General features: G+C 55.7%; 40 protein-coding genes (2 of these 40 only partly in view). 14 read left to right on the top strand and 26 right to left on the bottom strand.

What is annotated here, in order from left to right; translation table 11 throughout:
• The 7 genes from rfbA to prmC all read right to left on the bottom strand — a co-directional run.
• Window positions 1-386, bottom strand: partial view of a glucose-1-phosphate thymidylyltransferase RfbA gene (rfbA, locus tag BXP70_RS13655; RefSeq protein WP_086594658.1) — the beginning only. 493 nt of this gene lie to the left of the window's left edge; the window shows 386 of its 879 coding nt (coding positions 1-386); it begins with the start codon at window positions 384-386; its stop codon lies off the left edge, out of view.
• Window positions 387-485: 99 nt separating this feature from the next.
• Window positions 486-1,493, bottom strand: coding sequence for an SDR family oxidoreductase (locus tag BXP70_RS13660; protein WP_086594659.1), 1,008 nt, complete (start codon window positions 1,491-1,493; stop codon window positions 486-488).
• Between the two features lie 86 nt (window positions 1,494-1,579).
• Entirely contained in the window at window positions 1,580-2,635 is a 1,056-nt protein-coding gene (gene rfbB / locus BXP70_RS13665; protein WP_086594660.1) for a dTDP-glucose 4,6-dehydratase, read from the bottom strand.
• 69 nt (window positions 2,636-2,704) lie between these two features.
• Window positions 2,705-3,733 (bottom strand): UDP-glucose 4-epimerase GalE, encoded by a 1,029-nt coding sequence (gene galE / locus BXP70_RS13670; RefSeq protein WP_086594661.1) that lies wholly within the window; start codon window positions 3,731-3,733, stop codon window positions 2,705-2,707.
• Between the two features lie 80 nt (window positions 3,734-3,813).
• Entirely contained in the window at window positions 3,814-5,109 is a 1,296-nt protein-coding gene (locus tag BXP70_RS13675) for a nucleotide sugar dehydrogenase (protein WP_086594662.1), read from the bottom strand.
• Window positions 5,110-5,132: 23 nt separating this feature from the next.
• Window positions 5,133-5,732, bottom strand: coding sequence for an acyltransferase (locus BXP70_RS13680; RefSeq protein ID WP_086594750.1), 600 nt, complete (start codon window positions 5,730-5,732; stop codon window positions 5,133-5,135).
• A 123-nt stretch (window positions 5,733-5,855) separates the two neighbouring features.
• Complete coding sequence (gene prmC, locus BXP70_RS13685) at window positions 5,856-6,725, bottom strand: peptide chain release factor N(5)-glutamine methyltransferase (protein WP_086594663.1); 870 nt, start codon at window positions 6,723-6,725, stop codon at window positions 5,856-5,858.
• Between the two features lie 161 nt (window positions 6,726-6,886).
• Between prmC and ribD the strand changes: the two genes are divergently transcribed.
• The 4 genes from ribD to BXP70_RS13705 all read left to right on the top strand — a co-directional run bounded on the left by ribD (window position 6,887) and on the right by BXP70_RS13705 (window position 10,869).
• Entirely contained in the window at window positions 6,887-7,921 is a 1,035-nt protein-coding gene (ribD, locus tag BXP70_RS13690; RefSeq protein ID WP_086594664.1) for a bifunctional diaminohydroxyphosphoribosylaminopyrimidine deaminase/5-amino-6-(5-phosphoribosylamino)uracil reductase RibD, read from the top strand.
• A 109-nt stretch (window positions 7,922-8,030) separates the two neighbouring features.
• Window positions 8,031-8,513 carry a GAF domain-containing protein gene (locus BXP70_RS13695; protein ID WP_086594665.1) on the top strand — a complete coding sequence of 161 codons (483 nt, stop codon included), beginning with the start codon at window positions 8,031-8,033 and terminating at the stop codon, window positions 8,511-8,513.
• A complete protein-coding gene (locus tag BXP70_RS13700) occupies window positions 8,513-8,902 on the top strand; it encodes a VOC family protein (RefSeq protein ID WP_086594666.1) in 390 nt (129 codons plus the stop codon). The genes BXP70_RS13695 and BXP70_RS13700 overlap by 1 nt, the downstream gene beginning before the upstream one ends.
• Before the next feature lie 248 nt (window positions 8,903-9,150).
• Window positions 9,151-10,869, top strand: coding sequence for an SBBP repeat-containing protein (locus BXP70_RS13705; RefSeq protein ID WP_086594667.1), 1,719 nt, complete (start codon window positions 9,151-9,153; stop codon window positions 10,867-10,869).
• Window positions 10,870-10,955: 86 nt separating this feature from the next.
• On the opposite strand, the gene BXP70_RS13710 is transcribed toward BXP70_RS13705, so the two are convergent.
• The 6 genes from BXP70_RS13710 to BXP70_RS13735 form a co-directional block, all read right to left on the bottom strand.
• On the bottom strand, window positions 10,956-12,470 hold the full coding sequence (locus BXP70_RS13710) for a RagB/SusD family nutrient uptake outer membrane protein (protein ID WP_179197692.1): 1,515 nt from the start codon (window positions 12,468-12,470) through the stop codon (window positions 10,956-10,958).
• A gap of 20 nt (window positions 12,471-12,490) precedes the next feature.
• Window positions 12,491-15,688: a SusC/RagA family TonB-linked outer membrane protein gene (locus tag BXP70_RS13715; RefSeq protein ID WP_086594669.1), complete on the bottom strand. Its 3,198-nt coding sequence runs from the start codon at window positions 15,686-15,688 to the stop codon at window positions 12,491-12,493.
• A gap of 603 nt (window positions 15,689-16,291) precedes the next feature.
• Window positions 16,292-16,972, bottom strand: coding sequence for a phosphatidylserine decarboxylase family protein (locus tag BXP70_RS13720; RefSeq protein WP_086594670.1), 681 nt, complete (start codon window positions 16,970-16,972; stop codon window positions 16,292-16,294).
• Window positions 16,973-17,240: 268 nt separating this feature from the next.
• A complete protein-coding gene (locus BXP70_RS13725) occupies window positions 17,241-18,530 on the bottom strand; it encodes a Glu/Leu/Phe/Val family dehydrogenase (RefSeq protein ID WP_086594671.1) in 1,290 nt (429 codons plus the stop codon).
• Window positions 18,531-18,758: 228 nt separating this feature from the next.
• Complete coding sequence (locus tag BXP70_RS13730; protein WP_143436499.1) at window positions 18,759-19,721, bottom strand: phosphatidate cytidylyltransferase; 963 nt, start codon at window positions 19,719-19,721, stop codon at window positions 18,759-18,761.
• Window positions 19,722-19,760: 39 nt separating this feature from the next.
• Window positions 19,761-20,828 carry a CPBP family intramembrane glutamic endopeptidase gene (locus tag BXP70_RS13735; protein WP_086594673.1) on the bottom strand — a complete coding sequence of 356 codons (1,068 nt, stop codon included), beginning with the start codon at window positions 20,826-20,828 and terminating at the stop codon, window positions 19,761-19,763.
• Window positions 20,829-21,046: 218 nt separating this feature from the next.
• Between BXP70_RS13735 and dusB the strand changes: the two genes are divergently transcribed.
• The 9 genes from dusB to BXP70_RS13780 all read left to right on the top strand — a co-directional run bounded on the left by dusB (window position 21,047) and on the right by BXP70_RS13780 (window position 35,478).
• Window positions 21,047-22,036 (top strand): tRNA dihydrouridine synthase DusB, encoded by a 990-nt coding sequence (gene dusB, locus BXP70_RS13740; RefSeq protein ID WP_086594674.1) that lies wholly within the window; start codon window positions 21,047-21,049, stop codon window positions 22,034-22,036.
• 222 nt (window positions 22,037-22,258) lie between these two features.
• Window positions 22,259-23,197 (top strand): DMT family transporter, encoded by a 939-nt coding sequence (locus BXP70_RS13745; RefSeq protein WP_086594675.1) that lies wholly within the window; start codon window positions 22,259-22,261, stop codon window positions 23,195-23,197.
• An 82-nt stretch (window positions 23,198-23,279) separates the two neighbouring features.
• Window positions 23,280-23,969, top strand: coding sequence for a 2,3-diphosphoglycerate-dependent phosphoglycerate mutase (gene gpmA, locus BXP70_RS13750; RefSeq protein ID WP_086594676.1), 690 nt, complete (start codon window positions 23,280-23,282; stop codon window positions 23,967-23,969).
• 275 nt (window positions 23,970-24,244) lie between these two features.
• Window positions 24,245-25,900 (top strand): Na+/H+ antiporter, encoded by a 1,656-nt coding sequence (locus tag BXP70_RS13755; RefSeq protein WP_086594677.1) that lies wholly within the window; start codon window positions 24,245-24,247, stop codon window positions 25,898-25,900.
• A 220-nt stretch (window positions 25,901-26,120) separates the two neighbouring features.
• On the top strand, window positions 26,121-27,314 hold the full coding sequence (locus tag BXP70_RS13760; RefSeq protein WP_086594678.1) for an efflux RND transporter periplasmic adaptor subunit: 1,194 nt from the start codon (window positions 26,121-26,123) through the stop codon (window positions 27,312-27,314).
• A gap of 147 nt (window positions 27,315-27,461) precedes the next feature.
• Window positions 27,462-30,686, top strand: a complete 3,225-nt coding sequence (locus BXP70_RS13765; protein WP_086594679.1) for an efflux RND transporter permease subunit — start codon at window positions 27,462-27,464, stop codon at window positions 30,684-30,686.
• A 161-nt stretch (window positions 30,687-30,847) separates the two neighbouring features.
• Window positions 30,848-32,407, top strand: coding sequence for an efflux transporter outer membrane subunit (locus BXP70_RS13770; protein ID WP_086594680.1), 1,560 nt, complete (start codon window positions 30,848-30,850; stop codon window positions 32,405-32,407).
• A gap of 203 nt (window positions 32,408-32,610) precedes the next feature.
• Entirely contained in the window at window positions 32,611-33,687 is a 1,077-nt protein-coding gene (locus tag BXP70_RS13775; protein ID WP_245849627.1) for a type I glyceraldehyde-3-phosphate dehydrogenase, read from the top strand.
• Window positions 33,688-33,882: 195 nt separating this feature from the next.
• Entirely contained in the window at window positions 33,883-35,478 is a 1,596-nt protein-coding gene (locus BXP70_RS13780; RefSeq protein WP_086594681.1) for a Na+/H+ antiporter, read from the top strand.
• A gap of 184 nt (window positions 35,479-35,662) precedes the next feature.
• Here BXP70_RS13780 and BXP70_RS13785 read toward each other — a convergent pair whose 3' ends face one another.
• The 11 genes from BXP70_RS13785 to BXP70_RS13835 form a co-directional block, all read right to left on the bottom strand.
• Window positions 35,663-36,028: a DUF4260 domain-containing protein gene (locus tag BXP70_RS13785; protein WP_086594682.1), complete on the bottom strand. Its 366-nt coding sequence runs from the start codon at window positions 36,026-36,028 to the stop codon at window positions 35,663-35,665.
• 99 nt (window positions 36,029-36,127) lie between these two features.
• Window positions 36,128-36,712, bottom strand: a complete 585-nt coding sequence (locus tag BXP70_RS13790; RefSeq protein ID WP_086594683.1) for a Crp/Fnr family transcriptional regulator — start codon at window positions 36,710-36,712, stop codon at window positions 36,128-36,130.
• Window positions 36,713-37,015: 303 nt separating this feature from the next.
• On the bottom strand, window positions 37,016-37,642 hold the full coding sequence (locus BXP70_RS13795; RefSeq protein ID WP_086594684.1) for an NAD(P)-dependent oxidoreductase: 627 nt from the start codon (window positions 37,640-37,642) through the stop codon (window positions 37,016-37,018).
• A gap of 15 nt (window positions 37,643-37,657) precedes the next feature.
• Window positions 37,658-38,467 carry an inositol monophosphatase family protein gene (locus BXP70_RS13800; RefSeq protein ID WP_086594685.1) on the bottom strand — a complete coding sequence of 270 codons (810 nt, stop codon included), beginning with the start codon at window positions 38,465-38,467 and terminating at the stop codon, window positions 37,658-37,660.
• An 80-nt stretch (window positions 38,468-38,547) separates the two neighbouring features.
• Window positions 38,548-39,420, bottom strand: a complete 873-nt coding sequence (locus tag BXP70_RS13805; RefSeq protein WP_143436500.1) for a helix-turn-helix domain-containing protein — start codon at window positions 39,418-39,420, stop codon at window positions 38,548-38,550.
• A gap of 75 nt (window positions 39,421-39,495) precedes the next feature.
• Window positions 39,496-41,547: a beta-galactosidase gene (locus tag BXP70_RS13810; RefSeq protein ID WP_245849628.1), complete on the bottom strand. Its 2,052-nt coding sequence runs from the start codon at window positions 41,545-41,547 to the stop codon at window positions 39,496-39,498.
• 87 nt (window positions 41,548-41,634) lie between these two features.
• Window positions 41,635-43,071, bottom strand: coding sequence for a glycoside hydrolase family 30 protein (locus tag BXP70_RS13815; RefSeq protein ID WP_086594687.1), 1,437 nt, complete (start codon window positions 43,069-43,071; stop codon window positions 41,635-41,637).
• A 369-nt stretch (window positions 43,072-43,440) separates the two neighbouring features.
• Complete coding sequence (locus BXP70_RS13820) at window positions 43,441-45,066, bottom strand: carboxylesterase/lipase family protein (RefSeq protein ID WP_086594688.1); 1,626 nt, start codon at window positions 45,064-45,066, stop codon at window positions 43,441-43,443.
• 32 nt (window positions 45,067-45,098) lie between these two features.
• Entirely contained in the window at window positions 45,099-47,513 is a 2,415-nt protein-coding gene (locus BXP70_RS13825) for a beta-glucosidase (protein ID WP_086594689.1), read from the bottom strand.
• A 188-nt stretch (window positions 47,514-47,701) separates the two neighbouring features.
• A complete protein-coding gene (locus BXP70_RS13830; protein ID WP_086594690.1) occupies window positions 47,702-49,204 on the bottom strand; it encodes a RagB/SusD family nutrient uptake outer membrane protein in 1,503 nt (500 codons plus the stop codon).
• Between the two features lie 69 nt (window positions 49,205-49,273).
• Window positions 49,274-52,480, bottom strand: coding sequence for a SusC/RagA family TonB-linked outer membrane protein (locus BXP70_RS13835; protein ID WP_086594691.1), 3,207 nt, complete (start codon window positions 52,478-52,480; stop codon window positions 49,274-49,276).
• 777 nt (window positions 52,481-53,257) lie between these two features.
• Between BXP70_RS13835 and BXP70_RS13840 the strand changes: the two genes are divergently transcribed.
• Complete coding sequence (locus tag BXP70_RS13840; RefSeq protein ID WP_086594692.1) at window positions 53,258-54,046, top strand: NUDIX hydrolase; 789 nt, start codon at window positions 53,258-53,260, stop codon at window positions 54,044-54,046.
• A 77-nt stretch (window positions 54,047-54,123) separates the two neighbouring features.
• Here BXP70_RS13840 and BXP70_RS13845 read toward each other — a convergent pair whose 3' ends face one another.
• Complete coding sequence (locus BXP70_RS13845; RefSeq protein WP_218779788.1) at window positions 54,124-56,409, bottom strand: glycoside hydrolase family 3 C-terminal domain-containing protein; 2,286 nt, start codon at window positions 56,407-56,409, stop codon at window positions 54,124-54,126.
• Between the two features lie 823 nt (window positions 56,410-57,232).
• On the bottom strand, window positions 57,233-57,671 hold the 3' portion of the coding sequence (locus BXP70_RS13850; protein WP_086594693.1) for a glycoside hydrolase family 31 protein. Its footprint extends 2,429 nt past the window's final position; 439 of the gene's 2,868 nt are visible here — the last part of the coding sequence; its start codon lies beyond the right edge, outside the window; the stop codon is at window positions 57,233-57,235.

A 57,671-nucleotide genomic window follows, 5' to 3' on the forward strand; every position in this document is an offset into this window, starting at 1 on the left:
CCACCGTCTGGGTTGTTGTTGCTTTGCAGTAGCTGATCAAGCCCCTCGCCGTAGAATATGTTGTCGCCGAGCACGAGTGCTACTTTATCGCTGCCGATAAAATCGGCGCCAATCACAAAGGCTTGCGCTAAGCCATTGGGTGTCGCCTGCACAGCATACTGAAAATCGCAACCTAGGCTCTTGCCATCGCCGAGTAGGCGTTGAAATTGTGCTTGATCGTGAGGAGTTGTAATAATCAAAATCTCACGAATGCCCGCCATCATCAAAATGGATAGCGGGTAATAAATCATTGGCTTATCGTATACCGGCATCAGTTGTTTGCTGACAGCCAGCGTGAGTGGATGCAAGCGCGTGCCGGAGCCACCAGCTAGGATAATGCCTTTCATGGGGGAGGATTAAATTGTCAACTAACTAGTTGTCAGATGATCATCGTAATGTAATAACACGATGACGTAGCAGCGACCTAGCTACTCCACTATCAGTGTCTAGTTACTTTCGCGAATGAACGCCTGGTTATCTTTAAACCAAGCTAATGTTTTTTGTAAACCTTCTCGAATGCGAATCTGAGGATCATACCCAAGCAGCCGTTGCGCTTTGCTGATGTCAGCTAGTGAGTCGCGGATGTCGCCGGCCCGGTCAGGACCGTATTCGGGCGTGAGGTCGGAGCCTGCCTCTTCCTTCAAGATATTGAAGAGGTCATTTAGCGACGTCCGATCGGCCACCGCAATATTGTACACTTGGTTGACTGCCTCCGGATTTGTCGTCAGCGCGGCTTTGATATTGGCCTGCACGCAGTTTTCCACAAAAGTAAAATCCCGTGTCTGTCCGCCGTCACCGTTCATGCGTGGTGGCCGACCTTGTAAAACTGCGTCGATAAATAGCGGAATAACAGCGGCATAGGCCCCATTTGGATCTTGGCGAGGTCCGAAGATGTTGAAGTAGCGCAAGCCAATGATTTCCATCCCATACGTTTTGCCGAATACGTCCGCGTATAGTTCATTAGCGTACTTGGTAACCGCATACGGCGAGAGTGGCTTCCCTATGCGGTCTTCTACCTTAGGCAAGGCTTTGCTGTCGCCGTACGTTGACGACGAAGCAGCATACACGAAGCGCTTTATGTTCGCTCCCTTAGCTGCTACTAGCATATTCACAAAGCCACCCACGTTCACATCGTTGCTCGTGATGGGGTCATTGATGGAGCGTGGCACCGAACCTAGGGCTGCTTGGTGTAGCACTACGTGCGCACCCTGACAGGCAGCGCGGCACACTTCTGCATCCCGAATATCTCCTTCAATCACTTCCAGCGCCGGATGATCAGCAAATAGGCGGAGGTTTTTGTGAAAGCCGTTAGAGTAGTTATCCAACACGCGCACCGTACCAGCTCCGTACTTCAACAGATATTCTACTAAGTTAGAACCAATAAAACCAGCACCACCCGTTATCAGGAAGGTGAGGTTATGGAGCGGCTGATCGTGAAAAGGTATTTCGTACACTTTAGAAATATTACGTATGAAATCGTGAGTAGTGAGCCCTTAGGGAGAAACTCCTTTCCTACTCCAAGACTCACGATTAGAAATTATTATCGATTAGAATACTGTTGCTGGTAATAATCTTGGTAAGCGCCACTCGTTACGCGCTCCAGCCACTCGTTATTAGCTAGGTACCAGTCAACGGTTTGCGCCAGGCCTTGCTCGAAGGTGACAGATGGTTTCCAACCTAACTCGTTCATAATTTTTGACGAGTCGATGGCATAGCGGAGGTCGTGGCCAGCGCGGTCAGTTACAAAGGTGATGAGCTTGCGCGAGGTGCCTTGGGGCTTACCGGTTTTCTCATCGAGCACATCGCAGAGCAAATGAATTAGCTCGATGTTCTGCCATTCGTTTACACCTCCAATGTTGTAAGTGTCCCCAACCTTGCCTTTGTGGAACACGGCATCAATGGCAGTAGCATGATCTTTCACGAACAGCCAGTCGCGCACATTTTCTCCTTTGCCATATACTGGCACCGGTTGGCCGTGTTGAATGCGGTGAATGGCTAGCGGAATTAGTTTCTCAGGGAAGTGATTGGGACCGTAGTTATTAGAGCAATTGCTCAGCTTAACCGGTAATCCGTAGGTATGATGCCAAGCCCGCACGAAGTGGTCGGAGGAGGCCTTGGAGGCCGAATAGGGTGAGCGAGGATCGTAGGGAGTTTCCTCGGTAAACATCTCCGTGCCCATTTCCAGCGACCCGTATACCTCGTCGGTGCTCACGTGATAGAAGGTGTGTCCTTCGTAACCGTTAGGTTTCCACAAATTCTTGGCCGCATTGAGCAGGTGCACGGTACCTAGCACGTTCGTCTTCACGAAAGCCAATGGGTCCGTAATCGAGCGGTCCACGTGCGACTCGGCAGCAAGGTGAATCACAGCATCGGGCTCCTCGCGGGCGAATAGCTCATCGACGAATGCCTGATCGGCGATGTCCCCTTTTACGAAGCGATAATTAGGAGCTTGCTCAATGTCGCGGAGATTTTCCAGGTTACCAGCGTACGTCAAAGCATCCAGGTTCAAGATCTGATACTCAGGATACTTTGTTACAAAAAGCCGTACAACGTGTGACCCGATAAAACCAGCCCCGCCAGTGATGATAATTTTCATGAGTAGTAAGCTGTTAGTGGTTAGCCACTAGCTTTTTATGATGCCTAAAAACAGATTCTTAGCTAATCACTACTGACTGTTAGCTAACGTCTGCTGCCATTTCCAAGCGCTAGCTAGGGCTTCCTCCAGAGAAGAGGTGGTTTTAAAACCTAGCTCATTTGTGGCCTTTGTCACATCGGCGTAGATGGCGGGCACATCGCCGGTACGGGGCGGACCAATAGTGTAGTTCAGCTTCACGCCGGTTGCCTTCTCAAAGGCATGTACCACTTCGAGCACACTGTTGCCGCGACCAGTACCAACGTTGAAGGTCTCTACTGCTTCGCCCTTTCTGTCAAGCAAGCGTTGCACGGCTACGACGTGGGCCTTAGCTAGGTCCACCACATAGATATAGTCGCGGATGTTTGTGCCGTCGGGTGTGTCATAGGTATCACCGTAGATTGTGAGCTTCTCACGCATACCGGCGGCCGTTTGCGTGATGAAAGGCACCAGGTTCTGCGGCACACCTAGAGGCAACTCACCAATTTTAGCGGAAGGATGCGCGCCAATTGGGTTGAAGTAACGCAACAAGATGGTATGGAGCGAAGTGGTAGCCTTGGCCACATCCGTTAGGATATCTTCGCACATCTTCTTGGTATTGCCGTAGGGCGAAGTAGCTGGCTTAGTGGGCGTTTGCTCCGTCACCGGTAGTTGGTCCGGAATGCCGTATACCGTGCAAGAAGATGAAAAGACAAAGTTCTCAATCCCGAAATCGGGCATCACCTTCAGCAATGTCATCAGGGAGCCTACGTTGTTTTGGTAGTAAGCCAAAGGCTTTTGCAAGGATTCGCCTACTGCTTTGAACGCCGCAAAGTGAATGATACCCTGAATGTCTTTTTCCTTGGAAAACACTTCCCGCAGCGCCGACTCATCCCCGCAATCAATGTTATGGCTAGGGATTTCTACCCCTAGGATATCCTGAATACCCCGCAATACCGACTCTTTCGAGTTGCTAAAGTCGTCAATAATAATAGGCTGATAGCCTGCTTCATACAGCTCAACAACAGCGTGGGAACCGATAAAGCCTGCGCCACCCGTTACTACTATTTTTACTCGTTCCATTTGTGTTCAGAATTGAGTCGTTTGGTAAGGAAAAGAGGGATAAAACTAGACAGCTTGTCAATAACGCTTCGCAACCTAGGTTACAAGCTCCAGTACTGTAGCTTCTGAATCTTGTTGCGAAATAGTCCTTTGATGTCCACGACCACAGCATTAGGCGAGGTAACGGACTCAAAGTAAGCTTCATCTAGCTCCAAGTATGGCTTGTGACTCACGGCTACAATCACGCCGTCGTAATCTTTACCTACGTTCTCAGCAGGGGTCAGGCGAAAGCCATACTCGTGGTGCAGTTCGTCGGAGTCAGCGTGTGGGTCTACGATGTCAACGTTCACGGAGAAGTTTTTCAACTCCTGAATGACATCTGCCACTTTCGAGTTGCGGATATCTTCTACGTTTTCCTTGAAGGTAGCGCCCATCACGAGCACCTTACTCTTGGCCACATCCTTGCCCTGCTTGATCATCATTTGCACCGTCTTACGAGCGATGTAAGCGCCCATATTGTCGTTGGTGGTGCGACCAGAAAGAATAACCTTAGCGTCGTAGCCTAGCTCTTTGGCTTTGTAAGTCAAGTAATAAGGATCGACGCCAATGCAATGGCCGCCCACTAGGCCAGGCGAAAACTTCAGGAAGTTCCACTTTGTGCCGGCAGCCTCTAGCACTTCGTAGGTGTTGATGCTCATGCGGTCGAAGATCATCGATAGCTCGTTCATCAGGGCGATATTCACGTCGCGCTGGGTGTTTTCAATAATTTTGGCGGCCTCTGCTACTCGGATGCTGCTAGCGCGGTGTACTCCGGCGGTTACCACCAGCTCGTACACCTTGGCAACCACATCCAGTGACTCTTCGTCGCAGCCCGACACCACCTTTACGATGCGCGCCAGCGTGTGCTCCTTGTCGCCAGGATTGATGCGCTCGGGAGAGTACCCCACCTTGAAATCGGTGGCGAACTTGAGCCCCGAAAGCTTTTCCAGCACGGGAATGCAGTCTTCTTCCGTGCAGCCAGGGTACACCGTTGACTCAAACACTACGTAATCGCCTTGTTTGAGCACTTTTCCGACACTGGATGAGGCACCTAGCAGCGGCTTCAGGTCGGGCATGGCATGCTCGTCGATGGGCGTAGGAACAGCTACGATGAAGAACTGTGCCTCGCGCAGCACGTCGAGCGAGTCGGTGAACACGATGTCGCAGCCTTCGAAGTCTTTGGTTTCCAGTTCCCCACTTGGGTCCACTTGGTTGCGCATCATCTCAACGCGCTCGGCATTGATATCAAAGCCAATAACTTGGAGTTTGCGGGCAAACTCGAGGGCGATAGGCAGGCCCACGTACCCTAGGCCAATAACGGCTAGCTTGGCCTGTTTTTGAAGTAATTGCTCGTACACGACGGGAATCCTAAGAGTATGAGTTATAAATTCTGAATCGGAGAAATTCGCTTTACTTGCTGATCTGTAGTTAGCTCGTACTGCTCGCCACTTTCGGGGCACGTTGCGCGGCCGGCATGGTCAAATTCAAGTTGGTGGCCGTAGGCACTCATCCAGCCGCGGGGCCGCGCCGGATTACCGTATACCAAAGCGAAAGGTGCTACATTTTTCGTCACCACTGAGCCGGCGCCCACGAAGGCGTATTGCCCTAACCGCACCCCGCACACAATAGTGCTATTGGCCCCTACGCTTACGCCTTGTTCTAAGTAAGTCGTTTGGTAATGCTCAGCACCCCGGCGTGGCACGGCACTGCGCGGATTCTTCACGTTGGTAAAAACTACGGAAGGGCCCAGGAACACATCATCTTCGCACACCACGCCGCTGTAAATACTTACGTTGTTCTGCACCTTCACATTACGACCTAGCCGCACCCCGTCAGCCACCATTACATTCTGCCCAATGCTGCACTGCTCCCCTAGCTCACAGCCCGGCATCAGATGAGCGAAATGCCAGATTCGGCACCCGTTCCCGATGCGACAGCCTTCGTCCAAAATGGCGGTTGGGTGCGCGAAGTAAGCAGGAATTTCGGTCACAGAGAGCGGAAAAGGTGAATGTAGCGCGTAAGCTACTTTTTAGCGGGCAAAGGTAAAGGTTTTAGTAGTTGCGAGCCTTGATAGTGAGAAAAGTACGTGCGTTGGAGGGATATCTTATGCTATTGTTCTCCAATCTGCCCGCAGCATTCGTTCCTTGCCAAACAAATCTTGGTGCACCTGTATCTGATTATACCCTAGGGTGATGAGAAGGTCGCTTAGCGGAGTGGCATACTGTTCGTTGATCTCAAAGTAGAGCGTGCCGCCCGGTCGTAGCAACTTTTGACCCAATTCGGCAATGCGCCGGTAAAAGAGCAAAGGGTCGGTATCGGGCACAAATAAGGCAGTGGCCGGCTCATAGTCGAGCACATTAGGGCGCATCAGTGGCCGCTCTAGCTCCAGCACGTACGGCGGATTGCTGACTACTATATCTAGCGACTGCATACCTAGGCCGTGGGGTTCCTCCCGCAGAATATCAACTTGCTGAAATGTGACGGGCGCTTGGTAACGCGCCGCGTTCCGACGCGCGACAGCCAGAGCCTCGGCGGAAATATCTACACTGATGATGCGCGCATCGATTAGCATCTTACTCAGCGCCAATGGGATGCAGCCGCTTCCCGTACCGACGTCTAGCACGGCTAGCCCTGGTTTACCCTTTTGCTCGGCGGCAATAAGCCGAACTAACTCCTCGGTTTCGGGACGGGGGATGAGAGTAGCTGGAGTTACCTCTAGTTCCATGTCGGCAAACCAGGCGACGCCTAGCACATATTGCACCGGCTCGTGGCGCAGCAGCCTAGCTTGGAGTGCTGGTATTTGCGCAACAGTAGAGGTGGCAACTGCCTCATTAGCCTGCATCCGCAGCTGAAGGGGTGACAGCTGCAACAGATGCTCTAGCACTACCCCCGCAATGGCAGCTGCCTCCGAGCTAGGATACACGGTAGCCAAGGCAGTTGTAAGATCAGCGGTCAATTGGCGAATGGTAGGCATAACATGGCTAGGTAGTGGCTGAAAGCGTTAGCGAAGGGCGAAGTTGGGAGATTGACGCACAAACTGGTAAATAGAACATCAAATTACTGTCGCACATTTGCCTACTTCGCTTCTGCTTATCCGCTCACCTGTTGCGTTCCACCTCTCTCCCCACCCACCCTATGTCTGATTTTGATACCCTAATGATGCGCCGTGCGCTCGACCTAGCGCGGCTTGGCACTGGCTACGCCCGGCCCAATCCAGTAGTAGGCTGCGTAATAACGCACGAAGGCCGCATAATCGGGGAAGGTTGGCACCGCCAATACGGCGGGCCGCACGCGGAGGTGAATGCTATAGCCGCGGTAACGGACGAAAGTCTGCTGCCCGAAAGCCGGGTGTACGTAACGCTGGAGCCCTGTTCGCACCATGGCAAAACGCCTCCTTGCGCCGACTTGCTTGTTGAAAAAAAGGTGAAAGAAGTAGTTATCTGCAACCTAGACCCCAACCCCTTGGTATCGGGCCGAGGTATCGATAAGCTGCGGGCAGCGGGCATTCAGGTGGAAACAGACGTGCTGGCCGCAGAGGGCCGATGGCTGAACCGACGCTTCTTCACCTTCCAGGAAAAAAAGCGTCCCTACGTAGTATTGAAGTGGGCTGAAACGTCGGATGGCTTTCTGGCAGGCCCATACTTTCAACCCATCCAAATCAGTGGGGACCTAGCTCGTATGGTAGTGCACCAGTGGCGGGCCGATGAGCAAGCTATCCTGATCGGCACCCGAACGGCTTTGCACGACAACCCAAACCTCAACGTACGCGAGTGGTTTGGGCAAGCGCCACTGCGAGTGATTATCGACAAAAACCTCAGCCTACCGCCTGCGCATCACGTGCTCGATGGTCAGATTCCGACGGTGGTATACACCTACCGCGAGCGAGCTAACAAGCCCAACCTAGAGTTCGTGGAGCTTGCCGAAGCCGATGACTTGTTTCCGCAGCTATTCGCTGATCTTTACCGGCGCAATGTGCAGTCGGTGCTAGTGGAAGGCGGCCCTACGGTGCTCAACTCTCTGATGCGTGACGGTTTGTGGGACGAAGCCCGGGTACTCCGCAACAGCAAAAAGCTAGGTGGCGGCATCCTGGCGCCCAAGACGGGGCTAGCTGGTTTGCGCGAGCATCTCACCTTTGGCGCCGATGAATTGTTTATTTACCACAATGAGTAACCAAATGGGCTGCCAGCACAAATCTATTGGCTACTAGTTTTGCCTTCTCACTTGGTTTTGCTAGCTCCCTCAACCGAAAAATTGACAACAAGAAATAAAGAACGAACCCATGGCGGAAGACCTTATTCTCGACGCGACCCTGACCAAAGCCGAAAAGTATCGTCAGCTTCTTCCTCAAATTGAAGCGCTTACAACCGGCGAGCCTGACCTCACGGCCAACTTAGCGAATACGATGGCCGCCTTGAAGCAGACTTTCGGATTTTTTTGGGTGGGCGCTTACTTGGTAAAAGACGATGAGCTGGTGCTAGGTCCTTTCCAAGGGCCCGTTGCTTGCACGCGCATCCGGCACGGCAAGGGAGTTTGCGGGGCAAGTTGGGCGCAGGCCGCAACGCTGCTGGTGCCGGACGTTGATCAATTTCCGGGGCACATTGCGTGCAGCAGTGCCTCACGCTCCGAAATTGTGGTGCCAGTGCTGAAAGAAGGACGCGTGGTCATGGTGCTCGACGTAGATAGCGACCTGCTCAACGACTTCGACCACGACGACCAAGTACACCTCGAGCAACTCGCCACGTTCATGGCTAGCTGGTTTTGATGGCTACACCGGTCCTGCGCGTCGCTCGCCCGACCAACGATATCGGCAAGCTTCTCCCCTTCTACCGCGACGGATTGGGGTTGGAGATACTGTATCAGTTTGAGGACCATAATGGCTTCGACGGAGTAATGCTTGGCCGGCGGGGTTGCTCGTACCACTTCGAGTTCACGCATCATCGTGGGCACACAGTGGCAGGAGCCCCCAGTCAGGATAATCTATTGATTTTCTACCTTCCTGACCTAGGTGCTTGGCAACAAGCAGTAAGTCGCATGCAGGAACATGGCTTCGATCCAGTTGCTTCTTTCAACCCGTACTGGGATGAGCATGGCGTCACGTTTGAAGATGCTGATGGCTACCGCGTGGTGCTGCAACAGGCCGCTTGGAAATAAGATTATCAAGTCTATTTAGTAGATCAATCAAAAAGGCTGACCAATGTGGTCAGCCTTTTTGATGCGCAGCTATCTTCTTAAGAACAGTTTAAATCAGTTATCAATATATTTTTGTACTACGAGGCAAATTCTGCCGTTTTATGACTTCTGCTGTCCTAGCAACACCCCGCTTGCTCAGTGTCTTTCACGTGTGCTACCGAGTTTAACCTAGCTTTTCCCTTCAAACTCCATCTTTAGTCTAATCTTTTATGCTTGCCTCTTTATTACCTCGTTACGGTCGCGCTTTAGTGCCTACCTGGCTGTTTTTAGCAGCTACTTTATCCACTAGCCAAGCTCAATCGGTGGGTGCTCCCCAATGGCAATGGGCTAAAGCACTAGCTTCCGTTTCCTCTTATGTCCAGACAAGCGTCACTGAGCCCAATACTGGTAACACCTATGTAGCAGGCAGCTTCGTTGGGACAACTAGCTTCGGCAACCAGACATTCACAGCAAATGGGGTGGATGGTTTTTTGGTCAAACATGATGCGCAAGGTAACATCATATGGGGACGGCAAATTGGAGGACGTTCAGACAATGAAGTTCCTAGTGGTATAGCTTTAGATGCATCCGGTAATACTTACGTGGTTGGTACCTTATCTTCTTCGATTACGCTAACTCCTACTACCGTTCTTCCCCCTAGTAATCCGGGAAATAATCTGTATGTCGTTAAATACGACCCTACAGGAGCAATACTTTGGGCGCGTTGCTTTGGCAGTTCTGGCAGCGTTGCAGGGGAAGTAAGTGGCCGGGCCGTAGCTGTGAGCCCAACCGGAGTAGTATATATAGCGGCGCAGCTGAAAGGCGGCGCTCAGTTTGATGCAGTACAACTTGAAAATTCCATTGGCGCTGGTCCTGTACTGCTGCAACTCTCTCCTAACGGAAGCGTGAACTGGGCTAGCGCTGCCGCAGTGGAAACGACAGAAACTACCCCAATCAGTTCAGGGGAAACTTACAAGCTGGGATTTGATGCTAGCGGGTCACCCTACTTGGGTGGTTCTTTTGCGGGTAAAATTCGTTTCGGATCTCATACCGTGACAGCACCAACTAACACAGGTGCTGTCTTTTTAGTCCGCTATGATGCTCAGGGAAATCCTCAATGGGCGGCTCAATCGGCGACTAGCAGCAAGGGCCACGTCTCTCTGGAAGCATTACGTACCGATGCGGCCGGTAACACTTATCTCACCGGCACTTTTACTAACGATAGTAAGACTAACACAGGAGTAAATTTTGGATCGTATGCACTTAATAGTGCAGGGGAAGGTGATGTATATTTAGTTAAGTACAATCCTGCTGGAGCACCTCTTTGGGCACATAGCTTTGGCAGTAAAAAGTATGACCGTGGCAACGCGCTACTCCTGATGCCAAGTGGTAGCGTACTTCTGGGTGGGGGCGTAGCTGGCACCGCTACGGTATCACCTGAGCTTACCCTTTCGGGCCTAAACGAATGGGACCTTTATGCTTTCGTAATTAGTTTCACAGAACAAGGGGATGTACAGTGGAGTCATCAAGCAAAAGGTTCTTCCTTGATCAATAGTCTTACCAATGACCAAGCCGGTAACCTTTACTTAGGAGGGCAAGGTGGGTACAATACGGTATTCGGCAATCTGCCTAGCCTCACCATCAACTCTGGCTATGGCTTTATTGCCCGCTTAGGCAACGCCGTACTGAACACTAAGGCTAGCCACAACGCGCAGTCACTTGCTGTTTACCCATCCCTCACTACTAGCGCAGCGGATGTTCAACTCGGTGCCCTTCCAAAAGGCACTACCCTTTACTTAAGCGATGCCCTAGGCCGCGTCATGTGCCAGCAGACCGTAGGATCAGAGCCGACCCACTTGGCGCTGCCTAGCTTGCGGGCCGGCTTATATGCACTGAAAGCCACTGCACCTAATGGCGAGTACTATACCGGTCGTTTGGTAGTAGAGTAATAACTCTCGACCTAGGTGCCGCTACAAAAGAATGGCCCTAGTTGCTGGTAGCAACTAGGGCCATTCTTCATTAAAGCACTTTATCCTTACCAGCCTGCGTTCTGTTTCATGTTCGGGTTCGTGTTCAATTCGCCCTGCGGAATGGGGAAGTAGGCGAACTTCGATGAGAAGAACTCTTTTCCTACCTTATCGCTATTCTTGACTTCCTGCTCCAGCAAGCCCCAGCGCTTCAGGTCATAAAAGCGTTGGCCTTCGCGGAAGAACTCCAGCATGCGCTGATGCCGAATCTCGGCCATCATCTGCTCGGCGGTGAAGCCCGTAGCTAATGAAGCTAGCTTAGCACGCGCACGAATACGGTTCACCAGCGGATACGCATCGGTGGTGCGGCCCTGCATCGTTAGGGTTTCGGCGTAGAGCAGCAGAACGTCGGCGTAGCGCAGCACCTTCTCATTGATTTCGGAGATGAAGATGCCTTCGTCGTTTTCGTGCCAGTTCTGGTATTTGCGGATTAGCGAGCTATAGCCAAACACCAGCTTGAAGCTTTTGAAAGGCCGGTTGTAGTACATGGCCGAATCGTAATTCCAGACCAGCGTCGAATACATCCGATAGTCAAACCGGCCACCAGCTGCCTTCTCTTTCTTGAACTCATTGAACAACTTATCGGTGGGAGACACCTCAAACCAACCCGCTACTTCAGTAGGTGCAAACTCTTGAGCAGTTGTTACACCCAGCGACTCGTTAGCATTTTCGCCGGCCCAAGGTTGAGAACCGCCCACGTTCTGATTCTGAATCTCAAATAACGACTCCATGTTGTTGTCGGTGCTCTTTGAGAAGTTGTCCTCAAACTTGGGCATTAGGTCGTAGGTGTAAGGCGCCTGCGCCGTACCATTGGGCTGAGCTAGTTGCTTAAACGCTTTTTCTGCTTCTACCCAGTTTTTCTGGTATACGTACGCTTTACCTAGCATCCCGATAGCGGCGCCCTTCGTAGCCCGGCCCACAGAGGCAGCGGGGTAAGTAGTTGGCAAACCAGCAGCAGCGGCTTGAAAGTCGCTTATGGCTTGCGCCCACACCTCAGGCTCCGGCGATTGGGTCACGAAATATTGCGAGCGTTCTGTGGGCACCGTCGTGATAATGGGCACCGACCCAAAATTGATAGCGAGGAGAAAGTAGTTCAACCCGCGTAGAAACTGCGCCTCTGCAATGAACTGCGTCTTTGCTTCATCGGAGAGGCTGCTTTGTGAGGCTTTCTCGATAACTTGATTGGCGCGGAAAATACCCGTGTAAAAGCCTGTAAAGATGCCACTTGGCGTACCGGTAGTAGCATTGTTGGTGAAGGTAGAAAGCTGATACAAGTCCTTCACGTCGTTGCGGATGAAGAAGTCGTCGCCTCGGCCGTTGCTTAGCTCGATGCCCCGCACGCCAAAGTAGCCGTTGTTCACATCATGAAATACCTTATACGTAGCTGCGAGACCCGACATGAAATCGGCATCCGTTTTCCAGAAGTTGGTTTCAACAATGGAGTTAGGACTTACCTGCTCAAGCTCCTTGGTGCATGCTACTAAGCTGAGCGCCAGAAAAGACGCGTAAAGAATACGTTTCATTATCATGAGAATTTAAGCCGTTAGAAAGAAACCTGCACACCGAGCAAAGAGGTCCGCGACAGCGGATAAGCCACGTGCGGAAAGTCCACGCCGCGGTCCAGAATGCCGCCACCCGTAGCGCTTGCATTATAGCGACCTAGGTCGGGGTTGAAGCCGGTGTACTTGGTGATGGTAAACAGATTATCGAAGCTGACATAGAAGCGGCAGCTGTTGATTTTGGCAGAAGTCAGGATGCTTTTCGGGAGCGTGTACCCTAGCTGCAAGGTCCGCATCCGTAAGTAGGAGCCACTTTCCAGGAACCGGTCTGAGGTCTGGCTATTCAGGTTTGGGTCGTTGATAACGGCACGAGGGAAGTCCGTGTGCCGATCTGGAGTCCAGGCATTCAGCGTAGCGGGCGAGTAGTTGATTTCAATGTTCATGCCCTCCAAGTCCTCGCGCGCGCCGTTGTAGATCTTGTTGCCGTACGTACCTTGGAAGAAGAAGCTCAGGTCGAAGTTCCGCCAAGAAGTGTTGCTGCCAAACCCGTAGCTAAACTTCGGCGTGGGGCTGCCGCAGTACTGCCGATCATCTTGGCTGATGGTACCATCGCCGTCGTAGTCCACGAACTTGATGTCGCCGGGTTTAGCGCTTGGCTGGATGAGCCGTCCTTCCACATTATAAGCATTAATCTCATCTTGCGAATTGAAGATGCCCGCCGTTTTGATCAGGTAAAAAGCTCCTACCGGTCCGCCAGCTTGGGTTATTGTGGCGGAGGCGCCGTGGTGCGTGGGCTGGCCACCAGAGATTTGCTGCGTACCGGTGCCAAGGAAATCAACGTTGTTGTCGATGGCCGTGAACGTGCCGGTTACTTGATAGTTGAACTCGCCAATTTTGTTGTTATACGTCAGCGCGGCCTCTACCCCTTTGTTCGTGATTTGCCCAGCGTTGATGTAAGGGGCACTACCGCTAGCTCCTGTAGTTAGCGGGATGGGCACTTGCAGCAGAATATCCGAGTTGCGACGAATGAAGTAATCGGCCGTCAGGTTTAGCTTATTTTGAAAGAAGCCCCAATCGGTACCAATGTCGAACGTCTTCGACGTTTCCCACTTGATGTTTGGCGTTGCAAACGCCGTCTGGATTGCTCCCGACCAAAGCTGCTGCGTCTGGCCCAACACGTAGTTTGTATTAGAGGCAATCAGCGGCACGTAGCGGTAGTCGGGAATTTCTTGGTTACCCAAGATGCCGTAGCTGGAGCGAATTTTCAGGTTCGTAATCACGCCCTGTAGCGGTTGAAAGAAGCTCTCATTCACCACGTTCCACGCCAAGGCGATAGAGGGAAAGTTGCCGTATTTGTAAGCGGGTCCGAAGCGAGAAGAACCATCTCGCCGGAACGTCCCGGTCACGACGTAGCGGTTATCGTAGGAGTACACCAACCGACCTAGGTAGGAGAGCAACGCGTTTTCGCGGGCGTAGCCACCACTGGCAATGTTCGTGGTACCAGCATCCAGCACTTGTATGCCAGTAGGCATTCCGCTCTTAGAGCCCGACAAGATGTTGTACTTCGTGTTCTGGTACGTGTAGCCGACCAGCGCGTTTATATTGTGCTTACCAAAGACCTTGCTGTAGTTGAGCGTGTGCTCTTGCAGGAAATAGTTTTGCTCGCTTTTGTTCTGACTTAAATCGGCGTCGGCGTTCTTAAATAATGCGCCTACCATGTACGGGTATGTATAATCGTTGAAGGAGCCGTAGGTGCCCGTGTAGCCTAGGTTTAGCCGATACTTTAAGCCTTCAATCAACGACACCTCTGCAAAGCCGTTTATTATCGCAGTTGTCGTTCTGGTTTCGGGCACTTCAAGGTTCAACTGCGCAACGGGGTTGGCAATGTTTGTTACCGGACCAGCGGCACCGCTATAGCCTCCCACTGCGGCCGGATCATACACGTCGAACACTGGAATCATTTTCAGGGCCGAGCCTACCGGGTTGCCCCCTTGACCGCCCCACCCACCGGCCATCGTGCGCCAGTATTCGCGGGTGAGAATAATGGTTTCCCCGATCCGTACCCGCCCTTTCGTAAAGTCAGATTTCAGGCGCAGATTCCAACGGTCATAATCCGTCTTCTTGACGATGCCTTGCTGATCGAGGTAGCCACCCGACAAACTATAGGTGAAGTTGTCGCCGCCGCCGCTAGCCCCTAGGGTATAGTTCTGCATAGGCGCCGTGCGATAAATCTCTTTCTGCCAATCGGTACCCGCACCCAAGCTTTCCGGATTCTGCGCGATATCCAACCGAGGCAAACCAGCATTATCATGTGCGGCATTACTCACCGTGGCCCACTCGGAAGCATTCAGCACATCAATCTTCTTAGCAATCTGCTGCACGCCGTAGTAAGCGTCAAAATTGACGCGGTTCTCGCCTTTTTTACCACTTTTCGTGGTAATGAGCACTACCCCGTTGGCGGCACGCGAGCCATAAATAGCTGCGGCGGAGGCATCTTTTAATACGTCGAACGAGGCAATGTCCGTTGGTTGCAAGTTGTTGATGTTGTCTACCTGCACGCCGTCCACGATGTAGAGGGGATTATTGTTGTTGAGGGAACCAGCGCCACGGATAATCACGCGCACGCCCGAACCCGGATCACCGCCTGAGGACTCGATCTGCACCCCCGCCACGCGGCCTTGCAAGGATTTCTGTACGGTGTTAGATCCTTGTGTGCGGATATCCTCGGCTTTGATCGACGAAATGGCACCCGTTACATCTTCGCGCCGTTGCGTACCATAGCCCACTACAACTACTTCGTCAAGCGCCTTCGTATCGTTTTGCAACGTGATGGTCAGGTCAGAACGGCCATTAACTGCTATTTCCTGGTTGGCAAACCCAATGGAAGAAACAACGAGCGTGGCATTGCCGTCGGGCAATGACAAGTTAAAACTCCCCTCCGCATCGGAAGTAGTACCTAGGGTAGTGCCCTTTACCACGATAGTCGCTCCAGGTATCCCTTCCTTGTTTGGCCCCACGACTCTGCCTTTTACCGGGACGGGAGGCTCTGCAATGCAATCGTTATAGGCGTCATTTATAAAGTTTGCAAACGATTGCGGTATAAGGTCATTTTTTAGCTCGTTGGGAATGAGAGCTGAAAAGTCGGCGCCTGCACCCCTTGTAACTGGTGCAGCACTAACGCCAGTTTTGGGCGCACAAACCAGCAGAAGTGCCAGAAAATTGAGTAAAGAAGAGTTCGTCATGAGGGCATAGGGTTAGGTAGAAGAATGGTTGGGCACTCCAAAAAACTGTCATTCAGGTAAGTCAAAAGTACAGGCCCCTTACAGGAAATAGCGGGGTGCTTTCGGTCAAAATAGAGGGCAAATCAATCTATCGTGTTGATTCAGCTGTTGATTGCTAGACACTTACAAAAACAACCGAACACGAAATTTCAGCTTGGCTGCATTCTGCTCAACAGCAAGGCTTTTGGGGGAATGCGCGCAAAAGCAGGCCATCCTCTCCCAGAAGTAATGCTACAAGCTCCTTCTATAGGACAGAGCAAAGCGGTCTGATTTGAGCGCAGTAAGAATAAGCACCACCTAGGTTCTAGTAGCAAAAGACGCTGGACTAAAGAACTGTAAGGGACCACGCTGCACTTCTTTTCTCAGTAAAGAAAGAGCAACTGAAAGCGGGTCGGGGCTAGGCGCAAATGAGGTGTGGCAGGCAACTAAGGAAGGCAAATCTTTCCATTATTTCACAAATCATTGCTTTATAGCATGCTAGCTTTCAGGATATGGTCAAATAAAAAGCTCCTTGCGGGGAGCAAGGAGCTTTGCGGTACAGTACGAACAGACGTTGTAGCCGTTTCAAAATAGCGAAGGGGAAGTTGTCTTGAGTTGCGCGATGACGGTTTCGCCACCTTTTACTTTATCACCTAGCTGCACTTTAATGTCAGTATCCATGGGCACGAATACGTCCACGCGGGAGCCGAATTTGATGAAGCCGAACTCCTCACCCTGATTTACTTCATCGCCTTCGTTTACGTACCAAACAATACGGCGAGCCATGGCGCCAGCAATCTGGCGGAACAACACGAGCGGACCGGCATCTGACTCAACTACTACCGTTGTGCGTTCGTTTTTGGTGCTGCTCTTGGGGTGCCAAGCAACCAAATAATTGCCAGGATGATACTTGAAGTAGCGCACAATACCCGAAATCGGGTTGCGGGTGATGTGCACATTGATCGGCGACATGAAGATGCTGATCTGCTTGCGCACATCATCGAAGTACTCGGGCTCGTGCACGTCCTCAATCACTACTACTTTCCCATCGGCCGGCGCGATCAGCAGGTCTTCGTGCGTCAGCAAGTTGCGGTAGGGGCTGCGGAAGAACTGCAACAACAGCAAAAAAGCCACCGCCGAGATGGCCGCAAAGATCCGATTGAACGTTACGTTGCGGGCATTCAGCTGAAACAACAGCAAATTGACGGCTAGCAGGGCTAGGATAGTAAAAAAGAGTATGCGTCGTCCTTCTTTGTGAATCTTCATAAATCGCAGATTAGCTGCGCTGACTTTCCTTTAACACCAAATTAAGTACTTAAAGCAGCGTTAAATAGCTTGGTTAGTCGAACAGGCGGGGCGGCAAAAAAAGTTGCCTAGGGGTTGGTTCGGAAAACGAAAGTACGAATGGCGGACAAAGATAACCCGGACCATAGGGTCCGGGCGTATCTAAGTTTATGCTTTTAAGGCAACAATCGCCAATTGGTTACAAAATCAGGCTAATTAACGAAGTTTATTGGGTGCCGCGCCGACCAGATTAGAAACCACCGCGGTACTTGTACGTCTGGGCTACTTTGTCGATGGCCACTACGTACGCAGCAATACGCATCGTTACGTTATATTTCTCAGCCGTGGCGTACACTTTCTCGAACGCGTCGGACATGATACGCTCCGCGCGCTCAATTACCATATCCTCGCTCCATTTATAGCCGAGGCGGTTTTGTACCCACTCGAAGTATGATACGGTAACCCCGCCCGAGTTAGCCAAAATATCCGGCACCACCATGATGCGCTTATCGCGAATGATGGAGTCGGCGGAGGCGGCTGTTGGCCCGTTTGCACCTTCTACAATCAGCTTAGCCTTAATATCGTGAGCGTTATGCTCATTGATTACGTCTTCGACGGCAGCTGGCACTAGCACATCAACAGGCGAGACGAGTAGCTCGTCAGCGTCCATTTTCACGGCACCCGTGAAGCCATCGAGGCGGCCACTATGCGCGTTTTTATAGGCAATAGCCTCATCAACGTTGATACCGGCTTCGTTCCAATAAGCGCCGCTGACGTCGGAAATGCCTTTCACTTTCAGGCCTTTCTCGGCGAGCAGCTTTGCAGCCCAAGAGCCAACGTTACCAAAGCCTTGCACGGCTACCGACGATTCAGTTGGCTCCATACCCAGCTTTTTCATAGCCGCAATGGCGGCTACCATCACGCCCCGGCCAGTAGCCTCAACGCGGCCCAGCGAGCCACCAAGCACCAGCGGCTTACCCGTCACGACGGCGGGCGAGGTCATGCCTGTGGTCTTGGAGAATTCGTCCATCAGCCACGCCATTTCGCGGGGACCAGTGCCCATATCAGGCGCCGGAATGTCGCGGTCGGGGCCGAATACGTCTTTCATCGCCAGCGTATAACCGCGGGTCATACGCTCAATCTCACCGGGGCTCATGGTGCTAGGGTCGCAGATGATGCCGCCTTTGGCACCGCCATACGGAATGTCGACTACAGCACACTTCCAAGTCATCCAGGCAGCTAGGGCCTTCACCTCGTCGAGGTGAACGTGCATATCGTAGCGGATACCACCTTTCGAAGGACCTAGGATGGTGTTGTGCACCACACGGTAACCCTCAAACACCCGCCGCTGCCCATTGTCCATGGTCACGGGAATGCTGACGATAATCTGCTTGTCAGGCGCTTTCAGGACGTTGTACGTCTCGTCGTCAAGCCCCAGAATCTCAGCCGCAACATTAAAGCGCGACATCATGGATTCGAGAGGATTTTCGCGGTCCACGAGCGGGGCCGGCTCTTTATACACAGTGCTAACAGGAGGCATGTGAATAGGGAATTATGGGTGGGTGGAGAGAAATTGAGCCGTAAACAATGGGTGGAAGCTACAGCCCATAAAAAAGTTGAGGCAAAGGTAATAGCTCCCCTGCATACGTTTAAGACAACACAACAGGTGCAAATCCCGTGCAATGGTTGTCTATTTAGATAGCGGTTGGTGTGTTAATTATGAACAAACACAAGCTCAATGCGATAGGAACTCCGCAGGGGCAAATTCTTAACCGAACAATAATTGCAAGACTACCAGCACGGGCACCACAAACAAGAAAGCATCGAACCGGTCGAGCAGGCCGCCGTGGCCGGGCATGATGCGACCAGAATCCTTCAAGTCGACGCTACGCTTGAGCATGGATTCGGCTAGGTCGCCGAGTACGCCAAATACCGCTACCACGCCCGCGGCCACTAAGCGAGACGCAAGTGGCATTTCGGGCAGTAAGTAGCCTAGCCCCCAGCCCACCAGCAAAGTAAGCAGCGTACCACCCAGCCAGCCTTCCCAGGTTTTGCCGGGAGAAATAGCAGGCGCTAGCTTGTGCTTGCCAAAGGTTTTGCCAGCGGCATACGCCCCAATATCAGCCGTCCAGACGAGCAGCAGCAAGGCGAGGACACGGCGGTAGTCGTAGCCTCTTTCGTTGAAAACCAATGCGTTGAGCAAGCTCATCGGTAGGCTCACGTAGAGCAGCCCAAGCAAAGCCACGCCTACATTGGCAAAGGGTGTGAAAGATTGATTTGGCCGGGGCCAGGCAAACATTTCGCGCAAGATGAGCAGCGTGGGCAGCAGCACCGCCAAAGCAATCAGTGCGTTCTGGCCAACTGGAACGAACTCAAACCATTTACCAACTTCGCCACTTGGGTATGCTGTTGCTGGGCGGGGTACACCTGCGTAATGATATACTCCGTTCAGAAAATGGATCAAGCCAAACATGACCACGCTCAACCCTCCTCCTACCAATGCCGCCGGCTTATACCCTGCCTTGCGCATCATGCGGTAGAACTCCCATAGCATGCGCATCTGCACTAGCCCGAAGAACACAGCAAACGTCCAGGCGCTGTACCAGATACAGCTGAGCAGCACCACGGCGCCAATCACGCCGAAAATTAAGCGCTGACCTAGGTTCGACATGGGTTTCTTACCGGCGGGGGGCTGCGAAACAGATTCAGGAGGGGCGGGAGAGCTAGCCAAGGAGGAAGAAAAATAAGGGTACGCTATCTGCGGTCAGGATCAACGAGTGGAATCTTGGTGGCTGCCATCAACGCCGGCCCGGCCTAGGGTACGCCCCGTGGAGGGCACGTAGGAATCAGGCTTTGCTACGGCGGCGCCGCCACTACTGAGGGTGTGCATTTCGGTGGGTATCCTTACTTCATCCGACGCAACCGGAACCGCTAGCCAGCGGTGCAGCCCCCTCAACAATAAGGCCGTAAGCAGCACTGAGCCTAGTACCAGCGGCCAGGGCAAGCTCTCCGTAGAATCGGGATTGAAGGTGTTGGCCACGTGCCGCTGCTGCAAGTAAAGCAGAAGCAATTGGAAGGCATTTTGGGTGAAGTGCGCGGCCATGGGCACCAGAATGTTGCCGCTCCATTCGTACAAATACCCTAGCAGCACGCCCAGTACTAGGCGCGGCACGAAGCCAAAAAACTGGAAGTGAATAGCACTGAAAACGGTGGCCGCCGCCCAAATACCTAGGTGCCGCGACCCAAACCACTGCACTAAGTTGCGCTGAATAACGCCCCGAAACACCAGCTCTTCACTAATAGCTGGCACCACGGCAATAACCAGCAACCCAACCAGAAAACGCGTGAAAGACGTGAAGCTGGTTAAGTACTTGGTGAGTTCCTGGGCCTTATCTTCCATGGCGCGGGCATTCGCCTCGAAGTTTTTCAAGAAGGAGGGAAAGTGCGCGTGCGCGTTCCAGTCAATCAGCCCCGACATAAATGGAATGGTACCGAGAATCAGCAGGCCCGCCGCCAGCAGCCACCAAAGCGGTACGGGTCGGCGCGGGGCGAAGTACTGCGGCAGACTATTGCCGGTAGCCGCAGCCAGTGCCAGCGCCGAGCAGCCAAACCCCACGAACAGCAGCACCCCCTGCGACAACATTGTGAAAGCCCAGCCCTGCTCATACGCCGCCGGGTTCTGCGTCACATTGCCTAACTCCAGAGCGCCTAGCCCGAAGACCAAATGCCCAATTACCATGATAAAAAAGCCAGCTACGCAGAACGCCGCCAGCATGATACCCACCAGCAAAATGAGGTTCACGAGCGGGTGCAAACGACTGGAGACGAAACCTTTCATAGCGAGTTGGTATTGAGTAGGGAGACGTAAGTACTGAGTAGATAGGAGTAGGTTCGGCAAGAAATACGTAAGCCAGAACCAAGAGGCAAACGCAACGGGGCAACAGCCTAGCTTGTTGTGCTTGCATTCACCCGGCTCTTTGCTCAATACTCACGTCTCCCTACTCAATACTGAGTAACCGTCGTAAATTTGCGTAAAATCCTGTAATCACTTTTCCTGTGGTACATATCCGCGACCTAGCTCTGCCTGATTTCCCGCTTTTGCTCGCCCCGATGGAGGACGTATCGGATCCGCCGTTCCGGGCCGTGTGCAAGGCCAACGGCGCCGATTTGATGTATACCGAGTTTATTTCCTCGGAAGGCCTGATTCGCGACGCGGCCAAGAGCAAGAAAAAACTCGACGTGTTCGATTACGAACGACCCATTGGCATTCAGCTGTTTGGCTCCGATGTGGATACCATGGGCGAGTGCGCCCGCATCAGCACCGAAGCTGGCCCCGACCTTATCGACATCAACTACGGCTGCCCGGTAAAGCAAGTCGCTTGCCGGGGGGCTGGCGCGGCGCTGCTGCGCGACATTCCGAAGATGGTGGACATGACTGCCGCCGTAGTACGCAACACCCCCCTACCCGTGACGGTAAAAACCCGCCTAGGTTGGGACGATACGACCAAAAACGTAGAGGAAGTAGCTGAGCGCTTACAGGACGTTGGCATCGAAGCGCTTACCATCCACGGTCGTACCCGCGTGCAGATGTACAAGGGCGACGCCGACTGGCGCCTCATCGCCAAGATCAAGGAAAACCCGCGCATTCGGATTCCGATCTTCGGTAACGGCGACATCGACTCGCCCCAGAAAGCCCTCGAATACAAAAACCGCTACGGTGTAGATGGCGTGATGATTGGCCGAGCCAGTATCGGCTACCCCTGGATTTTCCGTGAGGTGAAACACTACGTAGCCACTGGCGAGCTACTGGCGCCGCCTACCGTAGAAGAGCGCGTGGCGATGTGCCGCATGCACTTCGAGAAAAGCCTGGAGTGGAAAGGACAGCGCGCCGGTATTTTTGAAATGCGCCGCCATTACGCCCAATACTTCCGCGGCCTGGAGGGTGCCAAACAGTGGCGCACCCGCCTAGTAGACGCCGAGCAGCCCGAAATCATCCGCGAGATTCTGGAAGAAATCATCGCCGCTGAACCGGTGATGGTAGGCTAGCATCTTCACAATTATTGTCCTCCTGCCGCGGGAAGGCCTGGAAGCCAGTTGAACAGTGTAACAACGACTCGTTTGACTGGCTTCCAGACCTTCCCGCGGCAGCGTAATAAAGGTCGTATTAGAGCTTGCATCAGGAGCTAGGTGAACACACCGGGGCATTCACAAAGACCTTTTTGCCAACTTGCTGCCCGAACGGCTACATCCCGTTGACCTGCTACCACTTTGGCTTCTACTTCTTCTGCTTCTGCCCCAACGGCACTACCGCCCTCCCCTACCATCCCGCCCACTGCTTGGGGGCTGCTGCTGTTGCTGGCTACCATTTGGGGCACCTCGTTCATTTTGATGAAGAAGGGCCTGGTAGTCTTCTCTCCACTAGAGCTAGGTGCTACTCGCGTAAGCGTAGCGGCCTTGCTACTGCTGCCATTTGCGCTACAACACGTGCGCCAAGTAGAGCGCAGCCGTATTAAGTGGTTGCTACTGAGCGGCATTGTCGGCACCCTCATTCCAGCCTTTCTATTTGCTTATGCTGAAACCAAGCTAGCCTCGGGGCTGGCGGGCGTACTCAATGCGCTTACGGCAGTCTTCACCTTAGTTGTGGGCGCGTTCTTTTTCGGGCAACGCCTAACCGGGCTGCGGGTACTCGGTATTGGGCTAGGCTTGGTAGGAACTATCGTACTTATGCTATTGGGCGGCAGTGGCGGCGAGGCTACGCCGGCTGGCGTGGGCAACGCCTGGTACGGCCTCTACATCGTAGCAGCTACCGTCGGCTACGGGGTGAGCGTCAACGTGATAAAGCATCACCTGCATGGCATTCCGCCGGTGGCTGTTACTGCGTTGTTGCTGCTCTTTATTGGCGGCCCTGCCCTAGCTTTTCTGCTGGTCGGTACCGGGTTTCTACATAAGCTTGCTACCGTGCCCGGCGCCTGGGTGGCCTTCGGCTACATTGCTTTGCTCGCCACTATGAGCACGGCCGTGGCGATGGTGTTGTTCAACAAGCTCATCCATCAATCGACGGCCTTGTTTGCTTCTTCCAACACCTATCTGGTACCGATTGTGGCGCTTGGGTGGGGGCTGCTGGACGGGGAAGTTATCAACGGGTGGCACCTGCTCGGCATGGCAATAATTCTGCTCAGCGTGTTTATCATTCACCGGGCAAAGTAGAGCTAGCTTTTGCTCAACACGCCCGGAAGCTATTCTTGCTCGTACTGCCTCTTTGAGCTTTCTTCACCAGCTCGCTTATCACATGGAGAAATTAGTGCTACTGCGCCACGGCCAAAGCGTGTGGAACCTAGAAAACCGCTTCACGGGCTGGACCGACGTTGACCTCTCGGCCGAAGGTATTCAGCAGGCCGCTCACGCCGGCGAGTTGCTGAAAAAGAATGGCTACACATTCGACATCGGCTTTACTTCGGTCTTGAAACGAGCCATCAAAACCATGCACACGACCCTGGAAGCCATGGACTTGCTTTGGATTCCGGTGCAAAAGTCGTGGCGCCTCAACGAGCGGTTCTACGGCGCCTTGCAGGGCTTGAATAAAGAAGAAGTGGCAGCGCAGTACGGGGAAGAGCAGGTGCTAAAGTGGCGGCGCAGCCCGCAAGAGCACCCGCCTGCTATCGACCCCAACGACTCGCGCTTTCCCGGCCACGACATTCGCTATCAGCACCTTACTCATCGGGAGTTGCCGCTCACCGAAAACCTTAGCGAAACACTTACGCGGGTAATGCCCTTCTGGACCGAGCACATCATGGCGTCTATCCGCAAGCAGCAGAAGGTCATTGTGTGTGCCCACGGCAACAGCCTGCGGTCTTTGGTGCAGTACATCGACCACCTATCCGACGAAGAAGTAACTCAGCTGGATATTCCCACAGGCGTGCCACTCGTGTATGAGCTAGACGATAACTTCAACAGGATCAGGCATTATTATCTAGAGTAACCGCAGGGAAGTGCCAGTCGACGCCTCTTTACCGCAAGAGTACCATCTACTGCTAGCTCAACGAAGCGGCAGAGAGGCGTTGTTAAGCGCAGCAGGGCAGCCTTGTATTTACACTTAAGGCTTAGCACACAGGCGCAGTGTCCAGCTTAATTTGCTTTGTGTAAGTATTTGTTTGATTTTGGCAACGCTAGCGGTGGCTATTAGCCTGAGCTTTGTAGCTCATAACCAGTGCGTACGACTACCTGGCCGTAGCAATACTCATTCGTTGAGCTCTTATGCACGAAACCCTCCTGCTTTGCCTTGGCTTGCTGCTAACGGTCTGCCTACTCATCATCTTGAGTCAGCGCTTGCGCCTGCCTTACCCGATTCTGCTCGTGCTTGGCGGGCTAGCCCTCAGCTTTGTACCGGGGCTGCCGTTGGTCAAGATCAACCCCGACCTGATCTTCCTGATTTTTCTGCCGCCACTACTCTACGAGGCGGCTTGGTTTACCTCCTGGAAGGATTTCTGGCGGTGGCGGCGCGTCATTAGTTTTCTCGCCTTTGGGTTGGTGTTTCTTACCTCCGGCATTGTAGCCTACGTGTCGTGGGCAGTTATTCCGGGTTTCACATTGGCCCTCGGCTTCTTGCTAGGTGGGGTCGTTTCGCCGCCCGATGCGGTAGCAGCTACTTCGGTGATGCGCAGCATGTCGCTGCCCCGGCGCATCATGGCCATTTTGGAAGGTGAAAGTCTGGTCAATGATGCCAGCAGCTTGATTGTATTCCGCTTCGCCCTGGCGGCGGTGCTCTCGGGTTCGTTTGTGTGGTATGAGGCGGCGGGACAATTTGTGCTGGTTACGGTACTAGGGGTGGCGGTGGGGCTAGGTATTGCCTTGGTATTCTATGCTTTGCACCGTTGGCTAACCGTAACCCCTAGCACGCACACGGTCCTCACGCTCATCACACCCTACATCCTATACATGACAGCTGAGGCGGTGCATGCATCGGGTGTGATGGCCGTAGTAAGCGGCGGGCTATTTCTTTCCTACCAGAGCGCCACCATCTTCACCCCCGCCAACCGCCGGCAAGGTATTCACACGTGGGCGACAGTGGGCTTCGTGCTGAACGGAGCCGTCTTTATGCTGATTGGCTTACAACTGCCGCTCATCATCAACAGCCTAGGTGCTTACTCCAAACTCGAAGCCATTGGCTACGGCTTGCTCATCAGCTTCGTTGTGATTGTCACGCGGCTGATTACGGCTTTGCTGAGTTCACATTTCACGCACTGGGTTAGCCGCTACATCACGGTAGGCGACGCTAATCCGGGCTGGCGCGGCCCGGTGATTGTGGGGTGCTCGGGCATGCGCGGCGTAGTATCGTTGGCCGCTGCCTTATCCATTCCGCTGCTCGACAATGCGGGACGGCCATTCCCAGAACGTAATATGGTGCTGTTCATCACCTTTATCGTGATTCTGATGACGCTAGTGGGGCAAGGCCTAACGTTGCCCTGGCTCATTCGCTGGGTGGGCGTGGAAGACCTAGATCATCTGCAGCCCGAGCATGAGCAGCAACGAGCCGTGCGCAGCCAGCTGATTGCGCAAGCCCTCGACACACTAAATGAGCAGTACGCCACGCAAGTGCAGCGCAGCAGCCTCGTTGGCGCCCTAAAGCAGAAGCTAGAGAAAGAGGCGCACTTGTCGACGCATCAGCTGCCAGCCGTAGAAAACGACGAGCAGGAAGTAACGGAATACTACCATATCTACTCCGAGCTAATCGGGGTGCAGCGGCAGGCGCTTCTCAAGCTCCGCAGCCAAGAAGAGTACGACGACGACGTAATCCGCAAACAGGAAACGCAGCTCGACTTGGAGGAAGAAAGGCTCTTGTTGCTGATGGAGGCCCAAAGCCAAGCGCCCACGGCGCCGCCAGAGCGTCCCGCCTTACACGTTGCGAAATAAGACACTAGGGCCCTAGCGCCTGCCGCGCGGCACGGCACCTTTCGACAAAAGCTATTTCTACACTTCTTTCCACGTGTGAAAGAAGCCTCTCCTCAGAGAAACCGAACTAATCGCCTAAGGGCACAATTTCACCGCCCAAACACCCTAGCTTTTTATACGGCGCTTGCGTATCAGGTATAGATCCTTTGACCTAAGGATCATTCTATTGCATACGTTGTATATGATAACACATTGGCTCGGCCGAACGGTTGGGGTACTAATAGCGCTTTCCAGCGTTGTGGCCTGCAACTCCAAGAAAAAAGATACGGCTGGCGGTCCTGGTGGCGAAGGCAAAGGCGACGGGCCGGCTCCGATCAAAGACTATTCGGTGCTAACGGTGCGCCCTGATACCATTACGCTCTTCCAGGATTATCCGGCTACTATTCAGGGACAGCAAAACGTTGAGATTCGGCCAAAGATTGACGGCTTCATTGAGGCCATTTACGTGGACGAAGGCGCCAGCGTGAGAAAGGGGCAACGGCTCTTTCACATCAACGCTCCGCAGTACGAACAAGAAGTGCGCACGGCGCGGGCCGGCATCAAAACCGCCGAGGCCAACGTGGCGGCGGCACGCATGGGCGTGGCCAAAGTGCAACCGCTGGTAGCGCGCAACATCATCAGCAAATACCAGCTAGAAGGCGCCGAATACACGCTGCAAGCCAACCAGGCAGCCTTAGCGCAGGCACGGGCAGCGCTAGTCAATGCGGAAACTAACCTAGGGTACACCAACATCACCAGTCCCGTCGACGGCATTATCGGCACGATCCCCAACAAGATCGGGAGCTTGGTGAGCAGCACTTCCGCCGACCCGCTCACCACCGTATCGAGCACCGGCAAGGTGTACGCATATTTCTCTCTGAGCGAAAAAGCCTTGTTAGATTTTGCACGTCGCCGGGCCGGCAACACCCTGCAGGAAAAGCTAGCCAAGGTGCCCGACGTCCGGCTAGTGCTGGCTGATGGTAGCCTGTACTCACACACGGGCCGGGTGGAAACAGCTATCGGACAGATCAATACCGAAACGGGTGCTAGCAGCTTCCGTGCTACGTTCCCCAACCCCCAGGGCTTGTTGCGCAGCGGCAGCAGCGGCTTGGTCCGCACAATGCGCCCGATGGAGAATGTACTCATCATTCCACAAAGCGCCACCTACGAATTGCAGGGCAAGCGCTTCACCTATGTGCTAGGTCGCGACACGGCCGCGCACGCCGCCGCCATCACGGTAGTGCCTACCCCCGACGGCAGCTCGTTTGTGGTGCAGCAGGGCCTGAAAGCGGGGCAGCAAGTAATTGTGGAAGGCGTGGGCAGCCTGAAAGAAGGCACCAAGATCCGGCCTAGGCCGGTGCAAGCCACCAAACGCGAGGTAGCCGTAGGCCGCTAGCTTATGATCGAACGTCGTGCTGAGGCCTGAGAAGCATCCAACTGCCAGAGTAAGCCTAACGCTTGAAATTACTCTGACCCACAAGATGCCTCGACCAGCCTAGCACGACAAACGGCAACTATCTAAACATCTGTCTTAAAAGGCACTATGCTAAAAATATTCATTGAGCGCCCGGTGCTCTCTACCGTTATTTCGGTCATTATCGTGCTGCTGGGCGTGCTCGGTCTAATCAGTCTGCCGATTGCGCAGTACCCTGACATTTCGCCGCCTACCGTGCAGGTATCAGCTAGCTACGCGGGTGCTAACGCCGATGTGGTCCTGAAGAGCGTGATTGTGCCCCTGGAAGAGCAGATCAACGGCGTAGAAGGCATGACCTACATGACGTCTTCGGCCACCAACCAGGGCTCGGGCTCCATCCAGGTATACTTCAACGTGGGTACCGACCCCGACCAAGCGGCCATCGACGTTCAAAACCGCGTTTCCAGCGCGACCAGCCTCTTGCCCCAGGAAGTAACCCTAGCCGGCGTAACGGTACGTAAACAACAGAGCAGCAACTTGTTGATTTTCGCGCTTTACAGCGATAACCCGGCGTACGACCAGACCTTTCTCCAAAACTACGCCCAGATCAATATCGTCCCGCAGGTACAACGGGTAAATGGGGTGGGTGCCGCCAACGCTTTTGGGTCGCGCACTTACGCGATGCGTATTTGGCTCAAGCCCGACGTGATGGCCATCTACGGCCTAACGCCCAGCGACGTGACGGCCGCCCTAGCCGACCAGAACGTGGAAGCCGCACCAGGAGCCTTCGGTGAGAATAGCGACCAGAGTTTTCAGTACGTTATCAAGTACACGGGCAAGCTCCAATCGGTAGAGCAGTTCGGTAACATCGTGCTCAAGGGCACGGCCCAAGGCCAGCTGCTGCGCCTGAAGGACGTGGCGCGATTAGAGCTAGGTGCCCAGGCCTACAACAACAGCAGCACCACCTTTGGCAAACCTTCGGTAGGCATCTCCGTGAACCAGACGCCGGGCTCCAATGCCCGTGATGTCATCAACAAGTCGGTGGCGGTGCTGGAGGAAGCCTCGAAGTCGTTTCCGGCCGGCGTTCACTACATCAACTTGGTTAACATCAACGACTTCCTCGATGCATCCATCGACAAGGTGCTGCACACGCTGGTGGAGTGCTTTGCGCTGGTGTTCCTGGTAATCTTCATCTTTCTGCAAGACTTTCGCTCCACTATCATCCACGGCGTGTCGGTGCCGGTGTCTATCATCGGCACGTTCTTCTTCCTGTATGTTTTCGGCTTCAGTATTAACCTGCTGACGCTCTTTGCCTTGGTACTCGCCATCGGCATTGTGGTCGACGACGCTATTGTGGTCGTGGAAGCTGTGCACGCCAAGCTGGAAAGCGGCTACACCTCGCCGCGCAAAGCCGCCATCGATGCGATGAGCGAAATAACGGGCGCCATCCTGAGCATCACTCTGGTGATGGCCGCAGTGTTCTTACCCGTCACGTTCATTACGGGCTCGGTTGGGGTATTCTACAAGCAATTTGGCATCACGCTAGCGGTGGCTATTATGATTTCAGCCATTAACGCCCTAACGCTTTGCCCGGCCCTAGCGGCTCTCTTCTTGAAGCCGCCCCATCACGAGGAAGATCAAAAAGCCGAGAAAAAGACGCTGATGCAGCGCTTCAGCGTGTCGTTCAACGCGGCGTACGACGCTATGGTGGGTAAGTATACGCGCGTCGTCAGCCTTTTAGCGGCGCGCAAGTGGCTGGCGCTGGTGGGTGTGGCTGGTTTTGCCGTAAGCTTATACTTTCTGATGACGACCACCCCAAGCAGCTTCGTACCCAACGAAGATATGGGCACCATTTACGTAAACGTCTCGCTGCCACCCGCCTCCACTTTGGAGCGCACTACGGTAGTCACGAACGAAGTAGACAGCCTAATTCGCACCATTCCGGCGGTGCGGGGCACGCTTCGCAACACGGGCCGCAACTTCTTGGCCGGCCAAGGCAGCGCCTACGGAATGGTGATTGTGCGCCTTAAACCCTGGGATGAGCGCAAGGACGTGACAAACGAAGATGTGCTCGCTCAAATTGGCAAGCTTACGGCGCATATTCGGGAGGGCTCTATCCGCAGCTTGCCGCAGCCCACCATCACCGGTTTTGGCGCGACGGGCGGCTTCACGTTTCAGCTGCAAGACCGCGGCGGGCATACCACCGGCGAGTTCTACAAAGTTGCGCAAGACTTCTTGGCAGCTCTCAACCAACGACCTGAAATTCGGGATGCTTCCACGTCTTTCAATCCGGGTTTCCCGCAGTACCAGCTCAGCGTGAACGTAGCCAAGGTAAAAGAAGCCGGCCTGACGGAAGCCAACATCTTGAATGCCATGCAGGTATATTACGGCGGTTCCTACGCGTCCAACTTCAACCAGTTTGGCAAGCAGTATCGCGTGATGGTGCAGGCCGACACCCTATACCGGGCGAACCCCGAGGGCTTAAGCAAAATCTTTGTGCGCACCGCGGCCGGTGAGATGGCGCCTATTACTGAGTTTGTGACCCTCAGCCGCGTGTACGGCCCCGAGAGCCTCGATCGATTCAACTTGTTTACTGCTATTTCGGTGAATGGCCAGCCTAAGCCAGGGGCTAGCACTGGTGAGGCGATAGTAGCCATTCAGGACGTGGCTCGGCAAAAACTGCCCGCGGGCTACGGCTATGAGTTCTCTGGCATCAGCCGCGAGGAGCAGAACAGCGGCAAGCAATCATACTACATCTTTGCCTTGTCGCTCGTTTTTGTGTACCTGCTGCTGAGCGCGCAGTACGAAAGCTACTTGCTGCCGTTTGCGGTGTTGCTCTCCATCCCGATTGGTTTGAGCGGCACTTATTTATTCGCCAAGGTTTTCGGCATCGACAACAACATCTACCTGCAGATTTCGGTGATCATGCTCATCGGGCTGCTAGCCAAGAATGCTATCCTGATGATCGAGTTTTCCCTGGCCCGCCGGCGCGGTGGGGAGATGGGCATTCTGGAAGCGGCGGTGGAAGGCGCAAAAGCTCGCTTGCGCCCCATCCTAATGACGTCGTTTGCTTTCGTGTTTGGTTTGTTGCCGCTGCTATTTGCCTCCGGTGCCGGCGCAAACGGCAACAAGAGTATTGGGGCAGGCGCCATCGGCGGCATGCTGTTCGGTACGCTGATCGGGGTGTTCTTTATTCCGGTGCTGTTTATCGTGTTTGAAGGGTTGCAAGAGCGCATCAGCGGCCCGCCCAAGACGCGGGCGCAGCTGGAAGCTGAAGAAGCCGAGGGAGGCCCACCACCCGCCGACAAACCCAAACCTGAAGATCAACCCAAGCCCGAGCCAGCTTTAGCCTAGCCAGTTTGAGCGTAGCATATCACCCATCGAGCGCGCTGAGAACTGCGTTCACTATCAACTCAACTCTCTTGGCGCTAGCTACCTAGGTTTTACCATTGCCGCATTTCCCGCCTACCTAGGTCGCCGTTTATCACCCACCACTTCGCATCTTCCATTTCACGATGAAAACGCCGCGCCTGCTTATTGCCTTGCTCCTGCTAGTGGCCGGCAGCTGCCAGATATCGCATCCATATAGCCGCCCCGAAACGGCTACCACCGGCCTCTACCGCGACGCAGCCGCTAACGATACAACTACCCTAGCCGCTCGCCCCTGGCAGCAGCTGTTCACTGATCCGCAGCTGCAAAAGCTTATCAACGAGGGCCTCACCAACAACCGCAACCTGCAAGTGGCTGTGGCCCGCATCGAGCAGACGCAAGCGCTGCTTGCCCAGAGCAAGGCCGCTTTCCTACCTAGCCTCAATGGTCGGGCTACCACCACCTTGTCGCGCGCACGCGGCTCCCTTGTGGGCACCAACGCCGGCGGCAGCACCACTACGGGCGGCACGACAACTGGCGGTACCACTACGGGTGGCACAACAGGAGGCGGTACCACCGGTGGAGGAACTACTGGCGGGGGCACTACCGGCGGGGGTACAACGGGGGGCGGCACCACAGGCACGGGCACCACGACCACCGACCAATCCACCATCGTGACGGGTGGCTCGCCGCGCCAGTATTTGCTGGCGCTGAGCAGCAGCTGGGAAGCCGACGTGTGGGGCAAGCTCCGCAGCAACAAACGCTCGTACGTGGCGTCGGTGCTGCAAAGCGAAGCGTATAGGCGTGTCGTGCAAACCCAGCTTATCGCCGACATTGCCGACAACTACTACTACCTGCTCGCCCTCGATGCGCAGCTGGCCATCACGCGCCAAACGGTGCAGAACCGCATTCAGGATGTGGAAACGATGCGTCTGCTCAAGGAGGGCGACGTGGTAACGGAAGCCGCCGTAGTGCAGAGCGAAGCCCAGCGCTACGCCGCCGAGGTTACCATTCCGGACTTAGAGCGCAACGTTCGCGAGACGGAAAACCTGATGGCAACTTTGCTAGGTCGCGCACCGCGCCCAATTGAGCGGAGTACGCTAGCGGCCCAGCCTCCTACCCCACCGCTACTAACGGGTGTGCCCGGCCAGCTCCTGCGCAACCGCCCCGATGTGCAACAAGCAGAATACGCCTTTGAGTCGAGCTTCGAGCTTAGCAACGCAGCACGGGCCTATTTCTATCCTAGCTTCACCATCACGGCCAACGGTGGCCTGATCAGCTCTACGATTGACAACCTGTTTTCACCCACGGCCATCTTCGCTAGTGTAGTAGGCGGGTTAGCCCAACCTATTTTCAGCCAAGGTCTTAACCGCGCCCGCCTACGCCGGGCGGAGGCCTTGCAGCGTGAGTACCTTTTCACCTACCAGCAAACGATGTTTACGGCTGGGCAGGAGGTTTCCAATGCGCTGTTTGCCTACCAAAGTGCCGTCGATAAAGCTAGGCTCCGGGCCCTGCAACTAGAGGCCCTCGGCAAAGCCGTTGACTACACGCAAGAGCTACTGCGTGCGGGCTTTGCCAACTACACTGAGGTGCTTACCGCGCAGCAAAGTTTGCTTTCGGCCCAGCTTAATAGCGTGAACGACGCATTGCAGCAACGGCAGGCCGTCACGGACCTGTATCATGCCCTAGGTGGCGGCTGGCAGTAACTGTAGCGCGAAATCTAGAAAGCAAGAAGCTAGGTCTAAGCTCCCCTCCTTTTTTCAAGGACGGGTTGGGGGTGGTCCCTTCCTGTTGAACGACTTAGTAAACAAAAATTAACTCTAGCATTCTAGCCGTAGTCGGACTACCCTCAGCCCCTCCTTGAAAAAGGAGGGGAGCTTAGACCTAGCTTTTTAGCCCTAGCTCTGGCTTGCTACTCCGCAACCCCGGCGAAGTTAACTCGTTCAAAACCACCGAACACTTCACCTTACCAACCACATACACCATGGGAAGCATTGCCTTGCACGGGTTTGGCCGCATCGGCCGGCAGTTTTTGCGCATTGGTTTGAAGAACAATCTATTTGTGCCGGTTTCTGTCTCCGACATCCGGGATGAGGAGTCACTGGCCGCCCTATTCGCCGTCGATACCAACTACGGGCGCTGGCACGAGCCGGTAGCGGGCAGCCCCGGCAAACTCAGCATCGGCGACCGGGAAATACAGTACATCAACTCATCGAAAGAAATACCCGACTGGGCTGCACTGGGCGTTGACCTTGTGGTAGACTGCACCGGCCGCGCTACCACCCGCGAGGGCGCGCAAGCTCACATAGACCGCGGCGCCAAGTACGTGCTGATCAGCGCACCTAGCAAATCGTTGGATGATTGCGACGCCGTGCTGCTGAAGGGCATCAACCTCGACACCTTCGACGCTAGCAAGCACAAGATTGTGAGCATGGGCAGCTGCACCACCAACGCGCTGGCCGCGGTAGTGAAAGTGGTACTGGAAAACTTCGGCATCAAGTACGGCCTGTTCTCCACGGTGCACTCTTACACCAACACCCAGTCGCTCACCGACCAGCCCATGAAAGATCGGCGCGACTCCTGGGCCGCAGCCGAAAACATCATTCCGTCGTCGTCGGGTGCTGCCCGCACCTTGAAGTTTATCTGGCCTGACCTGAACATTACCGGCAAAGCATACCGCGTACCCACGCGCACGGGCAGCATCGCTGAGCTGAACCTCATCACAGAGAAAGAGTGCTCCGTTGAGGAAGTGAACGAAGCCTTGCGCCAAGCCGCCAAGGAAGGCCCGCTGAAGGGCGTGATGGACGTACTGGAAGACGAGTGGGCTTCGTGCCGCATCGTCGGCGACCCGCACACTTCCATTGTCGATTTGCCCCTCACAGCGAAGCAAGGCGAACTGCTTTCCGTAGCTGCCTGGTACGACAACGAGTGGGGCTTCTCCAGCCGCCTCGCAGAAGTAGCCGCGTTTTTAGCAGAAAAAATCTAAGGGTAGATAAAAACGGTCATTCCTCGCTAGGCTCGGAATGACCATTCTCATCACTACGTTCTGGAAGCACTTCGCGACCTAGGTTGGGGAGAAGGCAGAAAGACAACAGACCGGGCCCGTGCTGCCGCAAGTAGCAAAATTAGCTCGGTCTGTTATCTTTCTGCCTTCTCCCCAGTTTGCGTTTGCAAAGTTCTCATGCATAATATTGAGTTGATTATCGGGCTACTGGCCGTTGTCACGATTCTGGCGGAAGTAGCCGACCGCATCAAGCTTCCGTACCCCGTGCTGCTGGTAGTGGTAGGCATGGTGCTAGGGTTGATACCAGGTTTGCCACGGGTCACGGTAGCTCCCGACCTCGTATTTCTGCTGTTTTTGCCGCCTTTGTTATACGAGGCCGCCTGGAGCACTTCCTGGCCCGACTTCAAAGCGCACCGCCGGCCTATTGGGTTCCTTGCCCTGGGTTGCGTGTTGTTCACAACGGGGTTAGTGGCCGTAGTAGCCCACTTGTTAATCCCCGACTTCAGCTGGCCGGCGGCTTTCGTTCTGGGTGCCATCATCTCGCCCCCCGACGCCGTAGCAGCTACCAGTGCTACCAAAGGCCTAGGTCTGCCACGGCGGGTGGTTACCATTCTGGAAGGCGAGAGTTTAGTAAATGATGCCACTGGCCTGATTGCGTATCGCTACGCGCTGGCGGCCGTTCTCACGGGGCATTTTGTGCTCTGGCAAGCGGGCTTGCAACTAATCTGGGTGGCGGCAGCGGGTACGGGCATCGGCTTGTTGGTTGGGTGGGGAATTTTCCAAGTTCACCGCCTCACGCGCAATCCGATTGTCGTCACGACGCTCACGTTCCTGACCCCCTACCTAGCTTACCTAGCGGCCGAAGAAATACATGTGTCGGGGGTGCTGGCCGTGGTAGCCGCAGGCTTGTTCCTGGCGCGGCGTTCGTCCACGATTTTCACCCACGAAGGCCGGCTTCAAACGTATACTGTGTGGCGCACAACGACGCTGCTACTCAATGGCTTGGTCTTTATCCTGATTGGCCTAGCCCTGCCCAACATCCTAGAGGGTGTGCAGCAGGAATCCTCCTGGCGACAAGCGCTCGGCTACGGCATCATCATCACCCTAACGGTTATTGTGGGCCGCTTGGTGTGGGTGTATCCAAGCACGTATTTGCCCCGGTGGCTGAGCCGCGGCATCCGGGAGCGGGAACCTAAGCCCGTGCTGCCGCTGGTCACGGTTATTGCCTGGACGGGGATGCGCGGGGTGGTGTCGTTGGCTATTGCGCTGTCGTTGCCGCTGATGCTTAGTCCCGGCGTGCCCTTTCCTCACCGCAATCTTATCTTGTTCATCACGTTCGTCGTGATTTTCTGCACCATCGTGGGCCAGGGCCTGAGCCTGGTGCCGCTGATCCGCTGGCTCGGCATCAGCCCCGACGACACCGTGGAGCACGAAGAACTAGAACTGCGGATGTACCTAGCTACCCAAACGGTCAGCTACCTCAGCAGCCCCGCTGGCCAGGAGCAAGCTCCTCCCGACGTGCTAGCCCGCATGAAAAGCCGCTACGACATTCGCTTGGAGCGCTTGAACAACCGTGCCGCCGGCGTCCGCGCCAGCCGCCTCGATGAGAAGCCAATCACGCAGTTTCAGCAGCTGCAAGAATCGATCATTCAGTTTGAGCGCGGCGTGCTGGAGAAACTACGCCACGAAGAAAAGACCAGCGAAGAGCTACTGCGCAAAGTTGAAAACGAACTGGATCTGGAAGAAACGCGCTTAGCGTTGGACAAGGCCTAAGGCAGCTAGGTTGATCTTAAGCAGAAAAGCTAAGGCCGGCTTCGCGACTGCACCATGCTGCGGAAAATCGTTTGACGCTATACGTGTAACTGCGGTGCTTGTACCGCTTCCCGAGCAACGATCAAGGTATTTTACAAGCTGCAAACAGTTGTTACTTGTCCGTAAATACCTTTTACCTAGAAACTTACAAGCTCGCTTGGCTTACTCCCATGCCTCCTAGGTGCGTGTCTTTGAAGCCCGTAGCGTATTTAAAGCCGTAGCCCAGCAGCCGATCGAATGCGCTGTGAAACAACAGCACGGTACCTGCGAGCACCAATACAGGCTGGCCCAGAACCCAGCCGCCGATACCCACCGCCACGGCCAGGGCCTTGTGGTGAGCTAGGTTGTAGCAAATGGCCCCTACACGTGGCCCCGCCAGGTAGCCTAGCATGCTCAGGTCGGGTAGCAAAAAGACGGCCGGCAACACCCACCACGCGTAGGGCAGATGAGCGAAGACAAACACGGCAAGCAGCATCTCGGCAAGTTCTTCCAATTTGAGCAGCAATTTCATAGCAACGGGGGGTAAGGAGTTGAAAAGGAACACTGCAAAAGTGCAGTATCCCGCCGCTGTTCAACGATAACAAAAGATAAGAAAAGAGCCGCTGCCCCTTTAATGCCCGCGCGCCACTCGCCCCCGAATACGACTCAGCGAGACGGGCGTGATGCCCAAATAATTGGCCAGCAAGTGCTGAGGAATGCGCTCCAGAATCTTGGTTTTACCGCTAATCAGCAGCGCCCGGTAACGCTCCTCCGGGGAGAGCAGGAGTTGCTCGACCAGGCGGGCATCGGTACCGAGTAGATGGTATTCGGCTAGCAAGCGGCCGAAGCGCTCATACACGGGCCGGTCCTGGTAGAGCTGGCGCAACACCGCGTAGTCGAACACGACCAATTCAGTATCTACCAAGGCCTGAATGCTGAGCCGGCTCGGCTGCCCCGTCAGACACCCAGCATAGTCTCCGAGCAAGTGGTTCTCGAAGAAGAAGTAGGTGGTGCGCTCCTCTCCATCGGGACGGGGGTAGTAGAGGCGGCAGGTACCGTGGAGTAATAACCCCAGCACGGGCCAGGATTCGCCGGCCTGGAGCAGATGCTCGCCCCGGCGCAGGTGGTGCGGACGCAAAGCCTGCTCCAGCGGGTGCCAGTCGGCATCGGTCAGGTCGGGCACAAAACGGAGCAGGTAAGCGCGTAGAGGGTGCATGGCGAGAAAGAAATAATGGCGAGCTAGGTTAGTAAATGGCTAATGTACTATCCCAAGCGATACTCCAAGTAATAATGAAAACTGCGTTTATTCCGAGGGGGTCTACCACAGATTACAGCAGTCAACTTTTCCTGGAGATGGAGAAGCTTTTGATAGATCCTCAGCACCACTTCTAGCTTTTATCTGATTTATCTATTCTTAAAAGCTAAAATTACCCTTGCAGATAAGTCGCTTTATTATCCCTTCAGAAGAAATGAAATAAGCGAAGGTGGCGGCGTTTCCGCAGCTTAGCCGCCAACCTAGCTAATTTGTCAGAGCTGGGTACTGCTGCAAGAAGGTTGGGTGCTCAGCCTGACGTAGCAGAAAGTCGGCTACGTCGGCGCGGGCTATTTTACTCACCTGCATTCCGTGTTCCAAGCGAGGTAGCACGCGGTAAGTGCCCGTCGGCGGACCGTTGGTGAGCCTGCCGGGCCGAACGATTTCCCAGCGTAGGCTGCTATGCGCAAGCATCTCTTCGAGCCGCGTTTTATTATGGTACTCCGGCTGGAGAAATAGGCGAATAACCAAACGCATAAACCAACCTAGGTAGGCGGCACTACTCCCGGCGCCGAAACCGGTGAGCACCAGCACCGGCGCTGTTAGCGGGGCCGTAGCCGTGGCTTCCAGCAAGGCACGAGCAGTATCGCTAAAAAGCGGGCTCTCGTTCTTTTTGTTTGTGCCCACGGTGATAAGCACCGCTTCAGCCCCGGGCAACACGCGACCTATGTCCGCGGCGGAAGTAGCGCTGCCGGTTACTTTCGTCAGGCGGGGGTCGTCGGGTAGCGCACCCATCGTGCGCGAGAGGGTCGTGACGTGATGGCCCTTCGCCAGGGCTTGCTGCACTGCCAGCAGGTCCACGCCGGAGGAGGCCCCAATAATGGTGATTTTCATGGTACAGCAGTTAAATTACCTGATGGGAGTTGGCCGCGCTTGCCGAAACGTAGCGCCCAAACCGGGGGCCGTCACCAACAAACTATCGGCTGACCAGTGCCAAGGCTGACCGTCAGCGGTGCCCACGTCGGCTCCCGCTTCGCGGGCGATTAACAGACCAGGCAGCCAGTTTTCCACGTCGCGGCCCTCCTGGTAGAAGACATCGAGCCGCCCGGCCCCGACATAGGCTAGCTGCAGGCCATGCGGCCCATAATTGCGCACCACCCCAAACGCCCGCAGTAGGTCCGTTACACTGCCCCCGACGCGAGCCAGCAGGCTAGGGTCATCGGCTAGGCCGTGCGAATGCTCGAACACGGCCAGCGTGAGGGCAGCATCTTGTTTGGTGCTAGGGTGCAAGGGCATCTCGTTGACGAAGGCCCCGCCGCCGGCCTCGGCCCAGAACAGCTCCTGCCCGAAAGGGTCGTAGATGGCGGCAAAGTAGGGCTGCCCGGCACGCATGAGCACCAAGTTGATGGTCCAGCCGGGCAAGTGCTGCACGTATTGAATGGCCCCATCCATGGCGTCACACAGCCAGTACTCCGGATGCGCTGGCTGCTCGCCGGCTGCCTCATCCGGAAAGTCGGCCGACAGCCAAGGCGTAGCGGGAAAGTCCTGGGCTAGGCGCTCCTGTAGGGCGGTCAGGCAACGGCTTTCAATGTCGGCGAGCTGCTGCGTGAAGGTCGCCATATCCTGGGGAATGGGCGAGTGGCGGAAGTCGGGCAAAAATAGATTGCCAGCGTGGCGGACGGCGGCTAGAATGGCGGGGATGTTCAGAGTCGTTGGCATAGCATCAAGGAAAAGTTGATGCTGCAAAGAAAGAGGGAATACAACCCCAGAAAGTAGGCCTACTAACGGGAAGAATAGTCCTAATCGCGGAATTGACGCCGAAACTGCTGCGGCGTTATGCCCGTTACCTTCTTGAATAGCTTGCCGAAGTACACGGGCTCGTCGTAGCCGAGCGCATAGCCAATTTCCTTCACGCTGCGCGGTGTGAACCCGAGCAACCGCTTAGCTTCGAGTATCGTCCGTTGCTGCACGTGTGCTGACACGGACTGGCCCGTTTGGCGCTTGACGGTATCGTTGAGGTGCGCGACCGACAGATGAAGGGCCGCCGCGTACTGTGCCGGCTGTTTCCACTGGGCGTAGTGCTGACGCAGCAACTGCTGAAAAGCCCGTTCAATTTGGGGCCCGCGCCCTTCCCGGTCGGGGACAGCGGCCGGCTCCGGCGCCAGTTGCCCAGCCACCAAGCTAAGCAGGGCCATGAGCAGGGTTTGCTGGGTGCGCCCACTGTAGGTATCGGCGGCGCCCGCTTGGCAGTCGGCCAGTAACGTGAGCAGGGCTACGGCCCGGACGTAAAAGGGAGTATGCTCATCCAGCCGATACGGCCGGGATAGACCTTGTTCCAGCACGAGCTGAAAAGCCGATTCCAGCAAACCTGGTTCGAAACTGATACCCCAACCCTGCGGGTGCTCTGCGTGGAGCAATTGGTGCACTTGGCCAGGACCAATGAGCGCCAGCACAGCTCCCCGCAGCACAACCGGTTCAAAGTCTACGTTGAGTTGCAGCTCGCCCTGCGTCAGCACTACCAGGAGGTAATGCGCGTCGCGGTGCGGAGCAGCGCTGTCGTGGTCGTCGGGCAGCGCGAGTTGCCGGAGGTCACGAAGCAGTACGCCGGCCCTGGCCAGCGGCGAAAGGACATAGCTCGGCACGTCCTGGGAAACGGGGGTAGGCTTTGGCACGGCAGGTAGCATCGAGAAGGATGCCCGAAAGTAAAGAGGCGCACTCAACAGCACGCTAGCGGCTACTTTAATCGGTTATTGCTCCTCCACAATCTGCACGCCCCAGGGAGCGAGCTGCAACTGTTGGTTTTTGGCCACGGCTAGGTTTGAAAGTAGCTCTTTGCCAGCGCCATGCGGATAGCGTAGTGCGCTAGGTGCCGCCGAATAGTTGAAGTAATAATGCACCACTTTCTTGCGCTGATTCACGCCTACTTTAGTGATAAGCGGAAATTGTAACTCCTGATCGGCGCCCCACAGGTTGGCTTTCTTTACCGCATCGGCCACAATCTTCTCAACTACGGCGTTGCTGGTGTGGCACCCGATGTAGGTAGCGAGACCTTTGCCGTAGGTGTTTTCGGTGACGGCCGCGTACTTGCCCCACGCCGGATGATCGTAGGAGGCTAGCACCTTAGCGGTGGTGGGCGTGAGCAACTCCATCCACGTAGTTACCTGGTTGTTGGCCGGGCCCACTTGGTACGGGTCGCCCTTCAGCGTTACTTTATCCGGCGCGGTGAACAAACTGTACGAGACTCCGCACGCAGCGCTCAGCATACCGGGCTGCGGCGTAGTGCGCACCTTCACGTTCTCATCCGAAAAGCCGCTCCGATAGGTGCATACCAGGTGGCCGCCTTTCTGCACGTACTGGTTCAGACGCTCCAGCAGGCTGTTGGGCGCGGCGTAGAGCATGGGCACAATGAGGAGCGAGTACTTATCTAGGTCGGAGCTACTGGGGTCGACGAAGTCGCAGCCTACGTTTTGGCGATACAGCGCATCGTAGAAAGAACGCAGCACCTCATTGTAGCTGAGGCCGTTGGCAAACCACTTTTCGGCAGTTAGGGCCTCGTTGCTGAAGAGAATAGCTACCTTGTTGGTCTTCTGCAAGTTGACTAAGCGTGGGCTGAGTCGGTTGAAATCCTGACCGATGGTTTTGGCTTCGTTGTAGACGGGGTTGGGCTCGAAATCGTGGCTGAGCAGCCCCTTCCAGTAGGTTTCGGCCGAGTTATGAATGGAGTGCCAGTGCCAGTATTCCACCAGGCTAGCTCCCGAAGCTAGGTGGCTGAACGCCTGCAAGCGCAGCTGCCCCGGATACGGTACCCACTGCGGAAAGCCCTGGGCTTCCGTTTCCAGTACTAGGTAATTTTGCCCGCCCTTCATGGAGCGCGTCACGTCGCCGCCGAGCGAAATTTCCGTGCCGGTGAGCTGGTCCTGGCTGGGGTGGTAGATGTCGATGCCGGCAATATCCAGGGCTTTGGCCGCCGCAAAGTGGTCCACTTCCGACTGAATACCGTAGGAATGGCCGCGCCAATCGAGGTCGAAGTTTTGCGTGATAAACTGCTCTGGCTTCTTGTATTCGCGCACAATGGCTGCTTGCCAAGCCAGAAAATCGGTGACCAGCTGGCGCTGAAACTTGGCAAACTCACTTCCTAGGCTGGCGTTGATGGTGCCCACCGTCGACGGAAAATCTTCCCAGCTATTGATGCGGTTGCTCCAATAATCTAGGCCATACGCCTTGTTGAGTACGTCCAGCGACAGAAACTTCTGCTGCATGTACTGCACAAACTGTTTCTGCACGGCCGGCCCCGCCGTATTATATGGCTTGGTCTCGTTATCAACCTGATAGCCAACAATGGCCGGGTGGTTTTTGATGTGCCCTAGCATGGCCCGGATAACTTGCTCGGCGTGGCGGCGGTAGTCGGGGTTAGTGATGTCCATGTTCTGCCGGGCGCCGTAGTGGTTCTGGCCCTGCGGCGTAGTCGCCAGCACGGCGGGGTACTTGCGCACCAGCCACGTGGGCACGGCGTAGGTGGGCGTACCGATAATGACGCTGATGCCGGCTTTGTGCATGGCGTTCAGCACCCTATCAATGTGCGAGAAGTCGAACACACCTTCCTGCGGCTCCACCGTGCTCCACGTCGATTCGGCGATGCGCACCACGTTGATGCCAGCCGCCTTCATCATCTGGATGTCTTTGTCTAGGCGGTCGTAGGGCATGTACTCGTCGTAGTACGCTACGCCGTAGAGCAGCTTCTCGACCTTAGGTTTGGCCGGTTGCGCGCTCACGCGCTGGAAAGAATGCAGAAGCAGCAAACAAAGAAGCAGGTATTTGTTCAAGACAAATTGGTTGATGTAGCGCGGACGTTGCTGTCCGCAAGTGGATAACGCCGCGGCGTGTTCTTACAAACCTTTCATCACCAAGGTATTGAAAGAATTAGCTTTCAACACTGGCGCCACCGTCTGCCGACCTAGCTTGATGCGCACGGTTTGGTCGGTGTTGCCTTCGTTCTGGGCCACAACGACCACGCTTTTATCAGGGTTTTGGAAGGCGAGCAGGTTGGTGAAAGTGCCGCTGGTGGCAACGCGCTTGGCGCCGGGTTTCACGTAGTGGCTCAGGTGCTTCAGCAGGTAGTATTCGTAGTTGAACTGGTACGTCTTGGCGGCTTCGTCCACCGTCACGAGCGAGTTTTGGCTCCACCCCCACCGGCTGATGCCGCCTTTCTTCAGGGAGATATTCCAGTACAAATAAGCATTGGCGCCGCTAGTCAGATAGTGCTTCATCAGGTCCCAGGTGTACACGCAGTACTTCCAGTCGTTTTTGCCGTCGCCGCACTCCTGCTCCGATTGGTACAGGGCTAGATTGGGGTAGCGCTCATGGATGCCGGCAATAGCGCCCTTCCCCGCCCACTGAAACCCCACGCCCTTGATAAATTTGCTGCTGCGCGCATCATGCAGCACAGTATCCACCAAGGCTTCGTTGGCCCGCTCCATGGTGCCGAAGAACACGTCCACCTTGCGCTGCTGCATCTGCGGACCTAGGTAGCCAACGAACTTCGCGAGGCCCGTGGCCGTCCAGGTGCAGCTGGGGAACACCTGCGCCGAGTTGAACTCGTTCTGCGGCATTACCATGCTGATGGTGATGCCCCGCTTTTGGTAGGATTCAATGAATTTGGCGAAGTACTGCGCGTAGGTGGTGAAGTACTTTTCTTCCTGGATGAACATGTTGGTGCCCTCCTTGCCTTGCTGCTCCGGCTTGAGGCCGTTGTCAGCGAGGGTAGGCATCATTTGGCGGTACTCGGGTTTCACCATGGCCGCGGCGTAGTGTTTGTTGTACTTCATCCACGTCGGCGGACTCCAGGGCGAGGCCCACAGCTTCAGAGCAGCGTTGTACTGCTGAGCGTTTTTAATGAAGGGAATCAGCGTTTGCTCATCGTTGGCGATGCTGAAGTTCTTGAGGGCAAAGTCGCCGGGCGTTTCGTCGTAGGAATACCAGTCGCGCGAGAAGTCGTTGGCGCCCACCGGCATGCGGCAGATGGTGAAGTTGGCCCCCACGCCCGGCGCAAATAACTCGCGCATAATCTTTTCCCGGTCGGCGCCGTTGAGGGCGCTGAGCGACGTCCAGCCTAGCTCGTTGAAGCAAGCCCCAAACCCACTGATGGTTTGAAAAGGCTGACCTAGGTTGACTTCTACATCGGCCGCGCCGGTGCTGGCGGTGGGCTGCAAGCCTTGCTGCGCTACCCACGAAGCCGATGGAGTAGTGGTCACCCATTCTACGGAAGCGGCCGGCGGAGCTAGGTCTTCTTTGGGCGCGGCACACGACAACAAGCTAGCTAGCATAACCGCGCTAGTCAGATAAGTAGCGCGCCTCCGCCTAGCACTTTCAAGCCAAAGTAGTTGTACTATCATCGCAGTGTATTAGAGACCCACAACCGTTTCTTGCCGGTATTTAAATCAGCTGGCACCCACTGGTCCGGCTCGTAGCGTCCGACCGGTATCGTTGAACGAGCTACCAGAATAATTCGCGTCTGTTGGTCCGACGCCCTAGGCGTCCGACCGATTATTGTATGCTGACGCTTGGCAAGCTTTGTTCAAGCCATTTGTTCCGACGACAACCGGTCGGACGCCTAGGGCGTTGGGCCGGCAGACGACCGCAGACGATACCGGTCGGATGCCCTAGACTTCGGACCAGCAGAGAGCTTCAGACGATTACTTGCTTGCCTGCTGATCCAGGAACTGATAGCGGGGGCGAGTGGCGTCGGGTTCGGCTTGGGTTTTCACGTCGATGCGCAAGATTTGGCCGCTTTTCAGCGCGGGCCAGTTCGGTAAGCTGCCGCCGTTTGGGTTGCCGGTTTTGATGAAGTTGGCGAAGTAGCTTTCCATCGTCTCCGACACTTTATAATCCTCTGGCGTCCAGGCGTAGACTTTGTTTGTAGCTAGGTTGCCGAGGGCATATTCTATTTCGGCGGAATGCACGGCACCTTTGGCGGGTGGTGCTTTTGGGGCGTCGGCGGCTTGCTTCACCACGCCGCCCGCGAGGCCGGCCACGGCGTTACCCATCTCGGGCGTCATGGCGGGGCGTGGGCGGGCGTAGAGGTAGCGGTACACAGGCTGGCCACTGGTTTGGCTATGTACGTCGGCCCACTTCCAAGTGCTGTAGCCGATGAACCGGTCGCTGGCTAGGTCCGTAGCGGCTTGCTTGGCGTTGGTGGCGGGATAGAGCTTTAGCACTTCCGTAGCCTTGTCGCCGTAGAGCTTTTGTACGGCCTGGGTGTAGGCTTCGGGGGTCGCATTTTCCTTGCCTAGGATGCCATTGGCGCCCGATTCCTCCGAATTCCAGCCAACTAGCAACGGCACTTTCGCCTGCTCGCCCGCAGTGAAGATTTCCTTGGGCGACTTCGGGAAAAAGTACCCATCTACTATTGCCGAGAAGCGTGGAGTGCCTTGCTTGCCTGTGGCTTCGAGCAACTGCTGCGCCGGCAGCGCCCGCAGCGCCGCCAGCGACGTAGCTCCTAGGCTCGTGGCAAACTGCACCCCGTTTGGCTCGGCTTCCGCCAGTGTGGTCGTCGGCTGCAACGATAGCAACGAGCCGCTTTCCCCGATGGCCCGCGCAAACGTCGTTTTTGACCCCGGCGATGCCATTTGCGCGCTCACTGAGAACGAGCCCGCCGACTCGCCCGCGATGGTCACTTTCTTCGGGTCGCCACCAAAGACGGCAATGTTCTGCTGCACCCAACGCAAGGCCGCTTGCTGGTCGAGCAGACCGTAGTTGCCGGAGGCGTGGTTCGGCGATTCTTTCGTTAGCTCGGGGTGGGCCATAAAGCCGAACACACCCAGGCGGTAGTTCACCGTCACGCTCACAATACCGCGCTTAGCTAGGCTCTCCCCATCGTAGCGCGGCTCCGACCCGTCGCCGGCCACGAAGCCGCCGCCGTAGAAGTACACTAACACCGGCAGCTGCTCCTTACCCGTTTTGGCGGGCGTCCACACGTTTAAGTACAGGCAATCTTCGCTGACGCCATTGGAGCGAAAGTTCATATCACCGAACAGCGGCAGTTGCATGGCCCGCGGGCCGAACTGCTTCGCTTGACGCACGCCGGTCCAGTTCTTGGCAGGCTGCGGTGCTTTCCAACGCAAGTCGCCCACTGGCGGCGCGGCAAAAGGCACCCCTTTAAACTCGTGAATGCCACTAGCTGCGGTAGCGCCTTCGAGCGTGCCGTTGGCCACCTGCACCCGATTAGCAGCTAGGGTACTTGTGGCCGCTTTCGACGTTTGGGCCAGCGCAACGGGCGCAGCCTGTAAGGTAAGGAGCGAAAAGAGCAGGAGGTATTTCATGCGTTTAGTTGTGGTGGGTAGGAGGACGTTGATTATCGCTGAGCGGTCGGCTTCAGATCGGCAAACTGCTCCTGCGGGGCCAGAAGTTTGCGACTTTTTTCCACAATTAGCTCTTTCGGCACCTCGAACTTAGCGGTTTGCTTGATGTTCAGGCACGAAGCGCCCACGCGCACGGTGTACGCGCCCGGCGCCACTACCCACGCGGAGCTAGGCGTGTCGAAGGAAGCTAGGTCGGCGGCGGTCAGGTTGAAGGTCAGGGTTTGCGACTGGCCGGGCTGGAGCAGGTTGGTTTTGGCAAATGCGCGTAGCTCGCTCTCAGGCTTGTCGAGGCGAGAAGCGGGTGCACTCACGTAGAGCTGCACTACTTCTTTACCGGGCGTCGGGCCGTTGTTGGTGACGGTGATGGTAGCCGTCATTTTACCCGCAAAGGAAGGCGACCCTAGCTTCAGATTGCCGTAGCTGAATGTGGTATAACTCAGGCCGTAGCCAAACTCATAGGCGGGTTTCACCTTGAAGGTGTTGTAGTAGCGGTAGCCCACGTAAATGCCTTCTTCGTAGGTGTTTTCCGAAGGTGCACCCATGAGTGCATTGCCCGCAGCCTTATTCGTGCTCGGCAGTTCTTTGCCGGGGAAGTTGCCACTGAAGGGTACGTCTTTGTAGGCCACGGGGAAGGTGGTAGCGAGCTTGCCCGACGGGTTAACTTTTCCGCTGAGCACGTCGGCCACGGCGTTGCCGCCCTCCTGGCCCGGTTGCCAAGCCAGCAAAATTGCATCGGCTTGGTCGCGCCAGCTCGCTACTTCCGTCACGCCGCCCACGTTGAGCACGACCACCACTTTCTTGCCCTGGGCGTGAAAGGCCGCGGAGACTTGCTTGAGCAGGGTTTGCTCGGCGGCCGTCAGGGTGAAGTCGTTTTCCACTTTCCGGTCGCCACCCTCGCCCGCGCTGCGCCCAATGGTAATCAGGGCCACGTCGGCCGCCTGCGCCTGCTGTTGCAGGAGGCTAGCTTCTACGGGCATTTCGGCAATAACGGGGGCAGGGTCTAGTAGGCCTTTCGTTTTTGGTAGCTTGGCTTTTTCGCCCTTCAGGTATTGGCCGTAGGCTTGGGTAAGGGGTTCGTTCATTGCAAAGCCAGCGCTAGTCAGGCCCTGGGCAATTGCCGTTGTATACGCTTTGTTCACGTCGCCGCTGCCAGTGCCCCCGGCCACGAGGCTGTAGGAGGTGTTGCCGAATGCCGCCACTTTGCGGCCCGCCGCTAGCGGCAAGGCCTTGCCTTCGTTGCGCAGCAGCACCATGCCCTCGGCGGCCGCTTGGCGGGCTACGGTAGCGTTGGCTTTTAGGGCGGGCTGGCTGGTGTACTTCACGCCCTTAAAGGTGGGCGACTGTAGCACCAAGGCCAGCACGCGCAGTACGTTGGTGTCGAGTTGGGCCGTGGTAAGCTGGCCGCTTTTCAGGGCAGCTAGGATGGCTTGGGTTTGGGCGTAGGTGCCGGGCATCATCAGGTCGTTGCCAGCTTGTAGCTGCGCCACCGCGTCTTTCCCGCCGTACCAATCGGTCATTACCAAACCTTTGAAGCCCCACTCCTGGCGCAGTAGCGTGGTGAGCAGATCTTTGCTCTCGGAGGTATAGGTGCCGTTCACCTTGTTGTAGGACGACATCACCGTCCAGGGTTGGGATTTCTTCACCGCCAGCTGGAAGCCTTTCAGGTAGATTTCGCGCAAGGTCCGCTCGCTCACTTTCGAGTTCAGCTGCATGCGGTTGAACTCCTGATTATTGACCGCGAAGTGCTTGATGGACGTGCCCACGCCGTTCGACTCGACCCCGTTTACGAAGGCCGCCGCGATGTTGCCCGTCACCACGGGGTCTTCGGAGTAATACTCAAAGTTGCGGCCCCCTAGGGGGTTGCGGTGAATGTTCATGCCCGGCGCCAACAGCACATCAATGCCGAAGTCGCGCACTTCGCTGCCGAAGGCGGCGCCCACCTTGCGCACCAGCGTGGTATCCCAGCTAGAAGCGAGCAGCGTGGCGACGGGGAAGGCCGTGGCGTAGTAGGTTTTGGTGCTGTCCTTTCCCCGAATGGGGTCGATGCGTACGCCAGCGGGGCCATCAGACAACGTGAGTGACGGAATACCTAGCCTCGGAATGGCGTGGGTGCGGCCCGCCGCGCCGGGTACCTTTTCGGGCACTTCTCGGTCGCCGGGGTTGCCAGGCGGCAGCACTCCTTCCGGAAAGCCCGAGGGGTAAAAGCCCATCCCAATGACCAGCTTTACTTTTTCCTCCGGTGTAAGCGCCGCCAGCACTTCTTGGAGGCTAGCCTTGCCGAGTTGCGGCAGCGCCTTGGTTTGGGCCGAGGCAACCATACTCCCAGCCAGCAACGCAGCGAGGGCAAGAACATAAACGCGAGGATTCCGCAAAACGGCCGCGACGAGTGAACAGTTGGATTTTTTCATAAGTAGCGTGCAGGAGGAAAAAGAACGAATTGGCTAAGTCAGCCTTGTAAGCTACTCCAAGCTGCGTAAATGGCCACTAAATGGCTCATCCTATTTTACTTGGCGCGAAAGCCTAGGTTGGCTTCTACCAAAAAAGGCAGCAGCCGTATGGAGCCACTGCCTTTCTTATGGTTATCTACGCTCACCTGTTAGTAGCCAGGGTTCTGCGTCAGGTTGGGGTTCACGTTGCGCTCAGTCTGCGGAATGGGCAGCAAGTTGTTGAAGTCCTGCACCCCGGCTCGGCCCTGGGCGCGTAGCTTACTTACCAGCGTGCCCGTGCGCTTCAGGTCATACCACCGGTCCATCTCAAAAGCTAGCTCGTAGCGCCGCTCCCGAATGACGGCATCCTTGAAGCTCGTCGCGGAAGAAGCGGTTAGGTCCTTAGCCGAAGGCGTGTTGATGGGCAGGCCGAAAGCGCGGCGCCGTACTTTGTTGATGGCTTCCAAGCCCTCTGCCGTCGGTCCTACGGCTTCTGCTAGAATCAGATAGATCTCGCCGAGGCGCAGCACAGGCACGTTCAGCGGAGAGTCCCAGTTGTTTACGTTCACCGTGCCCACGAAGAACTTGCGGATGTTGAAGCCATTTGGGTCGCCCACGAGCGTGGCGGGCTGCACCTGCCCATCGGGGTATTTGTCGCCGGGCACAAACACGGTGGCCGCTTTGCGCAGGTCGCCGGCTTCGTAACCGTCCACAAACTCCTTTTCTGGAATGTTGAATCCGTAGCCGCCCGACGATACGACGTAAGGACTGCCAAAGAAGCGCGCGCCCCAAAATTCGTTCATTACGGAACCTGGTCCGTCGGTGGTGTAGCTGCTCAGGCCGTTCTTGAACTGCACCTCAAACAGCGACTCCTGCCCGTTTTCGTTTTCAACCTTAAAGTTGTCGGCATAGTTGGGCCACAGGCTCTTGCCCGAGCCGTTGATAACGGCCCTGGCTTGCGTAGCGGCTTCCCCCATCTTGCCCTCGGTGAGGTACACTTTCGCCAGCAGTGCCGTAGCCGCCCATTTGGTTGCCCGCCCTATGTCGTCGCCGGTGTAGGGGCCAGCGGGCAATTTCGCAATTGCATCCTGCAAGTCGGTTTCAATCTGGGTATACACTTGGGCAGCGGGCGTGCGTGTGATATTGGCCACCTCAGCCGCCGTTTGCGCGGGCGTGGTCACCAACGGCACGTCGCCAAAGCCGCGCACCAGGTAGAAGTAATACAAGGCCCGCAGGAACGCCGCCTCACCTAGGCAGCGGTTCTTCAGGGTTGCGTCCATCTCGATGGCTGGCACCCTCGATAGCACTTGGTTGGCCTGCCCAATACCTAGGTAAGCACGCTGCCAGTGGCTGGTCGTCAGGGGGTTGCTGGTGGGAATAGTAAAGTTATCGAGCTGTTGGAACTCGATGCCGTCGGCGGCCCCACCCCCACCGAGGAAGGAGTTGTCGGACATGACGTCGCCGATGGCCCAGAGCGAGTAGTTGAACATCCCGTTCTGGCTCAGCTGCGAATACACTGTATTGGTGGCCTGCACGGCGTCAGTTGAGGTTTTGTAGAACGTCTCGGTCGTGACGGCGTTGCGCGGGCTCAGTTCCAGGTAATCTTTGCCGCAGCCCGCCAGAAGACCTAGCATCAGCACCGAAGCCGCGAGCGTTTTTTGCTTTATAAACATGATGATAGTTGTTGTGAGTGGAAGGCGCCACCCCTCAGCTTGCGAACCGGGGGCGCACCGCTGATGTGTTTAGAACCCGATGTTGATACCAGCCAGGAATACGCGCGACTGTGGGTAGATGCCCCGGTCGACTCCTAGGCTGCCGCCCTGGTTCCCGAGCTCCGGATCGAAGCCCTTGTACTTGGTGAAGGTTGCCAGGTTCTGGCTGGTCACGTACACCCGGATGCGCGTGGCCGAAATCCGACCGATGAGCGAGCCAGGCAGCGTGTAGCCGAGCGTGAGCAGCTTGATGCGCATGTAGGAGCCGTTTTCCACGTAGTGGCTCGATACGCGCAGGTTCTGGTTGGGGTCGCCGGCCACGGCGCGGGGCACGAAGGTGCTAGTATTGGGAGCAGTCCAGCGGTCCAGGGTGAGGGTGCTGGCGTTGGAAGCGCCGTACAAGCCGCCTTCGGTGTAGTAGCGGTTCAGGTTGTACACGTCGTTGCCCTGCGAGCCTTGCAAGAAGATATTCAGATCAAAGCCCTTGTAGTTCAGCGTGTTGTTCAGACCGTAAGTAAAGTCGGGGTTGGGGTTGCCAATGTAGGTCTGGTCGGCATCGGTGATGGTACCGTCGCCGTTCAAGTCCCGGAACTTGATGTCGCCGGGCGCCGTGCCCGAGGTCTGGTAGATCTTGGTGGGCGAACCCGCGTTGAGCCCATCTAGCTCGCCTTGCGTCTGGATGAGGCCATCGGCCACGTAGCCGTAGAAGGAGCCGAAGGGAATACCTTGGGCGTAGCGCACCAAGTTGCCCCCCCCACGGGTGCTCTGCCCGAAGTAAGGCCGGCCCGCGCCGAGCGACGTAATCTTGTTGCGGTAAAGGGAAAAGTTCAACGTAGTCGTCCAGTTGAAGCCGTCGCCTTCCCCAACAATGTTGTTGGTGGTGATGGCTAGGTCGACACCTGTGTTCCTGGAGGAAGCCGCGTTCGTGTTGATGCTTTCGCTGGTGCCCGATACGTACGACACCGGCACGGCCGCAATCAGGTTCGGGGAGGTTCTTCTGTATAAGTCAACAGAAGCCGACACCCGATTTTGCCACAAGCCCACGTCGATACCTAGGTTGATCTGCTCGTTGTTTTCCCATTGCAGATTAGGGTTGGCCAGGCGCGTAGGGGCGCCGCCAATTACCTGCACTTGGCTGCCAGCGCCGAAGACGTAGCCTGTGCCCGGCACGCCGTTGTTGGTCGTGGTAGCCGAGTTGATGGTAGCTAGGTAGGCAAAGGTGCCCGCGTTCAGGGGGTTACCCACGCGGCCCCAGCCCGCCCGAATCTTCAGGTTGCTCACGCTGCTGTAGCTCTTCAAGAAGTCTTCCTCCGAAATGCGCCAGCCGGCGGATACGCCAGGGAAGAAACCGAACTGGTTGTTGGGCGCAAAGGCCGAAGAACCATCGTAGCGGGCCGTCGCCGAGAACAGATACTTGCCGCTAAACTCGTAGTTGACGCGGCCGAAATAGCTAGCCAAGCGGCTGCGGCTGTTATTGCCCCCGTTACCGATCTGCGGGTTGATGGGGCCCCGATCAATGATCTGCAAGTCGTTGCGGCTGTAGCCAATCCGGCTCGCACTCAGGTAGAAATTGTCGAACTGCTGCGCCGATTGGCCCAGCAGGAGCGTCACCTGGTGCTTGCCGGCGAAGAGCTTGTCGTACGTAGCGGTATTTTCAATTAGGTAGCTTGGGCTGTAGTTGCTGCTGCTGTTGGCCTGAGCTTGCGAAGCCGGGTATTTCGAGGAGCCATTAATAGACGGAAAGAACTCGTCGCGCTGCAAAAACTGCAAGTCGGCGCCCACGTTGGTGCGGAAGCGCAGTCCTGTGATAGGCTCTAGCTCAGCGTAAAACGTCGACGTGACGCGGTTGCGGTTGTTCTTGATGTTGGGCCGCAGGGCTCCCGTCACCGGGTTTTCCTCCCCGTAGTTATCAACGCTAGAAAACTCGTACAGGCTGCCATCGGGATTGCGCACGGGCGCGGTTGGGGGCGCCTGCACGGCCAGCTGAATAATGCCGCTGAACTCGTTGTTTTCGTTGTTGAGCGGGCGTTCGTCCTGGTGCGTGAGAGCTAGGGTGTTACCTACCTTCAGTACTTTGGAGAGTTGCACTTCCCCGTTAGCCCGCAGCGTAAAGCGCTGAAAGTTAGAGTTGATAATGGTACCATCCTGCTGAAAGTAGCCGGCCGTTACGGCATAGCGCGCTTTCTCGCTGCCGCCCGTGGCCGATACAGCGTAGTTCTGAATTTTGGCGGGCCGGAAGATGGCGTCCAGCCAGTTGGTCCCCTCTCCTAGCGAGCTAGGGTTAGCGTATTTCGGAATAACGGCGAGGCCGCCGGCCGTACGCGCTTCGTTGTTGAGTTGGGCAAACTGCGTAGCGTTGAGCATCGGAATCTGCCGCCACACGTTCTGCGTGCCCACGTAGGCATCCACATTGATGTTGGCTACGCCCGCTTTGCCGCGCTTGGTGGTGATCAGCACTACGCCGTTGGCGGCCCGCACCCCGTAGATGGCCGTAGCCGACGCATCTTTCAGCACGTCAATGCTTTCAATGTCGTTAGGGTTGATGGTGCTCAGCTCGGTGCCTGTCGCGTTGCCGTTGCCGTCCACGGCCGTGGGCAGCGGGAAGCCATCCACTACGTACAGAGGCGAGTTGTTGCCAGCCGACGTGATACCCCGCACCCGCACGGAAGTACCGCCCGAACCGCCCGGTGCCCCGGAGTTCGACACAATCTGCACGCCCGCGGCGCGGCCCTGAATGGCCTGCGCGGCGTCGGGCACTGGTTGCGCGGCAATTTCTCTTCCCGATACCGAGGCCACAGAGCCCGTCACGCTCGTGCGCTCTTGGGTACCGTAGCCCACCACTACTACCTCCTTCAGCGCTTGCGTGTCTTCGTTCAGCGTCACACTCAGCGTGGTCGTTGAGCCATTGATGGGCACTTCGCGGCGCGTATACCCTACATAGCTGAATACCAAGACGCCACCAGCTGGCACATTCAAGGTAAAGTTGCCGTTGGCATCGGTGCTCGTACCCTGCGTACCACCCTTTATCACAACGGAGACGCCGGGCAACCCTTCCCCATTGCTTTGCACGACGCGGCCCTTAATTGGTACGTCGGCGGGCTTAACGAGGCTAGCTAAGCGGAGCGTGGCTCCACTGCGCGGCTTAGCTGCAATCGGTTGCACGAACGTTTGCAGACTACCCACTGCGAGAAGCGTAGCACTTCGCAGTAGAAGTTTCTTGTAAGAGTTTGACGACATAAACAATAGGTTAGAAGTGGGAACTGAGAAAGCCTAAATGAAACTAAAACCGCTATTTTACAGGCTATTGCATCCCGCGCAATAGCCTAAAAGTAGCAGTGTATCTAGCTAGCGCACTTGCACTAGCAGGGTATTCAGATAAGTAAAAGCAAACAGGCGAGGCTCGAAAAGCCCCAGCTACGCTGCCACACGATGAGGTCACCACCGGGACAAGCTCGCGAGCATGTAAGGGATCAGGAGAGAGCGGTAAGCAAGAAAGAGGTGTTGGTTTGAGCAGCAACCTCTAAAAAGTACACTATGATGATCTATCGCTATCAGCTATAGCTGAAAGAAGCTCCGGATACCTCCCGGCCTAGGCACTAACTCTATTTCGAATTAGAAAACGGTTGTTATCGTCGGTGAGCGTCATGCTATTGTATGACTGCAGTCATTCTTAAAAGCCGATGCTGGTAACGTTGTCGTCACCTAGCTATATTCAATAAGGTGACGTCAGTACCGAAGCAGCAAGCAATGGATGGTCAGATATATGCAACTGACTTATAGGAAAAGAAAAAGTAGCAAGGAAGCTGGTAAAAGCGGGAGTAGCCGGTGGGCTAAAGGATGAGCTTACCATAAAAATAAGAGGACGGCGGGAGGTTGAGGGAGGATAGCAGAACGGGTGGTAAGTAAAATAGAAGCTCCGCGTAGTTGAAATCGGAAAGCATTCTGTATTATTTACGGATTAAATGTAGAGATTTTTTCTAATGCGTGTATTTTACGCAATAAATTTTTACTGCCATGAATACCGCTGAAGAGGTACACGATTTCGTCAACAAGGGCCACGAGCAGTATTTGCCGCATTTATCCATCGATTGCGTCATCTTCGGCTATCACGAGCGGCAGCTTAAAATTCTGCTGATTCAGCACCACGGGCACGAAGAATGGATGCTGCCAGGCGGCTTTATTCAGCGGCACGAGACCCTAACGGAGGCTGCTTATCGGATTTTGGCTTACAAAACCGGAATCAGCGACTTGTTCTTGCAGCAATTCTACACCTTTGGTGATAGTGCTGCTCGCCTCAACCGCATTGCTATTCAGCAGATTCACAACAAGACCTACGCCAAGGTGGGCGTCACACTCGATGAAAACCACTGGCTGGCAGAGCGAACCTTATCCATCGGGTACTATGCCCTAGTCGACTACTCGAATGTTGTGGTACGGCCTGAGTTCCTGGTCGATGAATACGCCTGGCGCGACATCAGCGACATTCCGGCGCTGCAATACGACCACAACGAAATCATCGATAAGGCCCTGCTCACGTTGCGCGCGCAGCTTTACCAGCAGCCCATTGGTTCCAATCTGCTGCCGGAGAAGTTTACGCTGCCCGAGGTGCACGACCTCTACGAAACCATCTTGGGCAGACGGTTCGATCGGCGCAACTTCCGCAAGAAACTGCTGGCGTTGGGCCTGATTCGCCAGCTCAATGAGCAGCGAAAAATCGGTCCGCACCGCTCCCCCAACCTGTACGAATTTGACTTAGACAACTACCACAGAGCACTTAACGAAGGTGCTGCCTTGGTACTGTAAAGCCTGCGCCGTGCGTATTGCGGAACGACTATAGCACCTAGGTTCCGTAATGCGCAAAGCGCAGGCTGCGGGCTACATTACAGCGTTAGGCTGCCGGTCTGGCGGATGTCGCGGGACGAGCTGCCCACCAGCACCTGAAACTTACCGGGCTCCAGCACCCACTGCTTTTTGCCCTCATCGTAGTACTGGAAGGCGTCGGCACCTAGCTTCAGCGTCACCGTTTTCGACTCACCGGGCTTGAGCGAAACCTTCTCGAAGGCTTTCAGCTCCTTCTCGGGGCGCTTCACCGCCGACTGCTCATCCTTCACATAAAGCTGCACCACTTCGGCGCCGGCTACTTTGCCGGTGTTGCGCACCGTCAGCGACACGGTAGCACGCTGCGCGCCTGGCGTCACAGTCAGCTTGCCGTAGTCGAAGGTGGTGTAGCTCAGGCCGTGGCCAAAGGCAAACTGGGGCGCCACCTTGTAGGTATCGAAGTAGCGATAACCCACAAAAATATCTTCTTTATAGGTCTGTTTCAGCTCGTTGCCGGGCGTGCTAGGATATTCTCCTAGCTTGTGCGCGGGCGAGTCTTCCAGCTTGGCGGGGAAGGTGAAGGGCAGCTTACCCGAGGGGTTCACGTCGCCGAACAGCACATGTGCTAGGGCGTTACCACCTTCCATGCCGGGGTACCACGTCTCCACCAAGGCCTTCGTCTGGCCTACCCACGGCGTCACATCGATGGGGCCACCGCCGAGCAGTACCACTACGGTGTTGGGGTTGGCTTTCTGCACGGCCGTAATTAGCTCGTCTTGGCCGAACGGCATTTTCATGTCGGGCTTGTCGGTGCCTTCGGCGTCGTAGGCGTTGTCGCTCCACTTGCTATAGTCGTAGCCGTGCGTGGAGCCGCCCACATACACGACAACATCCGCGGCTTTAGCAGCAGCTACCGCTTCAGCAATCAGCTGCGGATCCGCTTTTTGGCCGCGGGCAATTTTATAGCCTTGCGCGTAGGTGATCTTTACTTGGTCACCTAGCTCGTTCTTCAGGCCTTGCAGCGCTGTGATTTCATACTTGGGCTTTACCTGGGCACTGCCGCCTCCCATGCCATTTTCGCGGGTAGCGTTTTCGCCGATGACGGCAATCGTCTTCACCGACTTCTTGAGTGGCAGCATGTTGCCTTCGTTCTTGAGCAGCACAATGCCTTCTTCGGCTACCCTCAGGGCGGTAGCCTGGTGCTCCTTGCTGTTGTAAGCGCCAGGCTTGCGCTTGGTGCCGCCGAGCATATTGGTGGCGTACATCACCCGCAGAATGCGCCGCACTTTATCGTCTAGCACAGGCAGCAGTTTTGGGTCCTTTTTAATGGCTTCCAGCGCCGCATCGGCCAGGTAAAAACGGTCATACAGGCTTTTGGTGGGAGCATTGGCCGTCGAGGCGGTAGCGGTTTGGTCGGTACTATTGTACATGAGCTCTAGGTCGGTACCCATTTCGAGGTCCGTGCCGTTGTGCAGAGCTTCCTGGGTATTGTGTACCGAACCCCAGTCACTCATTACCAATCCTTTAAAGCCCCATTCGCCCTTCAGAACGTCGTTCATCAGGTAGGCATTCTCGGTGGCGTAGGTGCCCCGAAACTTATTGTAGGAGCCCATCAGCGAGTACGCGCCACCCTGCTGGATGGCGGCTTTGAAGCCCGGCAAGTAGATCTCGCGCAGGGCCCGCTCGCTCATCTCCACGTCGATGTCATTGCGGTGCGTTTCTTGGTTGTTGGCCGCGTAGTGCTTCACGCACGCTGACACGCCTTGGTCCTGCACCCCACGAATGTAGCCCACCACCATCTTCGAGATAAGGAACGGATCTTCGCTTAGGTACTCGAAGTTGCGCCCATTCAGCGGGGTCCGGATGATGTTGATGCCGGGACCTAGGATGATGTCCTTGCCCCGGAAGTTGGCTTCGCTACCGAGCACGGTACCGTAGGCATAGCCTAGGTCAGGGTTCCAGGTCGAAGCGAGGGTATTATTGTTGGGCAAGTACGTGCCCGCATCGTTGGCACCTTTTACGCCTTTCCAGTCGCGGCCCTGCTCCGGGCGCACACCGTGCGGACCATCGGAGGTCATGATTTCGGGGATGCCCAGGCGCTGAATGCCACCAGCAGCAAAGGCCGAATTGGCGTGCAGCATATGCACCTTTTCTTCCAGCGTCATCTTCTTGAGCAGGGCATCAATTTCCGTCTCGTGGCCCAGCAAGGCCTGCTGACGATTGGCAGTTGGCACGCTGGGCGTGCGTGGCTTGGTGGCGGAAGTAGTTTGCGCCTGACAGAAGCTGGTCATGGCATAGCACAGCGTGGTGCCCAACAAAAGAGAAAAGCGAGAAGGTTGATGATGCATTTGTGTCGTGTAAGAGCTGGTGGGAACAGAAGAAATTCAGGAGGAATGCGCCAGAAGCAACGGGCCGCGCTGATAGACAATGGAACCGACTTTTAGCAAGGCGGCAGCATAGCGGCAACTCGGAGCTAGGTTCGGCTACTGCTGTGCTCTGATTGAGCTTACCGACGTTCTGCGAGGATCAAATCCAACAATGCCGTAGCTGCTGAGCACTAACAAAAGGCAATCTGGCACCTAGTAACAAGTAAACAAGAGCCACAGAGGCGCTTGGCCCAACTTAAGTGCTAGGGCAGCACATGGCTATAGGGTATATAGACGCACAACAAAAGCGAGCCGTCAAGAAGCTAGTGCAGCGCGGGAGGCAGTGGACTACGTAAACAGCGCTCATCTTCAGCGCAGCAACGCCAGTATTGCGTATTGTCTACGCAATAAATGTAGAGGAATTTTCCTAATGCGTATACTTTACGCAATAAAAAAATTTCGCCCTACTAAACACCTAGCAAGGAGTTACAGACTTTGTTCCTCTGGGCACTAGCGCCGCTTACCGGACTTCTCTATCACCTGTGGTTTTCAATTCTTGCGAGCATCGATTAACAGATGCCGCTTATCTTCTATCATTAGCGTGGTAGCTAGTGCCACGCGGTGGCCATTTGCCTGCCGGAGCAGACACTTCCAGTAGCAACTACGCCCAGGCGATTTGCCTGGGCGTAGTTGTAAAGCTTGATTAGCTGGCAGATGAAGTTTTAAAAGCTAGCAATGTTCCGCAGCTAATGAGAAACTGCTTGCTCTCTGCCAACGCAACCCAGTTTCTAGAGCATGCGCCTGCTTACTCCATTTTCACCGTCACGGCGCTACCAGAATATTGCACTGTCTTGGCGGGGGCGGCATCTAGGTTCCAGGCCACGGGCTTGGCCTGGCTCACCCACACCACCTGGAAGGTGCGCTGGGCGAGCATGCCGGGGAAAGTGCCTTTCCGCTCGCCGATGGTCAGCGTCTTGGCTTTCTCATCGTAGCGCAGCGGGATGGTGGCGAAGGCGCCTTTCTCGTAATTGTAGTTCACGTTTTCATCCTCGTAGAGCGTGAACTGCCCATCCTTGCCGGTGTACACATACAGCGTGATGGGGTCGGCGGGCTTTTCGCTGGTGTACTGCATGGCGGGGCCAAAGGGTAGAATCGAGCCTTCGCGTACGTACAGCGGCAGGCGCTCCAGCGGCGCGTCGGCCGTGAGGGTTTGGCCGCCGGCCTGGTACTTACCCGAGTAGAAG

This window comes from Hymenobacter crusticola, assembly GCF_002154225.1.
GTDB classification, from domain to species: domain Bacteria; phylum Bacteroidota; class Bacteroidia; order Cytophagales; family Hymenobacteraceae; genus Hymenobacter; species Hymenobacter crusticola.

What these genes read in the sequence shown, in the direction of transcription:
- rfbB (WP_086594660.1), bottom strand. Translation starts at nt 2,635, where the DNA reads ATGAAAATTATCATCACTGGCGGGGCTGGTTTTATCGGGTCACACGTT.
- galE (WP_086594661.1), bottom strand. Translation starts at nt 3,733, where the DNA reads ATGGAACGAGTAAAAATAGTAGTAACGGGTGGCGCAGGCTTTATCGGT.
- prmC (WP_086594663.1), bottom strand. Translation starts at nt 6,725, where the DNA reads ATGCCTACCATTCGCCAATTGACCGCTGATCTTACAACTGCCTTGGCT.
- ribD (WP_086594664.1), top strand. Translation starts at nt 6,887, where the DNA reads ATGTCTGATTTTGATACCCTAATGATGCGCCGTGCGCTCGACCTAGCG.
- BXP70_RS13695 (WP_086594665.1), top strand. Translation starts at nt 8,031, where the DNA reads ATGGCGGAAGACCTTATTCTCGACGCGACCCTGACCAAAGCCGAAAAG.
- BXP70_RS13700 (WP_086594666.1), top strand. Translation starts at nt 8,513, where the DNA reads ATGGCTACACCGGTCCTGCGCGTCGCTCGCCCGACCAACGATATCGGC.
- BXP70_RS13705 (WP_086594667.1), top strand. Translation starts at nt 9,151, where the DNA reads ATGCTTGCCTCTTTATTACCTCGTTACGGTCGCGCTTTAGTGCCTACC.
- BXP70_RS13710 (WP_179197692.1), bottom strand. Translation starts at nt 12,470, where the DNA reads ATGAAACGTATTCTTTACGCGTCTTTTCTGGCGCTCAGCTTAGTAGCA.
- BXP70_RS13715 (WP_086594669.1), bottom strand. Translation starts at nt 15,688, where the DNA reads ATGACGAACTCTTCTTTACTCAATTTTCTGGCACTTCTGCTGGTTTGT.
- BXP70_RS13720 (WP_086594670.1), bottom strand. Translation starts at nt 16,972, where the DNA reads ATGAAGATTCACAAAGAAGGACGACGCATACTCTTTTTTACTATCCTA.
- BXP70_RS13725 (WP_086594671.1), bottom strand. Translation starts at nt 18,530, where the DNA reads ATGCCTCCTGTTAGCACTGTGTATAAAGAGCCGGCCCCGCTCGTGGAC.
- BXP70_RS13735 (WP_086594673.1), bottom strand. Translation starts at nt 20,828, where the DNA reads ATGAAAGGTTTCGTCTCCAGTCGTTTGCACCCGCTCGTGAACCTCATT.
- gpmA (WP_086594676.1), top strand. Translation starts at nt 23,280, where the DNA reads ATGGAGAAATTAGTGCTACTGCGCCACGGCCAAAGCGTGTGGAACCTA.
- BXP70_RS13755 (WP_086594677.1), top strand. Translation starts at nt 24,245, where the DNA reads ATGCACGAAACCCTCCTGCTTTGCCTTGGCTTGCTGCTAACGGTCTGC.
- BXP70_RS13760 (WP_086594678.1), top strand. Translation starts at nt 26,121, where the DNA reads ATGATAACACATTGGCTCGGCCGAACGGTTGGGGTACTAATAGCGCTT.
- BXP70_RS13765 (WP_086594679.1), top strand. Translation starts at nt 27,462, where the DNA reads ATGCTAAAAATATTCATTGAGCGCCCGGTGCTCTCTACCGTTATTTCG.
- BXP70_RS13770 (WP_086594680.1), top strand. Translation starts at nt 30,848, where the DNA reads ATGAAAACGCCGCGCCTGCTTATTGCCTTGCTCCTGCTAGTGGCCGGC.
- BXP70_RS13780 (WP_086594681.1), top strand. Translation starts at nt 33,883, where the DNA reads ATGCATAATATTGAGTTGATTATCGGGCTACTGGCCGTTGTCACGATT.
- BXP70_RS13785 (WP_086594682.1), bottom strand. Translation starts at nt 36,028, where the DNA reads ATGAAATTGCTGCTCAAATTGGAAGAACTTGCCGAGATGCTGCTTGCC.
- BXP70_RS13790 (WP_086594683.1), bottom strand. Translation starts at nt 36,712, where the DNA reads ATGCACCCTCTACGCGCTTACCTGCTCCGTTTTGTGCCCGACCTGACC.
- BXP70_RS13795 (WP_086594684.1), bottom strand. Translation starts at nt 37,642, where the DNA reads ATGAAAATCACCATTATTGGGGCCTCCTCCGGCGTGGACCTGCTGGCA.
- BXP70_RS13800 (WP_086594685.1), bottom strand. Translation starts at nt 38,467, where the DNA reads ATGCCAACGACTCTGAACATCCCCGCCATTCTAGCCGCCGTCCGCCAC.
- BXP70_RS13815 (WP_086594687.1), bottom strand. Translation starts at nt 43,071, where the DNA reads ATGCTAGCTAGCTTGTTGTCGTGTGCCGCGCCCAAAGAAGACCTAGCT.
- BXP70_RS13820 (WP_086594688.1), bottom strand. Translation starts at nt 45,066, where the DNA reads ATGAAATACCTCCTGCTCTTTTCGCTCCTTACCTTACAGGCTGCGCCC.
- BXP70_RS13825 (WP_086594689.1), bottom strand. Translation starts at nt 47,513, where the DNA reads ATGAAAAAATCCAACTGTTCACTCGTCGCGGCCGTTTTGCGGAATCCT.
- BXP70_RS13830 (WP_086594690.1), bottom strand. Translation starts at nt 49,204, where the DNA reads ATGTTTATAAAGCAAAAAACGCTCGCGGCTTCGGTGCTGATGCTAGGT.
- BXP70_RS13835 (WP_086594691.1), bottom strand. Translation starts at nt 52,480, where the DNA reads ATGTCGTCAAACTCTTACAAGAAACTTCTACTGCGAAGTGCTACGCTT.
- BXP70_RS13840 (WP_086594692.1), top strand. Translation starts at nt 53,258, where the DNA reads ATGAATACCGCTGAAGAGGTACACGATTTCGTCAACAAGGGCCACGAG.
- BXP70_RS13845 (WP_218779788.1), bottom strand. Translation starts at nt 56,409, where the DNA reads ATGCATCATCAACCTTCTCGCTTTTCTCTTTTGTTGGGCACCACGCTG.